The 55,026-nt window shown below is 67.7% G+C and carries 59 protein-coding genes and 1 tRNA gene (1 of these 60 only partly in view); 38 read left to right on the top strand and 22 right to left on the bottom strand.

From position 1 onward, the window contains the following. Positions 1–222, top strand: partial view of a TadE/TadG family type IV pilus assembly protein gene (locus tag LRA89_RS02715; protein WP_230768927.1) — the final stretch only. 228 nt of this gene lie to the left of the window's left edge; the window shows 222 of its 450 coding nt (coding positions 229–450); the start codon falls outside the window, past its left edge; the stop codon is at positions 220–222. After that, positions 223–1,866 (top strand): pilus assembly protein TadG-related protein, encoded by a 1,644-nt coding sequence (locus LRA89_RS02710; protein WP_230768926.1) that lies wholly within the window; start codon positions 223–225, stop codon positions 1,864–1,866. Here LRA89_RS02710 and LRA89_RS02705 read toward each other — a convergent pair whose 3' ends face one another. After that, positions 1,867–2,781, bottom strand: coding sequence for a PAS domain-containing protein (locus tag LRA89_RS02705; RefSeq protein ID WP_230768925.1), 915 nt, complete (start codon positions 2,779–2,781; stop codon positions 1,867–1,869). 207 nt (positions 2,782–2,988) lie between these two features. Between LRA89_RS02705 and LRA89_RS02700 the strand changes: the two genes are divergently transcribed. From LRA89_RS02700 to pyrF, 10 genes are all read left to right on the top strand, one after another. Next, a complete protein-coding gene (locus LRA89_RS02700; RefSeq protein WP_230768924.1) occupies positions 2,989–4,206 on the top strand; it encodes an SGNH/GDSL hydrolase family protein in 1,218 nt (405 codons plus the stop codon). After that, positions 4,203–4,868 carry a phytanoyl-CoA dioxygenase gene (locus tag LRA89_RS02695; protein WP_230768923.1) on the top strand — a complete coding sequence of 222 codons (666 nt, stop codon included), beginning with the start codon at positions 4,203–4,205 and terminating at the stop codon, positions 4,866–4,868. The genes LRA89_RS02700 and LRA89_RS02695 overlap by 4 nt, the downstream gene beginning before the upstream one ends. Before the next feature lie 63 nt (positions 4,869–4,931). Next, entirely contained in the window at positions 4,932–5,624 is a 693-nt protein-coding gene (locus tag LRA89_RS02690; protein ID WP_230768922.1) for a glutathione binding-like protein, read from the top strand. Between the two features lie 125 nt (positions 5,625–5,749). Next, positions 5,750–6,226, top strand: a complete 477-nt coding sequence (locus tag LRA89_RS02685) for a hypothetical protein (RefSeq protein ID WP_230768921.1) — start codon at positions 5,750–5,752, stop codon at positions 6,224–6,226. An 80-nt stretch (positions 6,227–6,306) separates the two neighbouring features. Next, positions 6,307–7,026, top strand: a complete 720-nt coding sequence (locus tag LRA89_RS02680; RefSeq protein WP_230768920.1) for a response regulator — start codon at positions 6,307–6,309, stop codon at positions 7,024–7,026. Further along, entirely contained in the window at positions 7,023–8,381 is a 1,359-nt protein-coding gene (locus LRA89_RS02675; RefSeq protein WP_230768919.1) for a sensor histidine kinase, read from the top strand. The genes LRA89_RS02680 and LRA89_RS02675 overlap by 4 nt, the downstream gene beginning before the upstream one ends. Positions 8,382–8,611: 230 nt before the next feature. Beyond that, entirely contained in the window at positions 8,612–9,307 is a 696-nt protein-coding gene (locus LRA89_RS02670; protein ID WP_230768918.1) for an endonuclease/exonuclease/phosphatase family protein, read from the top strand. After that, positions 9,304–11,598: a patatin-like protein gene (locus LRA89_RS02665; protein WP_230768917.1), complete on the top strand. Its 2,295-nt coding sequence runs from the start codon at positions 9,304–9,306 to the stop codon at positions 11,596–11,598. The genes LRA89_RS02670 and LRA89_RS02665 overlap by 4 nt, the downstream gene beginning before the upstream one ends. Before the next feature lie 77 nt (positions 11,599–11,675). Further along, on the top strand, positions 11,676–11,972 hold the full coding sequence (locus LRA89_RS02660) for a lipopolysaccharide assembly protein LapA domain-containing protein (RefSeq protein ID WP_230768916.1): 297 nt from the start codon (positions 11,676–11,678) through the stop codon (positions 11,970–11,972). Continuing rightward, positions 11,969–12,646 carry an orotidine-5'-phosphate decarboxylase gene (pyrF, locus tag LRA89_RS02655; RefSeq protein WP_230768915.1) on the top strand — a complete coding sequence of 226 codons (678 nt, stop codon included), beginning with the start codon at positions 11,969–11,971 and terminating at the stop codon, positions 12,644–12,646. Before LRA89_RS02660 ends, pyrF begins: the two co-directional genes overlap by 4 nt. 305 nt (positions 12,647–12,951) lie before the next feature. Here the strand turns inward: pyrF and LRA89_RS02650 are convergent, their stop codons facing one another. From LRA89_RS02650 to LRA89_RS02640, 3 genes are read right to left on the bottom strand one after another with little or no spacing between them, the layout of a single operon-like run. Continuing rightward, entirely contained in the window at positions 12,952–13,230 is a 279-nt protein-coding gene (locus tag LRA89_RS02650) for a hypothetical protein (RefSeq protein ID WP_230768914.1), read from the bottom strand. Further along, positions 13,227–13,637 carry an SAM-dependent methyltransferase gene (locus LRA89_RS02645; RefSeq protein WP_230768913.1) on the bottom strand — a complete coding sequence of 137 codons (411 nt, stop codon included), beginning with the start codon at positions 13,635–13,637 and terminating at the stop codon, positions 13,227–13,229. The genes LRA89_RS02650 and LRA89_RS02645 overlap by 4 nt, the downstream gene beginning before the upstream one ends. After that, a complete protein-coding gene (locus LRA89_RS02640; protein WP_230768912.1) occupies positions 13,627–13,887 on the bottom strand; it encodes a hypothetical protein in 261 nt (86 codons plus the stop codon). Before LRA89_RS02640 ends, LRA89_RS02645 begins: the two co-directional genes overlap by 11 nt. Before the next feature lie 318 nt (positions 13,888–14,205). On the opposite strand from LRA89_RS02640, the gene LRA89_RS02635 reads away from it, so the two are divergent. The 6 genes from LRA89_RS02635 (at position 14,206) to LRA89_RS02610 (ending at position 19,630) form a co-directional block, all read left to right on the top strand. Next, positions 14,206–14,841, top strand: coding sequence for a phosphoribosylanthranilate isomerase (locus LRA89_RS02635; RefSeq protein WP_230768911.1), 636 nt, complete (start codon positions 14,206–14,208; stop codon positions 14,839–14,841). Between the two features lie 181 nt (positions 14,842–15,022). Then, on the top strand, positions 15,023–16,252 hold the full coding sequence (trpB, locus tag LRA89_RS02630) for a tryptophan synthase subunit beta (protein WP_230768910.1): 1,230 nt from the start codon (positions 15,023–15,025) through the stop codon (positions 16,250–16,252). A 166-nt stretch (positions 16,253–16,418) separates the two neighbouring features. Further along, positions 16,419–16,673 (top strand): endonuclease domain-containing protein, encoded by a 255-nt coding sequence (locus tag LRA89_RS02625; RefSeq protein WP_230768909.1) that lies wholly within the window; start codon positions 16,419–16,421, stop codon positions 16,671–16,673. After that, positions 16,670–17,470, top strand: a complete 801-nt coding sequence (gene trpA / locus LRA89_RS02620) for a tryptophan synthase subunit alpha (RefSeq protein WP_230768908.1) — start codon at positions 16,670–16,672, stop codon at positions 17,468–17,470. Before LRA89_RS02625 ends, trpA begins: the two co-directional genes overlap by 4 nt. After that, positions 17,467–18,318 carry an acetyl-CoA carboxylase, carboxyltransferase subunit beta gene (gene accD, locus LRA89_RS02615; protein ID WP_056497164.1) on the top strand — a complete coding sequence of 284 codons (852 nt, stop codon included), beginning with the start codon at positions 17,467–17,469 and terminating at the stop codon, positions 18,316–18,318. The genes trpA and accD overlap by 4 nt, the downstream gene beginning before the upstream one ends. Positions 18,319–18,325: 7 nt before the next feature. Beyond that, positions 18,326–19,630 carry a bifunctional folylpolyglutamate synthase/dihydrofolate synthase gene (locus tag LRA89_RS02610; protein WP_230768907.1) on the top strand — a complete coding sequence of 435 codons (1,305 nt, stop codon included), beginning with the start codon at positions 18,326–18,328 and terminating at the stop codon, positions 19,628–19,630. A gap of 304 nt (positions 19,631–19,934) precedes the next feature. Here the strand turns inward: LRA89_RS02610 and LRA89_RS02605 are convergent, their stop codons facing one another. Next, entirely contained in the window at positions 19,935–21,539 is a 1,605-nt protein-coding gene (locus tag LRA89_RS02605; RefSeq protein WP_230768906.1) for an AmpG family muropeptide MFS transporter, read from the bottom strand. A gap of 316 nt (positions 21,540–21,855) precedes the next feature. Here LRA89_RS02605 and LRA89_RS02600 point away from each other — a divergent pair, with 316 nt between their 5' ends. Beyond that, positions 21,856–23,118 carry an MFS transporter gene (locus LRA89_RS02600; protein WP_230768905.1) on the top strand — a complete coding sequence of 421 codons (1,263 nt, stop codon included), beginning with the start codon at positions 21,856–21,858 and terminating at the stop codon, positions 23,116–23,118. On the opposite strand, the gene LRA89_RS02595 is transcribed toward LRA89_RS02600, so the two are convergent. From LRA89_RS02595 to LRA89_RS02585, 3 genes are all read right to left on the bottom strand, one after another. Further along, positions 23,102–24,280: a GGDEF domain-containing protein gene (locus LRA89_RS02595; protein WP_230768904.1), complete on the bottom strand. Its 1,179-nt coding sequence runs from the start codon at positions 24,278–24,280 to the stop codon at positions 23,102–23,104. The genes LRA89_RS02600 and LRA89_RS02595 overlap by 17 nt on opposite strands. A 138-nt stretch (positions 24,281–24,418) precedes the next feature. Next, complete coding sequence (gene rsmD / locus LRA89_RS02590) at positions 24,419–24,958, bottom strand: 16S rRNA (guanine(966)-N(2))-methyltransferase RsmD (RefSeq protein WP_055755469.1); 540 nt, start codon at positions 24,956–24,958, stop codon at positions 24,419–24,421. After that, a complete protein-coding gene (locus tag LRA89_RS02585) occupies positions 24,958–26,754 on the bottom strand; it encodes a pseudouridine synthase (protein WP_230768903.1) in 1,797 nt (598 codons plus the stop codon). Before LRA89_RS02585 ends, rsmD begins: the two co-directional genes overlap by 1 nt. Positions 26,755–26,818: 64 nt before the next feature. Here LRA89_RS02585 and LRA89_RS02580 point away from each other — a divergent pair, with 64 nt between their 5' ends. Beyond that, the gene (locus LRA89_RS02580) at positions 26,819–27,253 is read left to right on the top strand and encodes a response regulator (RefSeq protein WP_055755468.1); all 435 of its coding nucleotides are present in this window, start codon (positions 26,819–26,821) and stop codon (positions 27,251–27,253) included. Between the two features lie 126 nt (positions 27,254–27,379). On the opposite strand, the gene LRA89_RS02575 is transcribed toward LRA89_RS02580, so the two are convergent. After that, positions 27,380–27,685, bottom strand: coding sequence for a UrcA family protein (locus LRA89_RS02575; protein ID WP_230768902.1), 306 nt, complete (start codon positions 27,683–27,685; stop codon positions 27,380–27,382). Positions 27,686–27,876: 191 nt separating this feature from the next. Here LRA89_RS02575 and LRA89_RS02570 point away from each other — a divergent pair, with 191 nt between their 5' ends. The 6 genes from LRA89_RS02570 to LRA89_RS02545 all read left to right on the top strand — a co-directional run bounded on the left by LRA89_RS02570 (position 27,877) and on the right by LRA89_RS02545 (position 35,453). Continuing rightward, positions 27,877–30,159, top strand: a complete 2,283-nt coding sequence (locus LRA89_RS02570) for an ATP-dependent helicase (RefSeq protein WP_230768901.1) — start codon at positions 27,877–27,879, stop codon at positions 30,157–30,159. Between the two features lie 103 nt (positions 30,160–30,262). Then, complete coding sequence (locus tag LRA89_RS02565; RefSeq protein ID WP_230768900.1) at positions 30,263–30,448, top strand: hypothetical protein; 186 nt, start codon at positions 30,263–30,265, stop codon at positions 30,446–30,448. 415 nt (positions 30,449–30,863) lie between these two features. Beyond that, the gene (locus LRA89_RS02560) at positions 30,864–31,691 is read left to right on the top strand and encodes an alpha/beta fold hydrolase (protein WP_056497190.1); all 828 of its coding nucleotides are present in this window, start codon (positions 30,864–30,866) and stop codon (positions 31,689–31,691) included. Positions 31,692–31,894: 203 nt separating this feature from the next. Then, positions 31,895–33,223 carry an MFS transporter gene (locus LRA89_RS02555; protein WP_230768899.1) on the top strand — a complete coding sequence of 443 codons (1,329 nt, stop codon included), beginning with the start codon at positions 31,895–31,897 and terminating at the stop codon, positions 33,221–33,223. Beyond that, a complete protein-coding gene (cysK, locus tag LRA89_RS02550; RefSeq protein WP_055755462.1) occupies positions 33,220–34,140 on the top strand; it encodes a cysteine synthase A in 921 nt (306 codons plus the stop codon). Before LRA89_RS02555 ends, cysK begins: the two co-directional genes overlap by 4 nt. Before the next feature lie 17 nt (positions 34,141–34,157). Further along, on the top strand, positions 34,158–35,453 hold the full coding sequence (locus LRA89_RS02545; protein ID WP_230768898.1) for a cell wall hydrolase: 1,296 nt from the start codon (positions 34,158–34,160) through the stop codon (positions 35,451–35,453). Here the strand turns inward: LRA89_RS02545 and LRA89_RS02540 are convergent. Both LRA89_RS02540 and LRA89_RS02535 read right to left on the bottom strand, forming a co-directional pair. After that, entirely contained in the window at positions 35,433–36,875 is a 1,443-nt protein-coding gene (locus LRA89_RS02540; RefSeq protein WP_230768897.1) for a PH domain-containing protein, read from the bottom strand. The genes LRA89_RS02545 and LRA89_RS02540 overlap by 21 nt on opposite strands. Next, entirely contained in the window at positions 36,872–37,348 is a 477-nt protein-coding gene (locus LRA89_RS02535; protein ID WP_230768896.1) for a PH domain-containing protein, read from the bottom strand. Before LRA89_RS02535 ends, LRA89_RS02540 begins: the two co-directional genes overlap by 4 nt. Positions 37,349–37,611: 263 nt before the next feature. On the opposite strand from LRA89_RS02535, the gene purS reads away from it, so the two are divergent. Together purS and purQ are read left to right on the top strand one after the other, a co-directional pair. Then, positions 37,612–37,842: a phosphoribosylformylglycinamidine synthase subunit PurS gene (gene purS, locus LRA89_RS02530; protein ID WP_230768895.1), complete on the top strand. Its 231-nt coding sequence runs from the start codon at positions 37,612–37,614 to the stop codon at positions 37,840–37,842. After that, positions 37,839–38,507 carry a phosphoribosylformylglycinamidine synthase subunit PurQ gene (gene purQ / locus LRA89_RS02525; RefSeq protein ID WP_230768894.1) on the top strand — a complete coding sequence of 223 codons (669 nt, stop codon included), beginning with the start codon at positions 37,839–37,841 and terminating at the stop codon, positions 38,505–38,507. The genes purS and purQ overlap by 4 nt, the downstream gene beginning before the upstream one ends. 4 nt (positions 38,508–38,511) lie before the next feature. Here the strand turns inward: purQ and LRA89_RS02520 are convergent, their stop codons facing one another. Together LRA89_RS02520 and LRA89_RS02515 are read right to left on the bottom strand one after the other, a co-directional pair. Then, entirely contained in the window at positions 38,512–39,192 is a 681-nt protein-coding gene (locus LRA89_RS02520) for an endonuclease NucS domain-containing protein (protein WP_230768893.1), read from the bottom strand. A 14-nt stretch (positions 39,193–39,206) separates the two neighbouring features. After that, entirely contained in the window at positions 39,207–39,938 is a 732-nt protein-coding gene (locus LRA89_RS02515) for a queuosine precursor transporter (protein WP_230768892.1), read from the bottom strand. A gap of 78 nt (positions 39,939–40,016) precedes the next feature. Here LRA89_RS02515 and LRA89_RS02510 point away from each other — a divergent pair. Continuing rightward, a tRNA-Arg gene (locus LRA89_RS02510) sits at positions 40,017–40,093 on the top strand. 195 nt (positions 40,094–40,288) lie between these two features. Here LRA89_RS02510 and LRA89_RS02505 read toward each other — a convergent pair. The 4 genes from LRA89_RS02505 to LRA89_RS02490 are packed head-to-tail and all read right to left on the bottom strand — an operon-like array spanning position 40,289 to position 43,740. Next, the gene (locus LRA89_RS02505) at positions 40,289–42,562 is read right to left on the bottom strand and encodes a DUF4209 domain-containing protein (protein WP_230768891.1); all 2,274 of its coding nucleotides are present in this window, start codon (positions 42,560–42,562) and stop codon (positions 40,289–40,291) included. Continuing rightward, on the bottom strand, positions 42,559–42,780 hold the full coding sequence (locus tag LRA89_RS02500) for a hypothetical protein (RefSeq protein WP_230768890.1): 222 nt from the start codon (positions 42,778–42,780) through the stop codon (positions 42,559–42,561). Before LRA89_RS02500 ends, LRA89_RS02505 begins: the two co-directional genes overlap by 4 nt. Further along, a complete protein-coding gene (locus LRA89_RS02495; RefSeq protein WP_230768889.1) occupies positions 42,752–43,003 on the bottom strand; it encodes a hypothetical protein in 252 nt (83 codons plus the stop codon). The genes LRA89_RS02500 and LRA89_RS02495 overlap by 29 nt, the downstream gene beginning before the upstream one ends. Next, a complete protein-coding gene (locus LRA89_RS02490; RefSeq protein ID WP_230768888.1) occupies positions 43,000–43,740 on the bottom strand; it encodes a hypothetical protein in 741 nt (246 codons plus the stop codon). The genes LRA89_RS02495 and LRA89_RS02490 overlap by 4 nt, the downstream gene beginning before the upstream one ends. Before the next feature lie 194 nt (positions 43,741–43,934). Here LRA89_RS02490 and LRA89_RS02485 point away from each other — a divergent pair, with 194 nt between their 5' ends. Continuing rightward, positions 43,935–44,225, top strand: a complete 291-nt coding sequence (locus tag LRA89_RS02485) for an ArsR/SmtB family transcription factor (protein ID WP_230768887.1) — start codon at positions 43,935–43,937, stop codon at positions 44,223–44,225. A 300-nt stretch (positions 44,226–44,525) separates the two neighbouring features. Here LRA89_RS02485 and LRA89_RS02480 read toward each other — a convergent pair whose 3' ends face one another. Then, positions 44,526–44,666, bottom strand: coding sequence for a hypothetical protein (locus LRA89_RS02480; protein WP_230769232.1), 141 nt, complete (start codon positions 44,664–44,666; stop codon positions 44,526–44,528). Between the two features lie 88 nt (positions 44,667–44,754). Between LRA89_RS02480 and LRA89_RS02475 the strand changes: the two genes are divergently transcribed. Both LRA89_RS02475 and LRA89_RS02470 read left to right on the top strand, forming a co-directional pair. After that, on the top strand, positions 44,755–44,970 hold the full coding sequence (locus LRA89_RS02475) for a hypothetical protein (RefSeq protein ID WP_230768886.1): 216 nt from the start codon (positions 44,755–44,757) through the stop codon (positions 44,968–44,970). Between the two features lie 6 nt (positions 44,971–44,976). Beyond that, entirely contained in the window at positions 44,977–45,225 is a 249-nt protein-coding gene (locus tag LRA89_RS02470; RefSeq protein WP_230768885.1) for a hypothetical protein, read from the top strand. A 1-nt stretch (position 45,226) separates the two neighbouring features. On the opposite strand, the gene LRA89_RS02465 is transcribed toward LRA89_RS02470, so the two are convergent. From LRA89_RS02465 to LRA89_RS02455, 3 genes are all read right to left on the bottom strand, one after another. Then, positions 45,227–46,228: a hypothetical protein gene (locus LRA89_RS02465; protein ID WP_230768884.1), complete on the bottom strand. Its 1,002-nt coding sequence runs from the start codon at positions 46,226–46,228 to the stop codon at positions 45,227–45,229. Positions 46,229–46,389: 161 nt separating this feature from the next. Next, positions 46,390–47,508, bottom strand: a complete 1,119-nt coding sequence (locus LRA89_RS02460; RefSeq protein ID WP_230768883.1) for a hypothetical protein — start codon at positions 47,506–47,508, stop codon at positions 46,390–46,392. 82 nt (positions 47,509–47,590) lie between these two features. Next, a complete protein-coding gene (locus LRA89_RS02455) occupies positions 47,591–48,112 on the bottom strand; it encodes a hypothetical protein (RefSeq protein WP_230768882.1) in 522 nt (173 codons plus the stop codon). A 127-nt stretch (positions 48,113–48,239) separates the two neighbouring features. Here LRA89_RS02455 and LRA89_RS02450 point away from each other — a divergent pair, with 127 nt between their 5' ends. The 3 genes from LRA89_RS02450 to LRA89_RS02440 are packed head-to-tail and all read left to right on the top strand — an operon-like array spanning position 48,240 to position 49,423. After that, on the top strand, positions 48,240–48,593 hold the full coding sequence (locus LRA89_RS02450) for a hypothetical protein (protein ID WP_230768881.1): 354 nt from the start codon (positions 48,240–48,242) through the stop codon (positions 48,591–48,593). Then, complete coding sequence (locus LRA89_RS02445; RefSeq protein ID WP_230768880.1) at positions 48,590–48,937, top strand: hypothetical protein; 348 nt, start codon at positions 48,590–48,592, stop codon at positions 48,935–48,937. Before LRA89_RS02450 ends, LRA89_RS02445 begins: the two co-directional genes overlap by 4 nt. 36 nt (positions 48,938–48,973) lie before the next feature. Then, on the top strand, positions 48,974–49,423 hold the full coding sequence (locus LRA89_RS02440; RefSeq protein WP_230768879.1) for a hypothetical protein: 450 nt from the start codon (positions 48,974–48,976) through the stop codon (positions 49,421–49,423). On the opposite strand, the gene LRA89_RS02435 is transcribed toward LRA89_RS02440, so the two are convergent. Further along, positions 49,400–51,427 (bottom strand): hypothetical protein, encoded by a 2,028-nt coding sequence (locus LRA89_RS02435; protein WP_230768878.1) that lies wholly within the window; start codon positions 51,425–51,427, stop codon positions 49,400–49,402. The two genes, LRA89_RS02440 and LRA89_RS02435, sit on opposite strands and share 24 nt — an antisense overlap. Positions 51,428–51,655: 228 nt before the next feature. Here LRA89_RS02435 and LRA89_RS02430 point away from each other — a divergent pair, with 228 nt between their 5' ends. The 3 genes from LRA89_RS02430 to LRA89_RS02420 all read left to right on the top strand — a co-directional run bounded on the left by LRA89_RS02430 (position 51,656) and on the right by LRA89_RS02420 (position 54,905). After that, positions 51,656–52,609 (top strand): hypothetical protein, encoded by a 954-nt coding sequence (locus LRA89_RS02430; protein ID WP_230768877.1) that lies wholly within the window; start codon positions 51,656–51,658, stop codon positions 52,607–52,609. Positions 52,610–52,665: 56 nt separating this feature from the next. After that, complete coding sequence (locus LRA89_RS02425) at positions 52,666–54,408, top strand: SIR2 family protein (RefSeq protein WP_230768876.1); 1,743 nt, start codon at positions 52,666–52,668, stop codon at positions 54,406–54,408. Between the two features lie 95 nt (positions 54,409–54,503). Next, a complete protein-coding gene (locus LRA89_RS02420; protein WP_230768875.1) occupies positions 54,504–54,905 on the top strand; it encodes a hypothetical protein in 402 nt (133 codons plus the stop codon). Positions 54,906–55,026: the final 121 nt, after the last annotated feature.

Below are 55,026 nucleotides of genomic sequence, written 5' to 3'. Positions count from 1 at the left end.
GAACGCGCGACGCTGGCCACCAACGCGGCGCGTACCACGCTGGCGCAGACCTATGGCGTCGCCGCGAGCGCGGTGACGGTGACGGTGCAGGACGACGGGCAGCGGCTGACCGTCACCACCCGCTACGACGGCACCGCCAACCCGCTGCTGTCGCTTCCCGTCGTGCCGGCACAGAGCAAGACGATCGAGCGCCGCGCGACGATGTTGCTGACGGGGCTGTAGATGCGACGGCGGGCGCCTCTGTCGGGACTGATCGGTCGCCGCGACGGCAATGTCACGATGCTGATGGCCGGCGGGTTGGCGATGCTGCTGGGATCGGCGGTGCTGGGGGTCGATACCGCCTCGCTGTTCCTCGAAAAGCGGCGGTTGCAGGGCGTGGCCGACGCCGCCGCGCTCGCCGCCGCCGCGCAGGTTGAGGATGGCACCAACCGTGCGCAGGCGGCGGTCGCCACCGCCCCGGCCAACCAGACCCGCCTGACTGCGATGACGATCGGCCGGTTCGATCCCAACCCGGCGATCGCGCCCGGCGCGCGGTTCACCGCCGGGGCGCTGCCGTCCAATGCGGCGCGCGTCTCGCTCGAAAGCCGGATGCAGCCGATCTTCGCCCAGGTGTTCGGGCGACAGGCGACGCCGATCACCGCGCGCGCCACCGCCGCGCGGATCGATCTTGCCGCCTTTTCGATCGGGTCGCGGCTGGCGGCGGTGCGCGGCGGCCTGCCCAATGCGCTGCTGTCGCAACTGGCGGGGACCGAACTCAACCTGTCGGTCATGGACTATACCGCGCTGGCCGGGGCGCAGGTCGACCTGTTGCGGATGAGCGAGCTGCTGCGCAGCGACATCGGGTTGCAGGCGGTGACGTTCGGCGAGGTGCTCGGCACGCGGATCGCGTTGCCCAAACTGGTGACGGCGATGGCCGGCGCGACCGCCAATGCTGCGGCGGCGCAGGCGCTGCGGACACTGGCCGGGCGGCTGCCCAACCGCAACGTGCGGCTCGACACGATCATCGATCTGGGACCGCTGGCCAGCGCGGTGCGCAGCGATCCGACGCGGCCGGTGGCGAGCGATGCCTTCACCCTGCTGCGCGAATCATTGCTCATCTCGAGCGGGACGCGGCAGGTGCAGACCAGCGTCGACCTCGGCATTCCCGGCATCGGCGAAATCCGGATGTGGCTGGAAATCGGTGAACACGCCGCGAACAGCCCGTGGCTGTCGATCGGCGCCAGCGGCGAGCGGGTGGTCCGTACCGCACAGACGCGGCTGTGGCTCGACGTCGCGCTGCTCAACGTGCCGCTCGGCCTCGCCGCCGTCCGTACCCCGATCTATGTCGAACTGGCCGAGGCGGAGGCGAAACTGGCCTCGGTCGGCTGCAACGGCGGGCGGGCCAGGGCGAGCGCGGCGCTCGACGTGACGCCAGCGGTCGGGCGGATCGCCATCGCCGACCTCGATCCGGCGGCGCTCGGCAATTTCCAGCGGGCGATGGAGTTGCGTCCGGCGCGCGTCGGCGCGCTGCCGCTCGCGTCCGTTTCGGCCTTCGCCGACATCCGGCTGGGCGGCACGCAGGCGCAGCGCGTCACCTTCAACGCCGGCGAGATCGACGGCGGCACGGTCAAGACCGTCGCGACCAACGACGTCGCGCGGGGCGTCGCCTCCAGCCTGATCCGCAATGTCGACCTAGACGCGCGGGTGCTGGGCCTCGGATTATCGGCCGGTCCGCTGGTGTCGAGCGTCGGCAACGTTCTCGCGCTCGCCGCGCCCGCGCTCGACATGGTGGTCGATCAGGTCACGGGCCTTGCCGGCGTCCGTATCGGCGAGGCCGACGTCCGGGTGAACGGCGTGCGCTGCGGCACGCCGATGCTGGTGGGATAGTCAGGACCGGGTCAGCAACAACACCGCGCCTTCGCTGCCATAGCTGCCGTGCATTTCCGACATCGCCACGCTCACCGGCACCCCCTGCCCCTCGTTGTTGAGCATCACCGTATCGATCGTCCCGATCCCCCCTTCACTGAGAACGGTATCGAGCGCCTTGCGAAAGGCGACCCGGTGCGCCACCGGCACGAGATCGGCGACGGCGACGTGGCGCAGCCGCTCGGCGGGCAACTGGATCAGCCCCGAAAAGCTCGCATCGACCTGTTCGATATGGCCGCGGGTGTTGACGCAGGCATAGCCGACGCCGTCATGCCCCTCCACCGCCGCGCGGATCGCCTCGCGCCGGTCGCCCATCCGGTGGCGCTGCACATCGTCGGTAATATCCTGGAACAAGATGGTCACATGCCGGGCATAGGGATGGACGTCGACGCGGATCCAGTTGCCCGGCCGGAACAGCGACGGCAATTCGGCGGTACACGGCTCCTTGCTCGCCACGGCGCGGCGGACATAGGTGCCGACGAGCGACCGGCGCAGCGTCGGCACCGCCTCGAAGATCTTCTGCCCGACCAGCGAGCGGTCGGCGTGATCGACCATTACATGCGCGACCTGGTTCGCGACCAGCACGGTCATCTCATAGTCGATCTGGAGCACACCGTTGCGCAGGCAATCGGCGAAGCGCTGGACCGCGTCGATCACCGGTTGCGACGATCCGTCCCCCGACGGAACCTGCCGCAGACTGTCGTAATGCGACACGGTGGTCAGTACATGGGTCGGCCGGCCGTGATGGGTTACGACGATCGCATCATCGGGGTGCATCTGGCGCAACTGACCAAAGCGGCGCGCAAGATCGGCGGAAGATACCGACAGTGATTTCGGCACCGGTACGGTCGGAACAGTCTCGTCGAATGGGAGCACCGCCAACCTCCAATATAAGTAAACTTACATCAATTAACTAATTAATATCGTACTTTAGCGACCGACCTGACAAAAAATCAATAGATGCAGCGTGATTGCGCGCGAACTGACCTGCAATTTGGCGAAGTATATTTTCGCCGATTTCGGCGGCGATTGTGATAGCGATACCAGTTCGTTAGTCCGGGTCGAAAAAAGAGGGGGGATGCCATGCGCTGGAACGTGATCGTGTTGCTGGCCGCGATGATCGGATCGCCGGCGGCTGCCGGGCCGTGGGTAGCGGGGTGGACGACGTCGCCGTTGAAACCGAATGCCGAACAGATGCTGACGCCGCAGCAGGCGACCGGTACGACCATTCGTCAGATCGTGCGGCTGTCGCTCGGCGGGCGGGCGGTGCGGGTGCGGTTCACCAACGCCTTCGGCGCGACGCCGCTGCGGATTGCCGGCGCGCATGTCGCGCTGGCCACCGGTCCGGCAGCGGCCACGACCAAGCAGGCAAGCGACCGGGCGCTGACCTTCGCCGGGCGGGGCGACGTGACGATCCCGGCGGGGGCGGACTGGTGGTCGGATCCGGTCACGCTGCCGGTCGCGGCGTTCGACGATCTGGCGATCAGCATCCGCTTCGCCGAACTGCCGCAGCAACAGACCGGCCATCCCGGCGCGCGCACGCGAAGCTGGATCGCGCCGGGCGATGCGCTGGCCGACCCCGCCTTTGCCGGTGCCGCGCCGGTCGAACGCTGGTTCCAGATCGCGGGCGTCGAGGTCGACGCCGTCCCGACCGCGCGGGCGATCGTCGCGTTCGGTGATTCGATCACCGACGGATACGGGACCAGGGACGGGGTAAATGCGCGCTGGACCGACGGACTCGCCCGCCGGCTTGCCGCGCATCGTACGACGCGCAGCGTGGCGGTGGTCAACCACGGCATCGGCGGCAATTGCGTGCTGATCGAATGTAGCGGCCCCAATGCGCTGTCGCGGTTCGATCGCGACGTGCTGAGCCAGCCGGGCGCGCGCTATCTGATCCTGCTCGAAGGGATCAACGATCTGGGCGGCCTCGCCCGCGAACGATCGGTAAGCGCCGCAGAGCGCGACGCCCATACCGCGCGGCTCATCGCCGGCTATGCGCAGATCGTCGCCCGCGCGCGATCCCGCGGGTTGCGCGTCATCGGCGGCACGGTGATGCCGTTCGTCGGCAACGACTATTATCACGCCGATGCGCAGGCCGAAGCGGCGCGGCAGGCGGTCAACCGATGGATTCGCACCCCCGGCAATTTCGACGCGGTGATCGATTTCGACCGGGCGGTCCGCGATCCCGCGCATCCCGACCGGTTGCTGCCCGCCTATGATTCGGGCGATCATCTCCACCCCTCGGCGGTCGGATACAAGGCGATGGCCGACGCCGTGCCGCTGACGCTGTTCGAGCGGTGACGCCCGACCTCGATCGCGATGGGGCACGGCACCTGCCTGGTGCCGCCGCCACCGCGCTCACCGCGGTCGAGGTGGCACTGGCGCACGTTCCGCCCGAACGGGCCGGCGTACGGTTGCACGGTATCGGCGCCTTGAGCGACCTGCTGTCGGGCACCGGTGCGATCGGGCGACTGGCGGCGGCGGTGCTGGGCCACCGGACCCGACCGGTGCGGGCGTTGCTGTTCGACAAGACGGCGGACACCAACTGGGCGCTCGGCTGGCATCAGGACCGGACGATCGTCGTCGCGCGACGGCATGACGTTCCCGGCTACGGACCATGGACGGTCAAGCGGGGGTTGCAGCACGTCGCGCCGCCGCCCGACCTGCTGGCCGGCATGGTGACGATGCGCGTTCACCTCGACGCCGTGCCCGGCACCAACGCGCCGTTGCTAATAGCCGGCGGGTCGCATCGGCTAGGGCGGATCGCGGAAGGCGATATTCCCGCCATCGTCGCGGCATCGCCGCGCGTCGTCTGTACCGCCGATCGCGGCGACGTATGGCTCTATTCGACGCCGATCCTGCATGCGTCGGACGCGGCCGCACACCCGTCGCGGCGGCGGGTGTTGCAGGTCGATTATGCCGCCTGCGACCTGCCCGGTGGGCTGCGCTGGGCGGGAGTGTAGCTCTTGGCAGGGGGTCGGGGTGGCACCATTTACGACGGCGACCGCGTGTCGAAGGGACCATCCATGATCGATCTGCATTTCTGGCCGACGCCCAATGGGCACAAGGTGACGCTGTTCCTTGAGGAAGCGGCAGTGCCCTACACCATCGTGCCCGTGGACATCGCCAATGGCGAACAATTCCGTCCCGAATTTCTCGCCATCTCGCCCAACAACCGGATGCCCGCGATCGTCGATCACGAACCGGCGGGCGGCGGCGAGCCGATCGCGCTCTTCGAATCGGGGGCGATCCTGCTGTACCTTGCGGAAAAGACCGGGCGCTTCCTGTCCGCCGATCCGCGTGGGCGCTATGACGCGATCCAGTGGCTGATGTGGCAGATGGGCGGGCTGGGGCCGATGTCGGGGCAGAATTTCCACTTCAACGTCTATGCCCCCGAAAAACTGCCCTATGCGCAGGACCGCTACCGGCGCGAGACGGCGCGGCTGTACGGCGTGCTCGACAAGCAACTGGGGGCCCATGAGTATCTGGCCGGCGATTATTCGATCGCCGACATGGCGTCCTATCCGTGGCTCGTCCCGCACGAGAAGCTGGGGCAGGATCTGAACGACTTCCCCAACGTCAAACGCTGGTTCGACGCGATCGCCGCCCGCCCCGCGACCAAGGCGGCGTATGACAAGGGCGAGGCGATTGGCCGGGGCGAGACGCCGATGACCGACGAACAGCGCCGCATCCTGTTCGGCACGCCCAGGGCGGACTGAGCGCGCACCCTTGCGACAAACTGCGACAAAGTGATCGGCGAGGCGACATAGCAAGGCGACAAGTCGCGGGCATACGGGGTGCATCCTTCACCGGGGATGTGCCCCGTTCCACCGAAAGGCCTCGCATGCGACCGTTCCTGATTGCCGCCTCGCTCCTCGCTTCCGCCGCACCGGGCATGGTGATGGCGCAGCAGCCCGCGCCCCAGCCGCCCCGCCCGATGGCCGATGGCGTGCTGACCCGCGCCGAAGCGCTGGCGCGTGCCGACCGCCGTTTCGACGCGATCGATACCGACCGCGACGGCCGGATCAGCGCCGCCGAACGCGCCGCGCTGCCGCAGCGTGGGCCACGCCCGGCGGGTGATGCCGGCACCCCGCCGCCTCCCCCCGCCCCCGGCGGTCCGCGCGGCTTTGGTGGCGCGCGGATGCTGGAGCGGGCCGATACCGACCGTGACGGCGTCATCACGCGTGAGGAATATCGTGCGCAGGCAGGCGCAGCGTTCGACCGGCAGGATGGCAACAAGGACGGCCGGATCGATGCCACCGAACGCCAACAGTGGCGCGACCAGCGGATGGAACGCCGTGGCGACCGCGCGGCGGACTGACCCTTCCACCGCCAGACGGTGCCATTCCCGGCGCCGTCTGGCGGTTCCCTTGACCTACAGGCTCGCCTAGCATGTCCGACATGGCCGATACTCCGCACCTGTTGCTCGTCGACGACGAGCGATCGATCCGCGAACCGCTCGCGCAATATCTCACCAAACAGGGATTTCGCGTGACCCAGGCGGGCGATGCCGAGGGGGCGCGGGCGCGGCTCAACGCCTATGCGATCGATCTCGCGATCCTCGACATCATGATGCCGGGCGAGGACGGGCTGTCGCTGTGCCGCCACATCCGCGAGACGGGGGACACGCCGGTGATCCTGCTGACCGCGCGCGCCGAGGAAACCGACCGGATCGTCGGGCTTGAGATGGGTGCCGACGATTATGTCGTGAAGCCGTTTTCCCCGCGCGAACTGGCCGCTCGGGTGAAGGTGGTGCTGCGCCGGACCGCCAGCGGTGCGGTGCGCCAGCATGCGCCGGAGGCGGGATCGTTCGCCTTTTCCGGCTGGGTGCTCAAGACCGGCGAACGCGCGCTGGTCGATCGCGAGGGCGTTTCGGTGCCGCTGTCGACCGGCGAATACAACCTGCTCCATGCGCTGGTGACGCGGCCGCGACAGGTGCTGACCCGCGACCAGTTGCTCGACCTGACGCAAGGGCGCGAAGCGGCGGCGTTCGACCGGGCGATCGACAATCAGGTCAGCCGGCTGCGCAAGAAGATCGAGGCGGATGTGCGCAACCCGGAGATCATCAAGACGGTCTGGGGCGGCGGCTATACGCTGGCCTCCGAAGTGACCCGGCTGTGAAACGCCTGTGGCCAGCCAGCCTGCCGGGGCAGATCGCGCTGCTGGTCGCGATCGCGCTGTTCGTGGCGCAGGCGATCAATTTCGGCCTGTTGCTGCGTGAACGCCGCGCGTTCCGCTTCGCCGAGGTGACGCTGCCCGCCGTCACCCGGCTGGTCGATGCCGCCGAACGGGTGAATTCGCCCCGCCCCGTCGTCCCCGATCCGCGTCGTGCCGACCGGTTGCGCGGGGTCCGGCTGGTCACTCGTGCCCCCGCCGTGCCCGGTGGCGAGCATGAAACCGATGTCGAGGCAGCGATCCGGCGCGGCTTCGCAGATGCCGGGATTACCGTCGGCCGCATCGAGGCGCGGGTGCGTGCGGTCGAGGAAGCCGACATCCGCGCCCGGCAGATGGACCGGCGCCGGGTCGAACGGTTGCGGCGGATGGGCGCCATGATCGGGGTGGTGGTGGAACTGCCGGGGCGTGGCTGGCTGGTCGCGAACAATCCGTGGCCGATCGCCGAGCGCGGGTTGCTGTGGCAATTGCTGGCGCAGACGCTGATCCTCTACGTCATCGTGCTGGTGCCGGTGCTGTGGGTCGGGCGCGGCATCGCCAAGCCGCTGCGCGGGCTGGCCGGGGCGGCGCGTGCGTTCCAGCCGGGGCGGCCGCTGCCCGAGATCGAACCGTCGGGGCCGCAGGACGTGCGGCTGCTGATCGCTGCCTTTGCCGACCTTGCCCGGCGGGTGAATGCGATGATTGAGGAAAAGGACCGGATGCTCGGCGCGATCGGCCATGACCTGCGCACCCCGCTGGCCGCGCTGCGCGTCCGCATCGAATCGGTCGAGGACGATACCGATCGCCAGCGCATGGCCGAGACGATCGACGAGATGAACGCGACGCTGGAGGACATCCTGTCGCTCGCCCGGCTGGGGCGTCCGAGCGAACCACCGACCGACGTCGACGTGGCGGCCTTGGTCGATGCGGTGGTCGAGGATTTCCGCGATCTGGGCGCGGCGGTGGATTTCGTCGAAGCGGCGCGGGTGCCGCTCAGGATGCGGCCCAATCTGATGCGCCGCGCGGTGCGCAACCTGATCGAGAACGCGGTCAAATATGCCGGCGCCGCCGAAGTGCGGGTAGAGACGGGCGCGCAGGCGGTGACGATCATCGTGTGCGATCGTGGTCCCGGCATTCCGCCCGACCGGCTGGACGCCGTGTTCGATCCGTTCACCCGGATCGAGACGTCGCGCAACCGCGGCACTGGCGGCATCGGATTGGGACTGGCGCTGGCCCGCGCGATCGTGCGCGATGCGGGGGGTGAGATCACGCTGGCCAACCGCGAGGGCGGCGGGCTGGACGCGACGATCCGCCTGCCGCGGTAGGGTGGATGGCCGTCAATGAGGCGTTCGGCTTATCCCCTCCCTGGAAGGGAGGGGTCGGGGGTGGGTCGGTCCGCGAGGAACCGGTGCGCCTGCCACGACCGTACCCACCCCCAGCCCCTCCCTTGTCAGGGAGGGGAGCAATTTCACTGACGTTGCCGCCGAATGTCGATCGGCCCCGGTTCGCTGCGGCCACGAAACGAAACCGTGCAAGCGACGTTGGATCGGCTACGATGATAAAGGTGGCCAGCTACAACATGCGCAAGGCGATCGGCACCGATCGCCGCCGGATGCCGGAACGCACGCTGGAGGTGCTGCGCGAGATCGACGCGGACATCATCGCGTTGCAGGAATGCGACCGGCGGCTGGGCGAACGGGCCGGTGTCATCCCGCTCACCATGCTCGACGAACATAGTCCGTGGGCTGCGGTGCCGGTGGCGATGCGGGCGCAGTCGATGGGGTGGCACGGCAATGCGCTGCTGGTGCGGAAAGGTGCGATCATCGCCGAGCCGCACCGGATCGAGATCCCGGCGCTGGAACCGCGCGGCGCGGTGCGTGCCGATGTGACGATCGGCGGCGTGATGATCCGGGTGGTCGGCATGCACCTCGACCTGTCCGGGCTTTGGCGGCGCAAACAGGCGAACGCGATCCTCCGCGAACTGGACGGATGCGCGCCGCATCTGCCCTGCGTGCTGATGGGCGACCTGAACGAATGGACGCCGCAGTCCGGCTGCCTGCGCGACTTCGCGCGCGATCACCGCTTCGCCGATACCGGTCCCAGCTTTCATGCCAGACGGCCGATCGGGCGGCTCGACCGGATCATGGTGTCGCCGGCGCTGCGCATCGTCGAGGCGGGGGTCCACCACAGCGCGGCGGCACGCAAGGCGTCGGACCATCTGCCGATCTGGGCGGTGCTGGACGCTTCGTGAGCGCCGACCGCCCGCCGCAGGAACGCGAACTGCGCCTCGCGCTGATCTGCTACGGCGGGATCAGCCTCGCGGTCTACATGCACGGGCTGGTCAAGGAAATCTGGCACATCGCCCGCGCCAGCCGCGCGGCGCAGGACGATGCCGAACCGCTGACCGGCAGCGCCGGCGTGTATCAGGAGATGCTCGCCGATCTGGCGGCGCGGACCGGCATCCGGCTGCGCGTGTTGGTCGACATCGTCGCCGGCGCCAGTGCCGGGGGGATCAACGGCGTGTTTCTGGCGCAGGCGATCGCCACCGGCCAGTCGCTCGACCCGCTGACCGCGCTGTGGCTCGACAAGGCCGATATCGAGGCGCTGATCGATCCGGTGCAGGCGCCCGCCAGCGCCCTGTCCCGGCCATGGGCACGGCCGATCGCGTGGATGGCGCTGGGCCGCGAGGGCGAGGAGGTGTCGAGCGTCGACCGGGCCGCACGCGACGAACTGCGTGCCAAGCTCGACCATTTCTTTCGCGCGCGCTGGTTCGAGCCGCCGTTCGGCGGGCGGGTGATGGTCGACATGCTGCTCGATGCCTTTGCCGCGATGGCGGCCGCTCCGGCAGGGCCGAGGCTGTTGCCCGATGGCCAGCCGCTCGACCTGTTCGTCACCGTGACCGACTTCACCGGCCACCCCGAACTGCTGCGGCTCAATTCGCCGGCCGAGGTGGTCGAGACCGAACATCGGCTGGTGATCGGTTTCAGCGACCATGCCGGCGGAACCCTCGCCGATACCGCCGAACTGGTGTTCGCGGCGCGGGCGACGTCGAGCTTTCCCGGTGCCTTTCCGCCGTTCCGGGTCGGCGAGCTGGACGCCGCGCTTGCCGAGCGGGATATGGCGTGGGACGGACGCGAGGCGTTCCTGCGGCGCGTGCTGCCGCGCCAGTCGGCGGTCGGCATGGCGGAGGCGGCGACGCTGATCGACGGATCGGTGCTGGCCAATGCCCCGTTCCAGCCGGCGATCGATGCGCTGCGCAACCGCCCGGCCAAGCGGCAGATCGACCGGCGCTTCGTCTATCTCGACCCGGCACCGGGGCATAAATTCGGCCTCGCCCCGGCGAGCGAAGGGCCGCCGGGGTTTCTTCAGACGATATTGGGCGCATTGTCCGAACTACCGCGCAAGCAGCCGATCCGCGACAATCTGGACGCGATCCAGCGGCGCTCGGAACAGATCGAGCGGATGCTGGCGATCGTCGAGCAGGTGCGCGGACCGGTGGAGGAACAGGTCGAGGCACTGTTCGGCTATACGCTGTTCCTCGACTGGCCGACGCCGGCGCGACTGGCGGGATGGCGCGCCAAGGCGCAGGTGCGTGCCGCGCAACAGGCCGGGATCGGCCATGCCGCCTATGGCCTGCTCAAGATCGGGCAGTTGCTCGACCGGCTGGCGGCGCAGGCCGGGGCGATCGCTGGCGATGCCTCGCCCGAATGGGTGCGGCGGACGCGGGCGCGCTTCGCCGGTGCGGTGCGGGCGGCGGGGGCGGATCGCTTCGGCCCGGAGGGTGCGAGCGACGCGACGATCGATTTCCTGCGCAGCCACGACCTGCCGTTCCGCATCCGCCGGCTGCGGTTGCTGGTGCGCACGTTGACGACGATGGAGGGCGCCCATGGCAGCGCGCCGCTGGCGGCGGTGCGGGAAGCGGTGTTCGCGAGCCTCGCCCCCTATCTGGCATGCGAGCGGGCCGACCGGTTCGCCGGGCTGAAGGACCTGGCCGGCGATGCGCGGGCCGATCCGGCGGCGGTACTGGCGGCGATGGGCGACGCGATGGACCTGCCGACGCTGGATGCCGATACCGATGCCCGGCTGTCGGCGGCGTTGTCCGCGATGCCGCGCGAGATCCGGCGGCCGTTGCTGCTCGCCTATCTGGGCTTTCCGTTCTTCGACGTCGCCACGCTGCCGCTGCTGGGGGGCGAGGGGCTGGACGAGTTCGATCCGGTGCGGGTCGACCGGATCGCGCCCGACGATGCCCCCTCGATCCGGGGCGGCGGGGCGGAGGCCACGTTGAAGGGCATCCGCTTCCATAATTTCGGGGCGTTTTTCAGCCGGTCGTACCGCGAGAACGACTATCTGTGGGGGCGGCTGCATGGTGCCGAGCGGATGATCGACATCGCGCTGTCGACGCTGCCGGCCGATGTCCACCTGCCACCGGGTTATGTCGCGACGCTGAAACGCCGTGCGTTCGTGGCGATCCTCGACGAAGAGGAACCACGGCTGGAGGCGATCGGCGACCTGTTCGCCGAGCTGCGCGCCGAAATCGGCTGACACCGCCGCTATTGGAAAAACCGGGCGGGCGGGCGTAAGGAAAGGACGATACCCCGCGACACGAGAGGCAAGGCCCCATGCAGTTCCTGAAAACCCTGTTCTGGGCGTTGCTGGTGGGGGTGATTGTCGCCTTTGCGCTCAACAACATGACGATGGTTCCCCTGAAGCTGTGGGGGACGTTGTATGCCGATGTGAACCTGCCGCTGTTGCTGCTCGTCACGTTCCTCGCGGGGTTCCTGCCGACGTTCGTGGCGCTCAGGCTGACGCGGTGGCGGATGCGCCAGCGGCTGTTCGCCGCCGACCGCACCGTGCCGCTGGCCAAGCCGGTCGAGCCGGTGGTGGCGCCGCAGCCGGTGACGGGAGTGGTCGCATGAGCCGCTCGCCGATCTATGTCGCGATCGACACTCCCGATCTGGAGCGGGCCAAGGCGCTGGCGCACAAGGTCCGGGGCCATGTCGGCGGGCTGAAGCTGGGACTGGAGTTCTTCATGGCCAATGGCCGGGCGGGGGTGCGGACGATGGCCGACCTCGGCCTGCCGATCTTCCTCGACCTGAAATTCCACGATATTCCCAATACCGTCGCCAAGGCGATCCAGGCGCTGGGGCCGCTCGATCCGGCGATCCTGACCGTCCATGCCAGCGGCGGGCGGGCGATGCTGGAGGATGCCAAGGCGGCGGCACCGGTCGGCACCAAAGTGGTGGCGGTGACGATGCTCACCAGCCTCGACGGCCACGACCTGTCGTCGATCGGCCTTGCCCCCGACCCGCACGAACAGGTGGTGCGGCTGACCGAACTGGCGAAGAGCGCCGGGATCGACGGGGTGGTGTGTTCGGGTGCCGAGGTCGCGGTGGCCAAGAAGGTGTGGCCGCAGGGGTTCTTCGTGGTGCCCGGCGTCCGTCCGGCGAACGCCGGTGTCGGCGACCAGAAGCGGGTGGTGACACCACGCGCCGCGCTGGACGCCGGGGCATCGGTGCTGGTGATCGGACGCCCGATCACACAGGCCGAGGACCCGGATCAGGCGGCGAGAGCGATCGAGGCAACGCTGTAACGCGCCGGAAACGCGCCGGGCAAGGTCGAGCGAAGCTCGACCCGAGCCGCACAAGGCGCGTTCGGCCGGCGGCGCGGGGAGCGCCGACCGACGCCATGGGCTTTGCCCATGGCGCGTGAAAGATGACGAAGTTTACACGCAACGCCCTTCCACACGGCCGGGCCGTTGCAACAAATTATTGCAACATAAGCCTTTTGTCCGACCGATGTATCAATTTCCGGCGCCGAAGTTTGCACATCGCGCATTCGCGAGCGGCAGGAAGCACCAGTTAGCACTGAGGCGGGACTCGGCCGGTCATTCCGCCGTCATGGCATCGATCGGTCCGTGCGGGACGGCCCGGCGGGTCGCCATGGCCGCCGCCGGTGCGCGGCGTGGACGACTGCGGCAGTGGTAGCATGGCCGTGACGACAGGCGCGGATCGCCTGCTCCACGCGCTTGCCGTGGAGGACGAGCGGCAGACCGAGCAGCGCGGCGGGAAGCGCGAAAAGCGTCGCCGTCGCGCCATAGCCTACGACCGCGACGGTGCCGGCGATGGCCAGCAACACGACGCCGGCGGCACGCCAGCGCAGGTTGTGGCGGCTCATCGGACGGCACCGGCATGGCGGTCGGCGATCACCACCCGCCCGGCCGTCGGGGCATGGGCGGGCAAGGCGTGGTGGCATAACAGGATGTCGGCGGGCGCCTCCGCTTCCTGATCGAGCGCGGTCGCCACGTCGGTGGCGTCGAACGCCACACCGATCGCCGGATCGTGCAGCGCGGCCGCCGCGCGTCGCGCCCGGCCGAGGCAGGCCGGCGAGCGATCGAGGCCGCGCCCCTCGATCGCGGTGAAGCCAAGGCTGCGGGCATGGGCGAGCGCGGCGATCAGCAGCGTGCCGCAACCGCAATCGGTGTCGACGATGCGGACGGCATGACGGCGGCCGCCGCGCAACGCCGCAAGGGTCGCGGCGACATCCGCCCAGCGTGGGTCGGACCGGGCGCGCTCACGCGGCACGGGGCAGCGCCCGGACATCGGCCGCGACCGGGCCGAACGGGATCACCGGGATCAGCGGCATCGTCGCCAGCCGCACGCTGGCATGGTACATCTGGCGCTCGGCCTCGGCGAAGCGGAGCGCGGCGGTGAGCGACACAAAACGCCCTTCGAGCAGGCGGGCGGCGTCCTGTACCAGCCAGTGGCCGGCGACATCCTGACCGACATAGAGCACGACGGGGTCGGCGGGGTCCGGTTGGGGGGTAGGCGACATGATCGGGAAACCTTCGGTGGCGCGGGCGTGCATGTGCCCGCCCCGATCAGCTACGCCTCGCGCCATAGCGATTCGAGATCGATTCCGGGAAAGTGCGTAGTGGCGGCATAGGGTTCGCGGGTGGCGGGTGGTGGCGGACCGGCCGTCTCCGGTTGTGTGGCGCCTCCCTCCCTGACAAGGGAGGGAGCGGGGGCGGGTCGGCGAGGCTGTGTCGGCCCCTGCCCCGTACCCCCGGCCCCTCGCCTGTCAGGGAGAGGAGGGGATGTGGGGCCGTACCTCGCGGGGCATGTGTGTTTTCTCTTGTGTGGTGAGCGACCGATGACCCGTTTCAAGATTTGCGGCCTGTCGACGCCCGAGACGCTGGCGGCGGCGCTGTCCGCCGGGGCGAGCCATGTCGGCTTCGTGTTCTTCCCCCCCTCCCCCCGGCATCTGGGGTTCGACAAGGCGGCGGGGCTGGCGACGCAGGTGCCGGGCGGAGTCGCGAAGGTGGGCGTGTTCGTCGATCCCGACGATGCGCTGCTCGACGCGGCGGTGACGGCGGGGCGGCTCGACGCGATCCAGTTGCACAAGACCGCGCCGACGCGGATCGCGGCGATCCGGGCGCGGTTTGGGCGCGAGACATGGGGGACGGTGGCGGTCAAGACGCGCGCCGATCTGGACGGGGCGCGGGCGCTCGGCGGCGCGGCGGACCGCGTGCTGTACGACGCCAAGACGCCCGAGGGTGCGGCATTGCCCGGCGGCATGGGGGTGCGGTTCGACTGGACGCTGCTCGCCGGCTTCGCACATCCGCTGCCATGGGCGTTGTCGGGCGGGCTGGACGCGGGCAATGTCGCGCAGGCCATCCGGGTGACGCGCGCGCCGCTGGTCGATGTGTCATCGGGGGTGGAAAGCGCGCCCGGCGTGAAGGATGTTCAGCGGATCGCAGCGTTCGGGCGGGCGGTGGCGGACGCCTAAGTGCGGATCGACGTTCAGCGATCCGGGAGGCTTTCAGGCCCGATCCGTTACCCCGGAACAGGTCCGGGGTAACGTTTGCGAGTGGAATGGACTGAACTGCCGAAACGGGCGCTTCCGCGCATGTCCCGGTCAGTCCCCGATCCCCTCGACAGCGGGCACGCGCGGGCGTAACGGACGGCCCATGAACGCCCCCAACAGCTATCGCACCCAGCCCGACGACCGCGGGCATTTCGGCGACTTCGGCGGCCGCTATGTCGCGGAAACGCTGATGCCGCTGATCCTCGACCTCGATCGCGAATATACGGCGGCCAAGGCCGATCCGGCGTTCGCGGCACAGTTCGACGACCTGATGACGCATTATGTCGGGCGGCCCAGCCCGCTGTATCATGCCGAACGGTTGAGCGAGACGCTGCGCGCGTCGGCCGCGCCGGGCATGGGAGCGCAGGTGTGGTTCAAGCGCGACGAGCTGAACCATACCGGCGCGCACAAGATCAACAACTGCATCGGGCAGATCCTGCTAGCGATCCGCATGGGCAAGACGCGGATCATCGCCGAGACGGGTGCTGGCCAGCATGGCGTGGCGACCGCCGCCGTGTGCGCGCGCTTCGGCCTGCCCTGCGTCATCTACATGGGTGCGCGCGATATTGAGCGGCAGCAGCCCAATGTGTTCCGCATGAAGCTGCTGGGTGCCGAGGTGCGGCCGGTGACGAGCGGCGCGGCCACGCTGTCCGATGCGATGAACGAAGGCCTGCGTGACTGGGTCGCGAACGTCCACGACACCTTCTACATCATCGGCACGGCGGCGGGGCCGCATCCCTACCCGGAGATGGTGCGCGATTTCCAGAGCATCATCGGCCGCGAGGCGCGCGCGCAGATGCTGGAGCGCACCGGGCGCCTGCCCGACCTGCTGGTCGCGGCGATCGGTGGCGGGTCGAACGCGATCGGGCTGTTCCATCCGTTCCTCGACGATCCCGAGGTCGCGATGCTGGGCGTCGAGGCGGCGGGCCACGGGCTGGACAAGGATCATGCCGCGTCGCTGGCGGGCGGCTTCCCCGGCATCCTGCACGGCAACAAGACGTATCTGTTGCAGGACGAGGACGGGCAGATCGCGGAGGGGCATTCGATCTCGGCGGGACTGGACTATCCGGGGATCGGGCCGGAACATGCGTGGCTGCGTGACATCGGCCGGGTGGAGTATGACAGCGCGACCGATGTCGACGCGCTCGACGCGTTCCAGATGCTGTGTCGGAGCGAAGGGATCATCCCCGCGCTGGAGCCGGCGCACGCGATTGCGGCGGTGGCGCGGCGGGCGAAGACCATGCGCAGCGACCAGATCATCCTGGCGAACCTGTGCGGGCGGGGGGACAAGGATATTTTCACCGTGGCAAGCGCGCTGGGAGTGGAGATTTAAGCCCTCTCCTCTTCGGGGGAGAGGGTTGGGAGAGGGGCAGTGCGCGACACTGGTTTGACCGAACGGGCGAAGGCAGCGCGCAAAGCCCCTACCCCTGCCGAGCAGAAGCTGTGGTTCGCGTTGCGCGCCGAGCGGTTTGCGGGGGTTCAAGTTTCGGCGGCAAAAGGTGATCGGGGCGTATATTGCCGACTTTGCGGCGAACGCGCCGAAGCTCGTAATCGAACTCGACGGGCATCTGCATGGCGGAACGGCTGCGTATGACGAAGCTCGGACCGCGTATTTGACCGCGCAAGGCTATCGGGTAGTGCGGTTCACTAACTCTGACGTGATGTTTAATCTGGAAGGCGTGTTGCGCTTGTTGGACGGTTTCTTGACCCACCCCCTCTCCCAACCCTCTCCCCTGAAGGGGAGAGGGCTTTGACCCGGCTTGCTTCGGCGTTTTCGCAAGGGCGCGCAGCGTTGGTGTGTTTCGTCACCGCCGGCGATCCGACGTCCGACGCGACGCCCGCCATCCTCGACGCACTGGTCGCGGGCGGGGCGGATGTGATCGAACTGGGCATGCCGTTCACCGATCCGATGGCCGACGGGCCGGCGATCCAGTCGGCGAACATCCGCAGCCTCGCGGCGGGCACGCGGACCGCCGACGTGCTGCGGATCGCGGGCGAGTTTCGCGTGCGCCACCCCGACGTGCCGCTGGTGCTGATGGGCTATGCCAATCCGATGGTGCGGCGCGGGGCGGACTGGTTCGCGCAGGCCTGCGCCGCCGCCGGCGTCGACGGGGTGATCTGCGTCGACATTCCCCCCGAGGAGGACGACAGCCTCGGGCAGCAATTGCGCGCCCATGGCATCGCTGCGATCCGGCTGGCGACGCCGACCACCGATGCCGCGCGGCTGCCCGCCGTACTGGAGGGGGCCGGCGGGTTCCTCTATTACGTCTCGGTCGCCGGGATCACCGGCAAGCAACAGGCGGTGCAGGCGTCGATCGACGATGCGGTCGCGCGGTTGAAGGCAGCGACCACTCTGCCGATCGCGGTCGGCTTTGGCGTGCGGACTCCCGAACAGGCGGCGAGCATCGCGCGCGTGGCGGACGGGGTCGTCGTCGGATCGGCGATCGTCGAGATCGTCGCCGCGCACGGGGCCGATGCCGCCGGGCCGGTGCGCGCCTATATCGAAACGCTTGCCAGCGCGGTGCGCCACGCGGCAAAGGACCCGGCATGAGCTGGCTGAACCGCGTCCGCAACGCCCTCCCCTTCGTCGCGCGCAAGGAAACGCCCGACCATCTCTGGCACAAGTGCAAGGGGTGCGGGCAGATGATCTTCACCCGCGAATGGGAAGAGAATCTGCACGTCTGTCCGAAGTGCGACCATCATGGCCGCATCGGGCCGAAGGAGCGGTTCGGACAGTTGTTCGATGACGGCAGCGTCCAGATATTGCCCAATCCCAAGGTCGCCGAGGACCCGCTGAAGTTCCGCGACAGCAAACGCTATGTTGACCGGCTCAAGACCGCGCGGACCGACACCGGCGAGCAGGATGCGTTCCAGAACGCCTATGGCACGATCCAGGGACATGGCGCGGTGATCGGGGTCCAGAACTTCGCGTTCATGGGCGGATCGATGGGGCAGTTCGTCGGTGAGGCGTTCATCGCCGGCGTCGAGGCGGCGATCGCGCGCGGCGTGCCCTATGTGGTGTTCACCGCCAGCGGCGGCGCACGGATGCAGGAGGGTATCCTCAGCCTGATGCAGATGCCGCGCACCACGGTGGCGATCGAGATGCTGCACGATGCGGGCCTGCCCTATCTGGTGGTGCTGACCGATCCGACGTCGGGGGGCGTGATGGCCGCCTATGCGATGCTGGGCGACGTGCAGATCGCCGAGCCGAAGGCGACGCTGGCGTTCACCGGGCGGCGGGTGATCGAAAGCACGATCCGCGAGAAGCTGCCCGACGATTTCCAGACCAGCGAATATTATCGCGACCATGGGCTGATCGACCGGGTGACGCATCGCCGCGACCTGCCCGGCGAACTTGCGCAGTTGATCGAGTTTCTGGGACAGAAGGCGGCGGCCTGAGCCGGGCATGCCCGATTTCGCGATTTCGGCCGACCCGGCGGTGCAGGCGCAACTCGACCGGTTGACCCTGTTGTCGCCGGGCGCCGATGTGCTGGGGCTCGATCGGATCACGCGGCTGCTGGCGCGGCTGGGCGATCCTCATCTGGCGCTGCCGCCGGTGTTCCATGTCGCGGGAACCAATGGCAAGGGATCGACCTGCGCCTATCTGCGCGCCGCGATCGAGGCGGCGGGGTTGCGCGCCCATGTCTATGCCAGTCCGCATCTGGTGCGGTTCAACGAGCGTATCCGGTTGGGCGGCACGCTGATCGACGATGGCGCATTGGCGGCGCTGCTGGCGCAAGTGCTGGACGTGGCCGACGGGATCGGCGCGAGCTTCTTCGAGATCACGACGGCGGCGGCGTTCCTCGCCTTTGCGCGGACGCCGGCGGAGGCGTGCGTGATCGAGGTGGGCTTGGGCGGGCGGCTGGATGCGACCAACGTACTGCGGGCACCGGCAGTGTGCGGCATCGCGGCGCTGGGGATCGATCACGAGGCGTTTCTGGGGAACTCGCTGGTCGGAATCGCGGGCGAGAAGGCGGGGATCGCCAAGCCCGGCGTGCCGTTGGTGGTGCAGCGCTATGCGCCCGAGGTGATGGCGCGGGTGCGCGCGGTGGCGGGTGCGGCTGGGGCGCCGCTGGTCGCTCGCGATGAGGACTGGCGGGCGGACGACGGTTTCTACACCGATGATCGGGGGGAACTGACGCTGCCGGTGCCGGCGATGGTGGGGGCGCACCAGCGCGACAATCTGGCGCTCGCCGCAGCGATGCTGCGGCATCAGACGGCGGTCGACGTGCCCGATGCGGCGATCGTCGCGGCGGCAGGGGCGGCGCGCTGGCCGGCGCGGATGCAGCGGTTGCGCGAGCGCGGGCCGCTGACCGGACGGGTCGTGTCCCGGCACGGCGTGTGGCTCGACGGGGCGCACAATGAATCGGCGGCGATCGAGGTGGCAGCTTGGTGGCCACGGATCGCTCGGGGCGAGCCATCGGCGCTGGTGCTGGGGATGCTCGCCAACAAGGATGGGCGCAGCGTGCTGGGCCATCTGGCGCAGGTCGTCGATCATGTGGTGGCGGTGCCGGTTCCGGGGCATGCGTGTCATGCGCCCGAGGCGTTGGCGGCGATGGCGCGGGCGTTGGGAGTACGTGCCGAGGTGGCGGACGATCCGGCTTCGGCGCTCGATCGGGTGGCGCTGGTCGGGGCGGAGTCGGTGTTGATCGCGGGGTCGCTGTATCTGGCTGGCACCGTGCTGGCGGCGAATGACGAGGTGCCGGCTTAGGAAGAAGATTTTGTTCGCGCAGAGACGCGGAGGCGCAGAGGAGGTTGCGTTCGAGGCTGTCTTTCCCGCGATAGCGGGCCTGTTGCCGGCCTCCCGATCGCACGGGACATTGCGTCCCGAACTACCTCCTCCGCGCCTCTGCGCCTCTGCGCGAACCAACCTTCTTCGCGCCTTCGCGTGAACTACCCACTTCTTACCGTAGGAACCGTCGCCCCAGCGAAGGCCTGGGCCTCGTGCGGCTACTGTCACGCGCTGTCAGCGGGAGATCCCAGCCTTCGCTGGGATGACGTTTGTGTGAGGGGGATCAGGCCCGCTTCGTCTCGCGGCTCCAGCGGACCCATTCGAGCAGGACGAACACCACCGCGACCAGCCCCAGCGCGGCGGTGAAGCGGAATACCGGGGCATAGCCCATTTGTTCGACCGCTTCGCCCAGCCCCGCGCGGCCGAGCGAGCCGACCAGCAGGGTGAGCGACGACAGCAGCGCATATTGCACGGCGCTGTGTTCCTTGCTGGCGATCGAGGACAGATAGGCGACGAACGCCGCGCCGGCCAAGCCACCGGCGATATTCTCCCCCGAGATCGCGACCATCAGCCGGACCATCCGCGCATCGACGCCAAGCTTCAGCAGCCCGGTCGCGCCCGCCACCGCATCGATCACCGGCGCGCCGGCCGCCAGATCGGCATAGAGCAGGTTGCTTAAGGCGGCGACGATCGCGCCGAGCAGCAATGTCGGCATCCGCCCGACCGTCGCGAACAGGATGCCGCCCAGCGAAATGCCGAGGATGGTCATGCCGACGCCGAAGATCTTGGACGCGAAGGCGACCTCGTCGTTGGTGTAGTGCAGTTCCGTGAGATAAAAGGGATAGGCGAACGGCCCCCAGATCGAATCGCACAGCCGGTAGCTGAGGATCAGCCCGAGGACGATCACCACGCCGTAGCCCAGCCGCCCGACCAGTTCGGCCATCGGCAGGATGAGCGCGCGATAGCCGTGTTCGACGATGCCGGTCGCCGGGTCGGCCCCCGCCCCGCTGCGCCGGGTCAGCCATGCCGCGACGAGCGCGGGAACGACGACGGTCGCGACGACGATCCATGGGCCGGTAAGGCGGGTGAAATCGCCGACGCTCGGCGGCGTCTCGCCGGGCGCGACGGCGAGCGCGCGGACCATGAAGGCGGCGATGGTCAGGATCGCCCAGCTCCAGCACAGGCCGACGATGATGAGCCCGGTGCGCTTGTCGGCACGCGACGGGCCGATGGCGGCCTCGCCCGGTGTCAGCGCGGCCGGGCGCGGCGTGTCGGGTGCGAGCAAGGTGACGATCAGCAGCAACGCCATCAGGGCGCCCATGATCGCATAGACCAGTGGCCATCCGATCCGTGCCGCCATCACCAGCGCCAGCGCACCGCCGATCAGCGTCGCGGTGCGGTAGCCGAGTTGATAGGCCGACGACAGCAGGCCGAGCGTCGCGCGCTCGTCCGCCACGTCGATCCGCCATGCGTCGATCACCACGTCCTGCGTCGCGGCGGCGAACGCGCCGATCACCGCCAGCAGCGCAAACCAGCCGAGCCCCAGCACCGGATCGGTCGCCGACAGCGCGACGAAGGTAGCGGCGAGCACCCCCTGACACAGCAGCAGCCACGACTTGCGCCGCCCGAAGCGTTCGAGCAGCGGCAGGCGGAGGCGATCGACCAGCGGCGACCACAAGAATTTGAAGGCGTAGAGCAATCCGATCCACGACAGCAGGCCGATGGTGGCGAGGTTCACCTTCGCCTCCCCCAGCCATGCGTTGAGCGTCCCGAGCAACAGCGTGAACGGCAGTCCGGCGGCAAAGCCGAACGCCAGCATCGTGCCCGTCTTGCGATTGCCCAGCCCGGTACGGATCAGCGCCAGTCCGGTCGGCGCGGCGTCGGTCATGCCTGTCCCCTTGTGCAGCGCGGGACCGTAGGCGGGGGGTGCGGTTGGAGCAAGGTGGTTGGAATTCGGAGCGATATGGGGGACAAACACCAACAGCGTTCGTTACTCCCGCGCAGACGGGAGCCCATATACGCGGACGCTTCGGGTCTATCGTGACGTCAGTGTCTATGGATTCCCGCCTGCGCGGGAATGACGAACAGGCTGGCGCGGAACAGCACCCTTACCTTCGAACAGCGGCGCACTCCGATAGTTGCGCCTGAACCCCGCCAACCGAAAGCTTCTTGCCCTGCCCGGCCGATCGGGTAGGCGCACCGGCATGACTGTTCCCCATCCGATGGCCACGCATCGTCGCATCCTGATCGCCAGCCTAATCGGTACGTCGGTCGAGTTCTACGACTTCTATATCTATGCGACCGCCGCGACACTGGTGTTCGGGCCGCTGTTCTTTCCGTCGGACAGCAGTTCGGCGCAGTTGATGGCGAGTTACCTGTCGATCGGCCTCGCCTTCATCGCGCGGCCGCTGGGCGCGGTGGTGTTCGGGCATTTCGGCGACCGGCTGGGGCGGAAGTCGACGCTGGTCGCGTCGCTGATGCTGATGGGCGGGTCGACGCTGCTGATCGCGTTCCTGCCGACCTATGCGCAGGTCGGCTGGGTCGCGCCGCTGCTGCTGTGTACGTTGCGGTTCGCGCAAGGGCTGGGACTGGGCGGCGAATGGGGTGGCGCGGCGCTGCTCGCGGTCGAGAATGCGCCGCCGGGGTGGCGCGGGCGGTTCGGCATGGTGCCGCAACTGGGTGCGCCGGTCGGGTTCATCGCCGCCAACGGGCTGTTCCTGATCCTCGGCCTGACGCTCAGCGATGCCGATTTCGTGGCGTGGGGCTGGCGGTTGCCGTTCTTGTTCAGCGTCGCGCTGGTCGGCCTGGGCCTGTGGGTTCGCCTCAAGCTGACCGAGACGCCGGCGTTCCGGGCCGCGCTGGAACAGGAAGCGCCCGCCGGGGTGCCGATCGCCGAACTGGCGGCCGGGCATCTGCGCGCGACCGTGGCCGGGACGTTCGGGGTCGTCGCCTGTTTCGCGCTCTATTACATCGCGACGACGTTCGTGCTGGGATATGGCACCACGACGCTCGGCTATACGCGCGGCGCGTTCCTCCAGACGCAGTTGGTCGCGATCCTGTTCATGGCAGTCGGCATCGCGTGGGCGGGATGGTGGTCCGACCGGGCGACGCCGGGGCGGGTGCTTGCCGGAGGCTGCGTCGGCGTGGTCGTGGCGGGCGCGTTGCTGGCACCGATGGTCGGTTCGGGCAGCCTGTTCGCGATCGGGGCGTGGCTGTCGTTCGCGCTGTTGATGATGGGGTTCGTCTATGGGCCGCTCGGCGCGTGGCTGCCGTCGCTGTTCCCGGCGCGGGTGCGTTATACCGGCGCATCGATGGCGTTCAACGTCGGCGGGGTGATCGGCGGCGGGCTGACGCCGAGCATCGCGCAGGCGCTGTCGGTCGGACATGGCCTGAGCGCGGTCGGCATGATCCTTGGCGCGGCGGGGGTGGCAAGCCTGATCGGGCTGGCGATCACGCCGAGGCGGTAAACGGCGGCGTCGCCCCGACCGGTTCGGGCATCGGGCAGACGCGGTTGCGCCCCGCTCGCTTGGCGGCATAGGTCCAGCCGTCGGCGCGTTCCAGCAGGCGTTCGAGCGTGTCGCCGCTCTCGCGCTCGGCAAGCCCCGCGCTGACCGTGACGGCGGGGAGATGCGCGCCCATCGCCGGCATCGCGCCGCGCACCGCCTGCGCCGAAAGCCATGCGCCGCGCAGCGTCGTGCGGTCGAGCAGCGCGACGAATTCCTCGCCGCCCAGCCGGGCGACCAGCGCGTCGGGCGGCAGCGCGGTGCGCAGGACATGCGCGAAGGCGCGCAGCACCGCATCGCCGGTGGCATGGCCATAGCCGTCGTTGATCCGCTTGAAATGATCGAGGTCGAACACGATCGCCGCGACCGGCGACCGGGCGGCGGGATCGAACAGCCGCGCGGCGCGGCGTTCCAGCCCGCGCCGGTTGGCGAGGCCAGTCAACGGATCGGTTTCGGATTCGGCGATGGTGTGGCCCATCACCTTCTGCATCACCAGCAACAGCACCATCAGCCCGGCGGTAACGATCAGGATGCCGCCGGTCGCCTGCGAGAACAACGCATAGGCGCTGGCGGCATAGTCGCGCGCGGTGGCGCCCGAGCCATAGGCAGCGGCGAAGAACGGCTTGACGAGGAAGTGGATGCCGAGCAGCCCCGAGACGAAGGTCAGCCCCCACCATAGCCGGCCGCCGCCGGTACGCGCCATCCGCTGCGCGACGACCGCCGACAACGCGCTGGCGGTCGCGAACGGCGCCTGGAAACAGAGTTCGTACCACAGCGTATTGCGCGGCCCACCCCAGATGCCGGCGCGGATGACGACACCGAGCAGCAGGATCGCACCGGCCGCCGCCCATGGCTTGCGCAGGCCGCCGAGCGCGGCGAAGCCCAGCGGCATCAGCACGATGCACAGCAGGAACGACGCATAGCTGGTCGCGGTGAACGTGCCCGTCCACTGGGTCAGCCGGACACCCAGTTCACTCAATGGGGTCAGCATGCCGATCGCATAGACCGCGAAGAACCACATCACCTCGCGCTGGCCCGAATAAGACAGGCGGATGGTCGCGAACGCCACCGCGAACAACGCCGCGACGCACATATTCCCGATCAACGCATAGATCGCACCGTCCACCTGGCCTGTTCCGTCCGATACCGTACTGGATCGCCGACCTAGCACGGCGTCCCCACCAAGGCGTTAACGCGCCTGGAGTCGGATGCTTTTGCCCGGACCCGTCGCCGGCATGGCGTCGATCGATCAGGCCCGGGCCGTTCAGGCGAGGCGAAGCAGAGTGATCTTCGCCTTGCCATAGACGCGTTCGACATCGATCGTGAATTGCGGCAGGTCGATCGTCTCGGGCTTCGCGGTTTCGACGCTGACCCAGGTGGCGGGGCCGATCCAGCCGAGCCGGGCGAGCTTGTCCGCCGCGACCGCACCCGCGCCGCTGTCATAGGGCGGGTCCATCATCACCAGGTCGAGCGGACGCGGTGCCGGCCCGAGCGACAGGACCGAGGTGGCGCGAACGTCGGTGCCCCCTGCCCCCAGCTTGGTGATGTTGGCGCGCAAGGCGTCGAGCGCCGCGCGGTCCTGTTCGACGAACAGGCAGGTGGCGGCACCGCGCGACAGCGCCTCCAGTCCCAGCGCGCCCGACCCGGCGAACAGATCGGCGACCGCCAGTTCGTCGAAGCTGCCGATGCGGCTAGCCAGCATCGAGAACAGCGCCTCGCGCGTGCGGTCGGCGGTGGGGCGGGTGGCGTCGCCCTTGGGCGCGGCGATCGGGCGGCCGCGCCATTCCCCGGCGATGATCCGCATCAGCGCTTGCCCCCGGTCGGACGCCCGCCCTTGGGTTTGCCCTTGGTCGGTCGGGTCGATGGCGTGGCCTTCGCCCAGCCGGTCGGCTTGCGCTTGGGCCGGTCGATGAAGCTCGCCCGATCGGCGTCGGACGCCTCTGCCTGCGTCATGCGTCGGTCGACCGGACCGCGCGGGGGCGCGGGGGCGGGTTCCTCACGGCGTACAACACCGCCGGTCCGGGCGGGACCACGCGCTGGGCGGGGCGCAGATTCCTGCTCGTCGTCGCGGGGTCTGCGCGAAACCCGGGCGACGCCGTCATAGCCCGGCCGCTGGACATAGGCCGCCGCCCGCCGGGTGCGGGCGTTGGCGCCATCAGGGGCATGGCCATAGGCCCGGCGATCGCCCAGTCCCGGCTGCTTGCGTTCGGATGGGGTCTGTCCCGCCTGGGTCAGCGGATCGAACCCGTCCTGACGATCGACCGGGCGTTCGGTGGCGTGGGTGCGTGGGCCGGCACGACGCGGATCGACCGGCCGGGGACGATCGCCGAACCCGCCGCGCTCGGTGCTGCCTTGCGGCCGGGCGCCGAAGCGGGGGCGTTCGCCGTCACCTTGCGGTCGCGTGCCGAAGCTGCGGCGTTCGCCATCGCCCTGTGGTCGGGCACCAAAACTGCGGCGCTCGCCGTCGCCCTGTGGTCGTGCGCCGAAGCGGGGGCGTTCACCGTCACCCTGCGGCCTGGCGCCGAAGCTGCGGCGTTCGCCATCGCCTTGCGGGCGGGGGGCAAGCGTACGATGTTCGCCCTGCCCCGGCGCTCCGGCTGGCCCCTCGCGGTCGGGGCGCCGGCCGCTGAAGCCCGAGCGCTGGCCGTCGCGCTCGATACGCGGGCGGCGTTCGTCGGTGCGCGGCGTCGCCACCGGCTCGGGGCGGGGCAGCGGGCTCGCGCGCTTCCACGCCTTCAGCGCCGCCGGATCAGCCCCCTCGGGCGTCGGCTTGACGGTCGGCTTGTTCACCAGCGTCTTGCGGAAGGCGACCAGTTCGTGCTGACGGATCTCGTCGACCTCGCCTTCGGGCAGGTCTTCGAGGTAGAACGGGCCGTAGCGGGTGCGGATCAGGCGCGAGACCTTGAGTCCGAGATGTTCGAGGACGCGGCGAACCTCGCGGTTCTTGCCCTCGGTCAGCGTCATCTCGATCCAGGTGTTGGTGCCGGTGCGCCGTTCAAGATTGGCGTTGATCGAGCCATAGCGCACCCCCTCGATCTCGATGCCGAGCATCAGGTCCTCGAGCTGCTGCTGGCTGACCTCGCCATAGGCACGCGCGCGATAGGTCCGCTCGACGCCGGTGGCGGGCAGTTCGAGGCGGCGTTTCAGCTCGCCGTCGGTGGTCATCAGCAACAACCCCTCGGTATTCAGATCGAGACGGCCGACGGGGATAAGGCGCGGGAGCCCGGCGGGCAGCCGGTCGTAGATCGTCTGGCGACCGGTATGGTCGCGCTCGGCGGTCAGTGTGCCAGCGGGCTTGTGGAAGCGGAACAGGCGCGTAGGTTCGGGTGCGGCGACGGGTGCGCCGTCGACGGTCACGCCCTTCAAGTTGCGCAGGATCGTCGCCGGCGTCTCGATGGTGACGCCGTCGATCGCGATGCGACCAGCGGTAATCATGCGTTCGATGTCGCGACGCGACGCGACGCCGGCGCGGGCCAGCAGTTTCGCGATGCGTTGGCCGTCGGCGGGCGTTTCGGCGGGGGATTCAGGAGGCGTGGCGATGACGAAAATATCCAGCTTGCGGCGAGGCGATGAAAGTTTGCGCCAAAGCGGTTCCTTCATCGCGTTCGTGAGTTTGACGCAATCGTATAGGATGGAAGCCATCCGGTGGAAAGCGAGTGGGTCCATGTTGTTCGGTCGGAAGAAACGGCACATCACGCGCATCCTCGTCGTCGAGGACGAACCGCTGGTCGCGTTCGATACCGAATATTTCCTGACCGCCAGCGGATTCGAGATCGCGGCAACGGTCGATTCGGTCGCCGACGCGCTGCGGGTGATCGAGGGCGGGACCGAAGTGGACTTGGTGCTGGCCGACGTCAATCTGGCCGATGGCAGCGGAGTCGACGTGGCGCGGACCGCGCATGGTCGCGGCATCCCGGTGCTGCTGGTGACGGGGGCGTGCCCCGAGGGCGCGCGGGTGTTCGCGGCGGGGTGTCTCGCCAAGCCCTATCCGCAAAAGGACCTGCTGGGCGCGATCAATGCGATCGGCGCGGTCATCGGCGGGGAGAAGCTGCCCAACCGCCTGCCGAGCGGGTTCAATCTGTTCGACAGCGCAGCCTGAGCCGGTTGCTCCCCTCCCTGACAAGGGAGGGGTCGGGGGTGGGTCGGCCTGCGAGGGAACGGCAGCACCCGCCCCATGCCTACCCACCCCCAGCCGCTCCCTTGTCAGGGAGGGGAGCACGACAAGTCAGCGGACGCTGGCGACCGTTACCGGCCGGGCGAGCTGCGCCACGCGGACCTGGGCGTCGCGCTTCATTTCGGTGCGGCAGCGGCGGGTGTCGGCATAGCCGCGCATGCCGGTGACGACCGAGGTGCAGGCGCGGCGGGCAGCGGCGTCGACCCGCGCGTCGAGCAGGCGGCGGCCTTCGGTGGTGGCAAGGTCGAGGCCGGCATAGGAAACGCGGGCGCTCACCGGCTCGCGCAGTTCGGCATGGGCGGCGGACGACACGCACGTCAATGCGGCCGCCATCAGGGCGACGGTACGGATGGTCATGGCAAAGGCTCCTGCGAAGATCGCCTGTCGCGCCGGTGGTCATCCCGTGAACCGGGTGCCGCCGTCCGCCGGCACATGGCCCCTACCGTCGCCGCGTTGCAGCATCGTGGCAGGGCCATGTCGATACGATGACGGTTGCGAAACAACTTCCTTGCTTGCCGCTTTACGCTTCGTTCCCTACCTGTTCGGCCATGTCGCTCGTCCCTGCCCCCGCCCCCGTTCCCGCTGACGAACCGCCCTATCTGCGCACGCTGAACGCGCCGCAGCGCGAGGCGGTGCTGACGACCGACGGGCCGGTGCTGGTGCTGGCGGGGGCAGGCACTGGCAAGACGGCGGCGCTGACCGCGCGGCTGGCGCACCTGCTCTACACCCGCAAGGCCTATCCATCCGAAATCCTGTCGGTGACGTTCACCAACAAGGCGGCGAAGGAAATGCGCGAGCGGGTCGGCCGGCTGGTCGGCGACATGGTGGAGGGGATGCCGTGGCTCGGCACGTTCCACGCGATCGGCGCGAAGATGCTGCGCCGCCATGCTGAACTGGTCGGGTTGCAGTCGAACTTCTCCATCCTCGACACCGACGACCAGTTGCGGCTGATGAAGCAGTTGATCCTTGCCGCGAACCTCGATGAGAAGCGCTGGCCGGCGCGCAGCCTTGCCGGGCTGATCGACGGGTGGAAGAACAAGGGGCTGACTCCCGCCGACATCGATGCGGGCGAGGCGGAGCGCTTTGCCAATGGGCGCGGGGGCGAACTGTACCAGCAATATCAGGACCGGTTGAAGGCGGTGAACGCCTGCGACTTCGGCGACCTGCTGCTGCATGTGCTGACGATCTTGCGGACCAATCGCGAGGTGCTGGCGCAGTATCAGCAGCGCTTCCGCTACATCATGGTCGACGAATATCAGGACACCAACAGCGTCCAGTATCTCTGGCTGCGGTTGCTGGCGCAGGAGCGGCGCAACCTGTGCTGCGTGGGCGACGACGACCAGTCGATCTATTCATGGCGCGGCGCGCAGGTCGAGAATATCCTGCGGTTCGAGCGTGATTTTCCCGGTGCCAAGATCGTCCGGCTGGAACAGAATTACCGGTCGACCCCGCATATCCTCGGCGCGGCATCGGGGGTGATCGCGCATAACGGCGGGCGGCTGGGCAAGACGTTGTGGACCGAATGCGACGTCGGCGAAAAGGTCCGCGTGATCGGGGTGTGGGATGGCCCCGAGGAAGCGCGCCGCGTCACCGACATGATCGAGCGCGAGCGCCGCAACCTCGACGGGTTCGCCATCCTGGTCCGCGCGCAGCACCAGACGCGCGAGTTCGAGGACCGCTTCATCGCGACCGGCATGCCGTATCGCATCGTCGGCGGCTTTCGCTTCTACGAGCGCGCCGAGATCCGCGATGCGCTGGCGTATCTGCGCGTCGTCAACCAGCCGGCCGACGATCTGGCGTTCGAGCGGATCGTCAACGTCCCCAAGCGGGGCTTGGGCGACAAGGCGGTGCAGACGGTCCACCGTTTCGCGCGTGCGACCGGCAGTTCGCTGATGACGGCGGCTGCGCGCATCCTCGACACAGACGAGCTGACCGGGGCGGCGCGCAAGTCGCTCGGGCGGCTGGTCGGCGATTTCGCGCGGTGGCGCGACATGGCCCGCGACCTGCCGCATGCCGAGCTGGCGCGGCAGTTGCTCGACGAGAGCGGCTATACCGCGATGTATCAGGCGGAAAAGACCGCCGAGGCCGCCGGGCGGCTGGAGAATCTGACCGAGCTGGTCCGGGCGATGGAGGAATATGAGTCGCTGGGCGCCTTCCTCGAACACGTCAGCCTGGTGATGGATAACGAGGCGTCGGCCGAGGAGCCGAAGGTCACGATCATGACGATCCACGCCGCCAAGGGGCTGGAGTTCGACACGGTGTTCTGCGTCGGATGGGAGGAAGGGCTGTTCCCGTCGCAGCGATCGATGGACGAGGGCGGCACCGCCAGCCTCGAGGAAGAACGCCGCCTCGCCTATGTCGCGATCACCCGCGCGCGGCGGCTGGCGGTGGTGCTGCACGCCGCCAACCGGCGCATCTATGGCCAGTGGAATTCCTCGCTCCCGTCGCGCTTCGTCGGCGAATTGCCGCCCGAGCATATCGAGACCGAGACGACGATGGCGGGGGGCGAGAGCCTGTGGCGGGCCAACTGGTCCGAACGCGGCGATCCCTTCGCCGATGTGTCGCGCGGCACCGGGCGGGGGCCGGGCTGGCAGCGCGCGGCGTCGCAGGGGTCGACCTTCACCCCCGCCCCGTCGCGCGTGGTCGAGGCGCGGGCAAGCGCGATCAGCCTGGGCAACAAGGGGCGCGGCGACCTGAAAAAAGGACAGCGCGTGTTCCACCAGAAGTTCGGCCATGGCACGATCGAATTGATCGAGGGCAACAAGCTGGAAGTCGAGTTCGCGACGGCGGGACGCAAGCGCGTGCTCGATACCTTCGTGACGACCGACTGATCTTTTTTGCCGTATACTGTTCGCCACTGATGCAGATCAGGAACGACGGATGGCTTTTGCCGTACATCCCCTGTTCAGCAACCGATGTTGCGGGAGATGTTCGATGGAACAACGGAACAACGCCGACTATTATCGCCGCCGCATAATCGAGGCACGGGCGCGTGCCGATGGCGCGTTCCTGCCTGAAGTGCGGGTGGTCCATACCGAGATGGCCGAGCGCTATGCGCAACTGCTGGCCGAGGTCGAACACGGTGACCGGCCGCGGCTGGGCATCGTTTCGCGGTCCTAGGCTGGATCGACATTCAACGAAATGCCGTCCTAATCTCCTCCCCTCCCTGACAAGGGAGGGGCCGGGGGTGGGTCGGCCCGAGAGGAAACATAAGCCCTCCACAACCGGCCTACCCACCCCCAAACCCCTCCCTTGTCAGGGAGGGGAGCCGCCAGGAGCCGCCGTCTGGCTGAGTGTCGATAGGTCCCAGACTCCGGTGCATCCGAACGAAAGCGTTGCCCAGCGCAGGCTGGGACCTCAAGCGGCTCCTGTCGCGCGCCGTCACCGGTAGATCCCAGCCTTCGCTGGAATGACGCTTGTTGAAAGGAAGCCGGATCAACCTTCGGGGCACGATTTCGTACCGGCGTCCAAGCAACCGGCGGGAAGGTCGCTCGTTCACCAGCGGTGTTACCCGTTGAGCGAGGATGCAAGCACGATGCCCTATATCAAGACCCGCGATGGAACGAGCCTGTTCGTCAAGGACTGGGGACAGGGGCAGCCGGTCATCCTGATCCATGGCTGGCCGCTGTCGGCCGATAGCTGGGACCCGCAGTCGATGGCGCTGGCCGATGCCGGATACCGGGTGATCGCCTACGACCGGCGCGGATTCGGCCGGTCGGACCAGCCGTGGTCGGGCTATGATTACGACACGCTGGCCGACGATCTGGCGGATGTGATGAAGGAAACCGGCGTCACCGACAATGCGGCGATCATCGGCTTCTCGATGGGTGGCGGCGAAGTGGCGCGATACATGTCGCGGCACGGCGGCAAAGGCGTGACGAAGGCCGGGTTCATCGGCTCGGTCGTGCCGTACATGCTCAAGACCGAAGACAATCCCGATGGCGTGGCGCAGGACCAGCTCGAGGAGATCGCCGACAATATCAAGGCGGACCGGCCGAAATTCTTCCGTACCTTCTTCGACCAATTCTATGGCGTGGGCTTCATCACCAGCCCGGTGAGCGAGGAAACGCTCGACCTGTCGTGGAACACGGCGATGATGGCGGGGCTGAAGCCGACGCTGGCGTGCGCGGAATCGTTCGGGACGACCGATTTCCGGGGTGACATTGCGTCGATCACCGTGCCGACACTCATCATTCACGGCACCGCCGACCAGACGGTGCCGATCGACGCGACCGGCCGCGCACTGGCCAAGGCGCTGCCGAATGCCAAGCTGATCGAATATGACGGCGCGCCGCACGGGCTGTTCGCGACCGAGAGCGAGCGGCTGACGCTCGATCTGCTGGCGTTTCTTGGGACGCGCTGAGACAATAGGCCACCCTCGTCATTCCCGCGCAGGCGGGAATCCATAGACGCAACCGGCGTTGCTCTTTCGCGAACGCCAGCGTGTATGGACCCCCGCCTACGCGGGGGTGACGATATGGTGGCCATCTTTGCAAGCCCCGACCCAATACCCCCCAAGCCGATCTGCATTGCGCTCCCCCGGAAGCGGACCTAAGCCCCTCTCCCATGTCCGCTTCCCCGCATCCTTTCGCAATCCCCGCGTTTCGGGCCTATTTCCTCGCCCGGCTGTCGAACACGCTGGCGCAGATCGCGATGGTCGTGGTCATCGGTTGGCAGGTGTACGACATTGCCCGGCAGACGATGACGGTGCGCGAATCCGCGTTTCAACTAGGGCTGATCGGCGTCGCGCAGTTCCTGCCGCTGCTGGTGCTGTCGCTGGTGGCGGGATGGGTCGCCGACCGGGTCGACCGGCGGTGGATCGCGCGCGGATCGGTAGCGCTGGAGGGAGGCTGCGCGCTGTTGCTGGCGTGGTTGACCTATAGCGGCACGATCAGCCTGCCGTGGCTGTTCTTCGTCGCCGCGCTGCTGGGCGTCGCGCGGGCGTTCGCCGGGCCGGCATTGCAGGCGCTCGCCCCCAACCTCGTGCCCGCCGCCGTGCTGCCGACCGCGATCGCGATGAGTTCGATCGCGTGGCAGGGCGGATCGGTGCTGGGGCCGGCGATGGGCGGCTATCTCTATGCCGCCGGCCATTATCTTCCCTATGCGGTGTCGGCGGCGCTGTTCCTGTTCGGGCTGGTGATGCTGTTCCTGATCCCGCCGATCCCGCGCGCGGTGATCGCGGGGAAGGCCAATCCGTGGCGACAGATGCTCGATGGCCTGTCCTATGTCCGGCGCAACCGGCTGGTATTCGGCGCGATCTCGCTCGATCTGTTCGCGGTGCTGCTGGGCGGGGCGACGGCGATGCTGCCGATCTATGCGCGCGACATTTTGCAGATCGGCGCGGACGGGCTCGGCCATCTGCGCGCCGCGCCCGCGCTGGGCGCGGTGGTGGTGGCGGGCGTCTTTGCCATCAAGCCGCTGTCGAGGGACGTCGGGGCCAAGATGCTGCTGTCGGTGATGGGCTTCGGGGCGGCGACCGCGTTGTTCGGCCTCTCTGCGCCGCTGCTGATCCCGGTGTTCGGCGCGGCGGCGATCGGCCATGATACCGCGCCGGCGGTGCTGCTGGCGCTGGCCGCGCTGTTCGTGGTGGGTGCGACCGACATGGTGTCGGTCTATGTCCGCCAGTCGCTGATCCAGTTGCACACCCCCGATGCCATGCGCGGGCGCGTCGGCGCGGTATCCACGTTGTTCGTATCGGGATCGAACGAACTGGGCGAGGCTCGGTCGGGCTTTCTTGCGGCACTGGTCGGCCCGGTCGTAGCGGTGGCAGGCGGCGGGGTGCTGGCGATCGGCGTTACGATGCTGTGGTCGCGGCTGTTCCCCGAACTGCGCGCCGCGCGAAGCTTCACGCCCCCCGACAATCTCGAAGTCATCCCCAAGGAGAGCCAGCCATGAAGGCCGATACCATCCTGCAAACGATCGGGAATACGCCGCATATCCGCATCAAGCGGCTGTTCGGCGACGCCGAGGTATGGATCAAGTCCGAACGGTCGAACCCCGGCGGATCGATCAAGGACCGCATCGCGCTGGCGATGATCGAGGCGGCCGAAGCCTCGGGCGAGCTGAAGCCTGGCGGCACGATCATCGAACCGACCAGCGGCAACACCGGCGTCGGCCTCGCGATGGTCGCGGCGGTCAAGGGCTACAAGCTGGTGCTGGTGATGCCCGAAAGCATGAGCCTTGAGCGGCGGCGGCTGATGCTGGCCTATGGTGCAAGCTTCGACCTGACCCCGCGCGAAAAGGGCATGAAGGGCGCGATCGAGCGCGCGCACGAACTGGCGGCGCAGACGCCGGGCGCATGGATTCCGCAGCAGTTCGAGAATCCGGCCAACGTCGACGTCCATGTCCGCACCACCGCGCAGGAAATCCTGCGCGACTTCGCCGATACGCCGATCGACGTCATCATCACCGGGGTCGGCACCGGCGGGCACATCACCGGCGTCGCCGAGGCGCTCAAGCAGGAATGGCCCGAGCTGAAGGTCTATGCGGTCGAGCCTGAACTCTCGCCGGTCATCTCGGGCGGGCAGCCCGGACCGCATCCGATCCAGGGGATCGGCGCGGGCTTCGTGCCGGCCAACCTGCACACCCAGGCGATCGACGGCGTCATCAAGGTCGACGCGGCGGTCGCCAAGGACATGGCGCGGCGCAGCGCGAGCGAGGAGGGCATCCTCGTCGGCATTTCGTCGGGGGCGACGCTGGCGGCGATCCTCCAGAAGCTGCCCGACCTGCCCGATGGCGTGCGCGTGCTCGGCTTCAACTACGACACCGGCGAGCGCTATCTGTCGGTACCCGACTTCCTGCCCGAACAGTGACGAGCCCCGCCCGCCCCGTGCCGGCGTCCCCGGCGGGGGCGGGCGGTGTCCGTACCGGATCGTCCGTCCTCGACGGCGTGCTCGTCGCGCTGTCACTCGGCGCGGTCGTGGTGCCGGCGATCGTCGTCGAGCAGGCGGCACCGGTCCATGCCAGCGCGATCCGGCCATCGCGGCAACCGGTCGCGGTGGTGCCTCCCGACGTGGTGCCCCCGGTCGAGCCGACCGCGTTCCGCGCACTTCCCCCCGATGAGGCCCGCGCGTTCAATGCGGCCGTGCCGTTCGTCGCCGGCCCCAATCCGGCGGCGCGGCCGTTCGCCTTCACCGGCGATCTGGAGAACCGCACCCGCGCCACCGACTGTCTGGCAGCGGCAGTGCTGTACGAGGCGGGCGACGATGCCGTGGGGCAGCGGGCGGTGGCGCAAGTGGTGCTCAACCGCGTGCGACACCCGGCGTTCCCGAAGAGCGTGTGCGGTGTGGTGTTTCAGGGGTCGGAGCGGACGACCGGGTGCCAGTTCACCTTCACTTGCGACGGGGCGCTGGCGCGGGCCTATCCGCTGCCGTTCTGGGACCGGGCGCGCAGCGTCGCGGCGGCGGCGCTGGCCGGGGCGGTCTATGCGCCGGTCGGCTATGCCACGCATTACCATACCGACTGGGTCGTGCCCTATTGGCAGTCGAGCCTCGACAAGATCGCGGCGGTCGACACCCATCTGTTCTTCCGCTGGACTGGCTGGTGGGGCACGCCGGGCGCGTTCCGTCGCACGCCCGAGAGCGTCGAGCCGCGTATTCTCCAGCTCGCACCGTATAGCGACGCGCACAAGCTGCCCGAGGTGCTGGCGGTCGAGCGCGAGGCGGGGCTGCTGACCGGCAGCTTTGCCGCACCCACGCTCCGCCCGAGCGCGGACGATCCCGACACCTTCCTGATCGCGCTCGATCCCGCGTTGCCGCCCGATCAATGGCCGCAACTGGCGCAGGCGGCGTGCGGCGAGCGCGCGCGGTGCAAGCTGCTCGGCTGGGGCGAAGCGGCGCAGGTGCCTGCCAGCGCGGCGGCGGCGAGCGATCCGGCCGCGCTGGCGACGATGCGGTTCAGCTATCTGCGCGACCGTGCCGTGCCGCTGGAGCGGACGCTATGGAACTGCCAGCAGGTCCCGCGCCCGCCCGCCCAGTGCATGCGCCGCGCGGTGCCCGCCCCTGCCCCGACGCCAGCCCCGACGGTGCGGCCGGAGCCGGCGGCGGTCGCGACGCCGCTGGCGGGCGTGCGGCGCAAGGGCGAGCCTGCCTCCGCTCCTGCCCCGTCAGCCGACGCGACGCAGTAGCGCACGCGCAAGCGCGTCGGCATCCTCGACCGCGAGGTCGACGATGTCGGGCCGCGCCATGCCGCGTGCGCCCGCCGTGCCCACCCGGACCGTCGCGAGCCCGAGCAGGCGTTGCAACGGCCCGCGCGTGACCGACACCGCCTGAATCCGCGCCAAGGGCACGATCCACGCCTGTTTAGCGAGGACGCCGCGCATCACCTGCAAACTGTCGCCGACGATCGCATAGCGGTGCCGCCGCCGCACCAACAGCGCGACGCCCACCGGAATCGGCAGGAACAGCAAGGCGAAGGCGACCAGCGGCAGGAAGATGCTGGCGACGGCGATGGCGATTAGCGGCACACCGCCGCGCAGCACCCCCGCGCGCACGACATGGCCGAACGCGACCGGCCGCAGCGGCAGCGGATCGAAGCGCGGATAGCCGGCCTCCGCCAGCAGCGCGGCGACCTCGCCGTCGCGCGCGAATGGGGCGACGCCCTGTCGCCCGCCGGCATCGTCGCTGCCGCCCAGTGTCTGGAACCGCAGGCTCGACCAGCCGAAGCGGCCGCTGACCATGGCGCGTTCGATCAGCGCGAGCTGCACCCGGCGCAGGCTGACCACCACTTCGGTCCGGGTCAGCAGCCCACGGACCCGGCGCAGCCGGTCGCCCTCGCGCTCCAGCCGGAAGCCATATTCGACCAGCAAGGTTCGCACGATGCCGCTGATGGCACCCAGCAGCAGCGCGGCGACGAAGGCGAGCGCGGCGAAGATCGGTGTGACGAGGCCGATCGCCTGTTCGCGCGCGATGCCGGCGATGTCGCGCACCTCGCGCCAGTCGAAGTCGATCAGGTCGCCCAACTGGTTGAGCGCGGCGAACAGCACGCCGACCCAGACCAGCGAGAAGCCGAACGCGCCCATCGTCAGCACCCGGCCGATCGGCATGGCGAACACCGTCACCCGCTTCGGTTCGGCCGGACCAGTGGTGGTCGCGGCGGTTCCGCCCTGGCGCAATACGCCGCGCAGCCGCGCGGCCTCGACCAGCGTCACGCTGTCGAGCGAGGCCTCGTCCGCATCGCCGCCGCCGGTTTCGACCTTGACTCGGGCGAGGCCGAACAGCCGCGCCAGCGGTTTCTGTTCGATCGACACGTCCTGAATCCGCTCGAACGGGATCGAACGGCGGCTGCGGTGGAACAGTCCTTCGGCGATGGTCAGTTCGCCGGCACCGATGGTGTAGCTGAACTGTCGCCAGCGGACCCATGCGAACACGCCGAGCAGCACGACTCCCGCGCCGAGAATCGCGGCGGCGACCGCGACATGGCCGCGCGAAAAGGCTGCGGTCAGCGCGATCAGGCCAGGGATCTGTTTGGGGGCCTGCCCCACGATCGACAGCGCGATCGTGCCGGGGTGCAGCCGCCGCGTGTCGGCGACGGTCGCCACGTCGCTCACCACGGCGATGCCTCGATCGCCGCGCGGATGCGGTCGCGCACGCCCTCCGCCCGCTCGCGCGCCAGCCCCGGCACGCGCACCTCGGCATGTTCGGTGCCGGCGGTGTGCAGCACCAGGGTGGCGACGCCGCACATCCGCTCGATCGGCCCCTGCGTCAGATCGATATGCTGGACCCGCCCGACCGGCACGATGGTGTGGACTTGGGTCCACCAGCCGTGCGCGACGTGCAGCTCATGGTCGTCGATCGCGAAGCGCCAATGGGCGAAGCGACGCGGCGGCGCGACCAGTGCCAGCCACCCCGCCAGCACCGCCGCGACCGCCAGCACGATGCCGTTGGGCAGATCGGTCTGGTAGAACACCACCTCCGCCCCTAGCGCCACCACCAGTAGCACTGCGGCGACGATCGCCCCGCGCCAGCGTAGCACGCGCAGGAAGCGGGGATCGAGGGGGGCGAGCGCGAGCGGCGTGTCCATGGCGGTGTGATAGACGGGTAAGAGACGCTTTGAAAACTCGCGAAAGCGCGAGTTTGGAAGCGGTGCCGGCCCGCTCCCCCTCCCGGCCACCCATTGCGTGTACCGTGTGGGTGGTCGGGAGGGGGAGCGGGCCGGCACCGCAAAACGCGCAACCGCGGGTTTATCAAACGGACTCCGCTCAAGCGAAACCGGCCCCTTGTGCCCGCGCCCGCGCGGGGCCATAGCGCGCGCATCCTATCCATGACGCAAACCAGGGCGGCCCCATGAAACTTCGCATCGTCGTGACGCTCAAGAACGGCGTGCTCGATCCGCAGGGCAAGGCGATCGAACATGCGCTCGGCTCGCTCGGCTTTTCGGGCGTGGACGAGGTGCGCGTCGGCAAGCTGATCGAACTCGACGTCGCCGACGACACCGACGACGCGACGATCGACGCGATGTGCCGCAAGCTGCTGGCCAACACCGTCATCGAAAACTACCGGATGGAGCGCGCATGAAGACCGCCGTCATCGTCTTTCCGGGGTCGAACTGCGACCGCGACATCGCGACCGCGCTGCGTGCCGTCACCGGCACCGCGCCGACGATGGTGTGGCACCGCGACAGCGAATTGCCCGACGACATCGGCCTCGTCGCGGTTCCCGGCGGCTTTTCCTATGGCGATTACCTGCGGTCGGGCGCGATCGCCGCACGATCGCCGGTGATGCAGGCCGTCGTCGCGGCGGCGGACAAGGGGCTGCCGGTGCTGGGCATCTGCAACGGCTTCCAGATCCTGACCGAAGCCGGGCTGTTGCCCGGCGCGCTGATGCGCAATCGTGGCCTCGCCTTTGTCTGTCGCGACGTGGCGTTGAAGGTCGGCGACACCGCCTCGCCCTTCACCAGCGGTTATCGCGCAGGCGACACCATCCGCGTGCCGGTGGCGCATCACGACGGCAATTACGTCGCCGACGAGGCGACGCTCGACCGTATCGAGGGCGAGGGCCAGATCGCGTTCCGCTACGCCGAACCGGTCAACGGATCGGCGCGTGACATCGCGGGCCTGGTCAATGCCAGGGGCAATGTGCTCGGCATGATGCCCCATCCCGAACGCCGCATCGAAGCGGCGCACGGCGGCCGGGATGGCCGCGCCCTGTTCGAAGGACTGCTGGCGACGATCGGGGCGTAGGCAGCTACGCCAGCGTCGCGAAGTTCAGCGAATAGGCGTAGGTTCGTAGCTCGACGCCGCCTGCCCGTCGGGCGGCGGCGCGGATGCGATCGGAAAACGAGCCTGCGACCAGCATGGCCCGAACGCCGGTGCCATGCTCCTGCTCAATGTCATAGGCATACGCGAGTAGCTGTTCGAGGGCGCCCGCCGGGCATTTGCCGGGCTTGAGTTCGATCACGACGGTACGCCCCTCGGCATCACGCGCCAATATGTCGATCCGTCCGGTCGCCACGCTGACCTCGATGCCGCCATCGATCGCGACAAGTCCAGGCTCCAGCGTTCCCAATTGCAACCGGACCTGCGTCTGCATCTCGCGTTCGCGTAGAAAATTGGCGTCGGCGGTAATCGTATCGGCGAGGTCCGCGACAACCTCCTCCGACGATACGTCAGGACTTTCGTCGACCTGACCAGATAACTTCCCGAGCCGATACAGGGAGTACCGTTTGAGAACGGCCCTAGCATTTGACCGATACGTTGCAAACGGCTCAAGGTCCGTTGTCCGTGCCCACTCGGCGAGATGTTCGGCGCCGTCACGATCTAAAGCCTCGTCCAGCCCGCCGACTGCATGATCGATCCGCTTCAAAAACGCGCGATAGTAATCGCAACTATTTTTTTGTCGCTCCGACAACATTGGCGAAATAGTCATCGAAGCCGACCTTGTCATACATCGCGTGGCTTCCTTGACGCGAACGGCGAGAAATCGGTGTCGGCGTCGAACACGTCGACGCCTTCGCGCCGCTTGAGCCAGCCGACCACGCCATAGGTCAGCGGCGTCAGCACCACTTCCCAGCCGACCTTCAGCGCCCAGTTGGTGGCGAGCACCGTCAACACCTGCCCGGTCGACCACACCCCGAGGAACGCGAGCGGGTAGAAGATCGCGCTGTCGACCGCCTGCCCGACCACGGTCGACCCGATCGTGCGGGTCCACAACGCCTTGCCACCGGTCCACAGCTTCATACGGGCGAGGACATAGGCGTTGACGAACTCGCCGGCCCAGAAGGCGACGATCGAGGCGAAGACGATCCGTGGCACCTGTCCGAACACGCTTTCATAGGCACCCTGCCCGGTCCAGCCGGCCGCCGGCGGCATCGCCACGACGGCGGCGGCCATGAACGCCATGAACAGCAGCGCGGCGAAACCGACCCAGATGGCGCGGCGCGCCTGCGCATAGCCATAGACTTCGGTCAGCACGTCGCCCAGCACGTAGGAGACGGGAAAGAACAGGATGCCCGCGCCGAACACGAACGGCGTGCCGGCGATGTCGATCGCCGCGACCTTGCCCGCGCCGATGACGTTGGAGAGCAACAGGATCGCGACGAATGCCGCCATCACCATGTCGAAGTGGCGGAAGCCGCCCTGTCCCGTCCTGCTCGTGTCGATCCGTTCCGTCATGCCGTCCCCCCGTCCCCGCATGCCGGACGTTATGATAGCGGTTCCGCTCCGCCGCAATGCACGCTAACGAGAGGGCGGGCACCCGTAGCTCAGCTGGATAGAGCAAGGAGCTTCTACCTCCTTGGTCGGGGGTTCGAATCCCTCCGGGTGCGCCATTCCATTGTGCAGTTGCATCGGCGAGGGACCGGAGACGCACAAAGCGTCACCTCGTTGCCGTGAGGGCAGGCGGGCCGGAAAGCGGCCTCTCCCGCGATTTCTAGGCGATCGTCGCCCGACCGCCAAGCGCCATCTTCAGCGCCGACGTCCCACAACGAATCACTTGTCGAAATCAGCGCCCGCGAGCGGTCGGATCAGACCGCTTGCTCGATCAGAGGGGCGACCTCGTCCTTCCAGTATCGCCGAAGCGGGAGCACGACGAGCCACAGGATGAACCAGCATCCGTAGATCGCGTAGGGCGAATGGAACGCGCCCCACCCGAGCTTGCCGTGGGCGAGCTCGTTCCGCAGCGACGGGCCGGGACGAAAGTTGAAGACGATGTCGATCAGGTGGACCGCGTCCTCACCGAGGATCTCGGTCAGCCGGGGCCGGTCGACATCGAGCAGCGCGCCGAGCGCCCGGTCCCCCTGCAGCAGATCCGGCTCGATCTTCGACGGATCCTCGCCGTGGGTGACGAGGATGTGCCGGAGGATGTTTTCCAGCTGCGGATACAGGAGGTGGCAGGCGGTGAGGTAGTCCCCCTGGATCATGCGAACGAGGCCGACGGCCATGATCTCGACCCGGCCCGCGGGAATGAAGGGGCTGTTGACAACGATCGGAGCGACATGGCGCTCGGCGATGGCGAAGCGGGTCAGCAGCGTCCGGCGGGCCGGCTCGATGCGGCCGTTGACGTGCTCGACCAAGACGAACTCCATGTGCTTCACGGCCTCGGCGCGATACCAGACGTCATCAGGCTCGGCGTCGAGGTTCAGCGCATCGACGCGCGCGACCTCCCGCCCCTGCCCATCCATGTGGACGCTGGCGAATAGATTGCCGAGCGGGTGCTTCTTCGCCTGCTCCAGGACGATCTTGCGAAGCTCGGCCTCGCTGGGCGGCGCGGCCATCTCGATCAGCAGCGCCAAGGCCTTGCCCAGGGGGGCCTCTTGGAACAGCTCGGCAGTGGCGGCCTGCATCTCGCCGAGATCCATCGACCACTTGTGCGAGACGACCTCGTCCTGGGCGGCACCCTGCAACTGACGCAATTCGTCGCGGAGAGCGCGGACCCGGTCGACGCTGCCACTGACCTGGCGCATCTCGCCGATCGCCGCCATCGTCCAGTGCGCCTTGGCCGATGCCTGGCCGCAGTCGTCGCGCATGCGCAGCGTCGCCTCCGCCCGCTCCATCAGGCAGCGCATCTCCTCGGGCTCATCCCCGGCCATCGCATGGCACCGCGCGGCCAATGCCCACAGGCGGCGTAGCATCTCGGCATAGGTGCCGACCGGCGCCGCGACGGCCAGCTGCTCGGCCACCCGCGCCACGTCGGGAGGCTCGATCAAGCGGTAGCCGAGGCCGAGTTCGGAGAATTCGACGAAGCCGAACAGATCGGACCGTTCGACCGTGGCCGCATGGCAGACGTCGAAGGCGCCGCGGACGCTCTCGGCGACCTGCCCCTTCTTCTCGGTCCTGCTCATGAGCGCCAACGCGCGCGTCATCATCTCGAGCGCCTCGTGCATGGTCCGGTCGAGATCGGGGAACTGCTGTTCGATCTCGCCCGCGACATGCCGCCGGGCCAGATGGCAATAGGCCTCCATCGCGGCGCGCGCGGCGCGGCCCTGCCGGCGGTCGTTGTGGAACGCGACGTCGCCCAGCCGGGCGCGGAGCATCGGGTGGGGCATGTCCGCCGCGACGGCCCCGATGATCGCGTTCTGCTCGCCGTGGAGATCTGACGGCTTCATCGATCGCGTCTCGCGCATCTCCCACATCGGGCGGAACGGCTCGGCGTCGTTCTCCGGCTGCGCGTGCATCGACATCATGGACGACAGGAGGCGGAACACCGACGACGCACCCTCGTCCTCCTCGTGGATGCGCTTCGCCTCGTCCCACAGTCGCTGCTGAAGACCATGGTCGTGGATGTCGGCGCAGGTGGCGAGGAAGGCGTCCAATCGGCCCCGCGCAGCGTCGAAATCCGCCTGGCTCACGACCTTCGGCGGCGCCTCCGCACTCGCTGGATCATCCTGTCGCTCTTCAGCTTCCATCGCACGCTCCTGCGCTGAACGTAGCAAGAACATCGCCGACCCACCAGCGTTCGCGACGATAGTGAAAACCTGGCCCTGTGACCCAAAGGACATTGAGGAAAAGAGATGACGCTCAAGCAAGCCGGGCGCCTGCCAGTCCATCGCGAGATCGCAGGCGATCCCGTTCGGCCCGAGGCGGTCGCCGCCACGAAGCTCGAACCCGCCGTCGAGACCGAGTGGCACCGCGCGCGTCGAGAAGCCGGAGGCGATCTCCATCATGGGGACGCTGGCCCGGGGCGGCTTGGACAGCTGCGACGGCATGGCGTGGGGCCCGTCATGCAGGACGATCGGCAGATCGACCGCAGGCACGATCGCGCCGTCGCGACCGCCGGCCTCGTTGGTTTCGTCGCTCATGCCTCGCCCCTCCAGAACCGGAGGGGACGGCGGCCGGCGCTGGTAATACCCTTGGCCTTCGCGGCGCGCTCGGCGTCTCGCATCCCGGCAAGGACCAGCCGCTCCAACTCGAGCGAGCCGTGCTCGTCCAGATACTCCTGGAACTCGTGGAAGCGGGGCTGCTGCCAGCGCAGCCAGTCGACGACCCGGTCACGCTCCCACTTCTCGGAGACCCGCATCGTCCCAGCGGAAGCGCCGCATGGCGAGCTCGATGATGACGTCGTCGGTCGCGGACAGGCCCGTGGTCTCGACGTCGACGACCACGCCGACGTTCCAACCACCGGGATCACCGAGACCCGTGTCGCCCTCACGGACGCGCAGCCGGTGCAGGACGCGGGTCTCCGCCTCCGGCATGCGCATCCATTCGAGCCCGGCCGAGCGATCGGCCGGGGCGGCCTTCACGCATCCAGCTCCACGACGCGCTCGGCGGTGACCGCCACGCCGCGACCGACGCGGCCCAGCTCTGCCGCCACCAGCGTCTCGAGCAGGTCGGGCGCGACCAGCCCCTCGACCATGCGGACGCTGGGGTTGATCCCCTCGCTGCACACGGCATCCTGGAGTGCGTCGTAGCCGAAGATCGAGGCCACCCGGCCGCGGAACTCGCCGATCGACCGCGCCATCGAGGCGTGAAAGCCGTGGCGGATGCTCCCGCCGCGATCGACGTCGACGGTCGCGGAGAAGAGGCGCGGCTCGTGGCGGTGAAGCGCGGAAAACGCCGGCGCACCGGCATAGCCGCCGCCGACCAGGAAGTCGTCGTCATCGGCGCCTTCCAGATCGGAATCGGCTTCCGCATCGAAATCATCGTCGTCGTCACCGCCGAGGGCGTCGATCGCATCGGGGGACGCGTCCAGCCCCAGGGACAGGCCGTGAAGAAGGATCGCGCGGGTGAAGTCGGTGCGGGCGACGCAGGCATCGAGCGCGCTCGCACCGTCGAAAAGCGCGCGCGGCGTCAGCATCCACGCCATCGGGTCGACCTCGATCCCCTCGCGCTCGAAGCGCGACGCGGTCTCTGCGGCGACATATGCGACGCGGCAGAGAGCGCGGCGCGAAATCATGAGGACGCTGTCCTCGGGGCGGTCGTGTTCGAGGGGGTCCTCAACGGTGACGTTGGGATTGGTCTTCCTCAGGTCGGCGGTCATGAGCATGAACGTCTCCAGTTCCGGCGGGTGGTTGGTCCTCTCCGTTTTCCGCGGCCCCGTCGGTTCTGCCGCGCCATTCCGGACCATATAGTCCAGAATCGTTCAAAGTTCAACGACCGATGAATAATTGTTTTTTCGTCCCCGATCGGGACTAGGTGCTAGCTTTCCGTTCAAGGTTCAATTACGTTTGAAGGATGTCTCAACCAAACCTCCCGATCTTCACCGCACTCGGCCAGCAGACACGCTGGAGGGCCTTCGAGGTCCTTCTCGAACATGGCGAACAGGGACTGCTCCAACGCGAGATCGCGGCGGCGCTCGGCATCGAGAAGAACCTCATGTCGGTGCACCTGCGGATCCTGAAGGAAGCGGACCTGGTCTCCGCCGAGAAGAACGGCCGCGAGGTCACCTACCGCGTGACGCCCGCCGCCGCGCGCGAGGCGGCCGAGACCCTTCTGCGGACCATCGACGGCGGCAAAGCCGCCTGACGGGTTCGAACCGGACGACGGTCGCCGACAGCGACCGCTTCCGCGCGCCCATGACATCCCGCCGTGCTGTCCCCTGCGTCCGGCGCCGGCCTCACCTCGACGCCCCGAACGCCAGCCGCGGACGCCGAATGACGCCTGAATTCGGGCGTGCCTTGGTATAGCGAGTTCGCTGGCTCTCGCATCTACCTGCGCCAGCATCCCCCATGTCACACATAATGGGCCGGACCGATGCAGACCCCCGGAGAGGCCCGCGACCTCTTCCTGCCCGGATGGCATCCGCGACGGAGCTGCGCAGGCGCATCACCCCGGTGGCGTCCGCCCTTCGCCGAGGCTGCGATGCAGCGCGAATGCGCCGAAGCCGCGCGGCGCGAACTGGAGGACATGCTTCGACAGAGCCAGAAGATGGACACGGTCGGCCACCTCGCCAGCGGCATCGCGCACGACTTCAACAATATGCTCGCGGTGATATCGTCCACGGTCGCAACGGACACTCGGCATCCTATATGAAAGCGAGGTTCAGGAGGCCCGAATGGACTACCAGATCATCCGATTTAAGAATGCCCGTCCGACAGGCGATGTGGAAATGTGGAAGGACCATCCGCTCGACCCGGTGAAGGATCACGCTCGCGAGGTGGTGGAGATGGGATTGGCCGATCGCGTCGAAATCAGAGACGCGAACGAGAAGCTAGTGTTCCAGTGGCCGCGCACGGTCTCCCCCGCCACCACTTCCAGCCTGTCCGACTGACCGATCATGGCAATCAGCGACACGCAGAACGCGATCATGCGGATGTTGGCGGCTGCTCGCGGCCAGCCGATCGAATTGCCGGTGATAGCGGACAAGACAGAAGACGAGATTATGGAGGCCATCGAAGGACTTCAGAAGCGGCAGTATGTCCGCGTGATCGGCCCACCCAATGGAAACAGTCTCATCGGGATGGATGTAGACGAACTCCACCTCACGCCACTCGGCGTAGGTTACCTCCGATCCCTGACGCGATAGGTTAGGGCTTACGGAAGCACTTCACGAAGTCCGCGCAGTCTCCAAAATAGTAATTTCCGGGTTCCGATGTCAGTTTCTGCTTATATGAGGCGTTCGCCCAACCCGTCTTGACGTCGTAGTCTTCAAATTGGAGCGAGTGAAACAAGTCCTCGTCCATGTATATTTCAGCCCTTCCGTGCGTTCCGGCGCGGATCTCCGATCGCGCCGTGCTTTCGATGATCTGTATCTGAGCGAACGGCAGGCCCAAGCTGTTCAGGGAAATATGGTTCTTCGAAGCCGAAATATGGAGAAGCGGGTCGTCATAATACTCGTTCGCTCCCTGCGCGAACACACCGTATATTTCGAGACCGAGCGTATCCCGATAGAGCACTTGCAGCTCCTGAAACAGGTAAAGCAGCGCCTCCGGGCGATAATCGTAAGTAACGCCAGTATGGACCATGCCCGCCGTCCAGTTCGTCTTGAGCAAGAGACTGTCAGCGAACGAAATGAACGAAATGTCTGGATGAAGGCCCGCGAACGCGTCCAGCCGGTCCCGGAGTGCATTCACCTTTCTATGCGAGATGGCGCCCGACTTGATCGCCTTCGACATGTCCACGGCGTCAATCATCGCGAAGATGGAATTGGATTGAAGATGTAGCTTTCGCAACCAATCGCTTCTAACAAAAACGCTCACGCGCTTTTCGTATTCGTAGGCAAGGGCCGCAGCCACGAACGCCTCCCTGGGCAGAAAGGTCTTCACTTCGTGGAAGCGATCGTGGGTGTTGGGATACCAACTTATCTCTGCGCCAGCAGTAGTCACTTTGGCGATATGAACTTGAGTGATGTAGCCCACCTCATAAGGTGAAGCATGCTCGTCGCCACCAATCGACTTGAGCCACACCTCCTCCCATTCACCGATGTAAATCTCGTCCATGATCCATGTGTCACGCTGGAGCGGAAGGTCATCGAGCGTGAATTTCTCGAACGAGTAGCTGGAGAATGGAGCCATACCCGTTAGTGCCATGGCGCTCAGCCAGGTGCCAAGCGGTTCTGTCTCGCCACCCCCTCGGACACGTCGATTCACTGATCGTCACGGGCATCGACCCGGCGGGGATCTCAATGGCTGTATCGAGCGCCGCTAGGTCCTGCTCAACCGACGGGGGGCCTGCTGGCCAGCCACCCGCCCTAGTGGGAGCCGACCGACCATGTCGGCCAATCCCGGATGATGCCCTCTCCCGCCTCGATCATGTCGGCGATCGGATCTCCCGGCAGATCCGCACCACGATTGCGGTCGGCGCCGACGATCTCGACGCACTCGAAGTATCGATCGCGGATGCGCCGCGCATCCTTCGCCGGCCACCATCGCTCGAGTTGCTCGACGAGCGCGGGAAAGTCCTCGGTCGCCTCCGGACCGCAGAACATGGTCGAAGCGACGTCGACCAGCGCCCGGTCCGCGGACGCGAAGACATACTGCCGGTTGGTATCGTCCCTCAGCGTCGAGAGCCTGCCGAACTCGCTCAGATAGGTGACGTCCCATGCGGCGTTGCGGACGCCGAGGATCGCCTCGTCCCGGTCTGCGGCACGAATGTCCTTCAGCATCTTCGCGCTGGCGATCCGCGGTCCGAAATGGCGGGCCGCATACATGACCGCCGGTCCGGCCAGGATGAAGTCGTCGATCATCCAGTCGAGCAGCGACATCAGCGATGAGAGCGGGTTTCCGCCGGCCAGGGCGAGCTGTGCCACCTTCAGCATCGCGATGTAGTTGCGGTTCCACCGCATGAGCGGCTTGGACAGCTCGTGCAGTTCGACCGGCCCGGCATCGCCGAGATCGACGGTCGCCGACCGGCGCATGGCGACGTCGATCCATTTGCGGGCGGCGCCGCGGTCAGCAGCCCGGAACCAGCCCAACTCGTCCTGCGCGACGAGATCGCCCTGACGATGGGCCAGTTCGTGGAAGGCGAGCCCAGGTTCGATGTCGAGGTTCATCGTCTGTGCGAAGGCCATGAGGTTGATCGCGACCTCGGTCGGAAGATCCCAGACCCGGGGTGCCCCCTCGTTGGCGAGTTGCGCCATCCGGGAGGCCAGGTTCCGGTCCACGATCAGCACAGTCTCCAGGCCATCGACATGCTCGGCGTAGGTGAGAGCACGGATGTCGAGCAGCCCGACAGGTGGAGCGACGAACCCTGGCACGAGGCACCCAAGCGACATCAACCGCGAGCCGATCTCCTCAACTTCATCGAGCGGGAAATCCGGTTCCAGGAAGATCGCAAAGCTTTCCACGACGTCGTCGTCCATCCCGTCCATCGCCACTCCTTCGCCCGTGAGAGCATGAGGCCCCGATGCGCGATGCAGCTATACGGCCCGGACCGGGTGCAAACGAGGCGGTTCAGGTGGCGGCGACGTCCAGTTGCTCCATGGAGGCAGTGCGCCGGGCGACTTGGCGCAGCATCGGCACCGTGTCCCATTGCTTAGAAGTGATCCACGACTGGGCGACGGACCAGTCCGCCATCAGCGGGACCGCAACGTCCTGCACACGATCGATCACAAGGACGAAGCCGCCATCATCCTCGTGAAAGCCGAAGGCCCAGCCTCCGCGCACCTTCACCCAATCCTGACCGGACCTCGGACGGTAGCCGTAGATCGGCACCACGCAGCGCTGCGTGGCCATCATGCACCAGCGCTCGACCTTCTCCAGCTGCTCGACCAGCGCGTTGGCGACCAGACCACGTTCACCTCCGCGCACATCGAGACCGAACCGCAGCCGCTTCCAGCTTGGCCCCGACCCGCGCGGTGCCACGATCACATCGGTCGTCCCCCCGACGTCGACGAAGGACTCGCCGGGCGAGCGGCCGGGGAGAACGGCATCGAGATCGCCCCTCGGGTGGAAGGTCTGGAAGGTTGAACACATGCGCGCGGTCTCGATTCGTGGATCTAACCTTCCCGATTAGGATGCAATTCTGAACGACCGGTCACCGCTCCACTCCTCGCATCGCGGTTCATCTTGATGTATACGGATCGACGGGGGGAATTTCGCGATGTTCGAACTCACCGGGCTCGACGGCAGCAAGCTGCTCGTCTCCGCAGGCAGCATCTTCCGCATCCGACCGGCGACGCCCACCGAGGGCGCCGACACCGTGAAGGTCGAAGATGGCGGCGGCTACGTCTTCACCAAGGAATCGGTCGACGATCTGCTCGACCGCCTCGCCGGGCAGGTCCGCCTCGTCAAGCTGACGAGCCGCTCGGGCGTCCATGTCCATCTCAACGTCGGATCGATCACGCGGGTGCGCGAGGCGCTCGCCATCAACGGTCCCGGCACCGAGATTTCCGTCGCCGGCCACTATCAGCACGTCGTCGAGACCGTGGAAGAGGTGACAAGGCTCATCGCATGAGCACGCCGCCGCCCGGTGATGAGCCGGCGCGACCGGCGACCTCCCCCACGCCGGAGACTTCGGCACCGGCCGCGTCATCTCGTCTGACCGGGCCAAAGAGCATCAACGAGGTTGCCGACCTCATCAACAAGATCGTCTTCTCTCTCTGCACCTTCGCCATCGCGGCTGCCGGGTTCCTGCTCAACAAGTCGGTCGACGACGGCAATCGACGACGCGAACTCTACACCTTCCTTGCCGACACCCCGCTCCAGGCGGTGTCGCCGGACGAGATCAAGCGGGTCGGCTTCCTCAAGAAGGTCTGCAGCAGCTACCTCGGCCGGGTGGAGGACGTCGGCGCCGACTAACTGTGCAAGGCCCTTCCGGCTCCCAGCGCCAAGACCGTGGCCGCCGTCGCGAAGAGCAGCGTGGCCGCCGCCGACGCGGCAGCGCAGACCGGCGATCCGGGCGCGTATCTCAAGACGCCGCAGGCCGCCGCCCAGAATGACGTCGTCGCCGCCACCGCGCCCGTCGTTGTCGTTCCCGACCAGCGATGGTTCGTGGTCCTCGCAACCGTGCCGACCAGTCAGCCCTCGGCGGCCGCCAAGCTGCAGCAGAGCATCGCAAAACTCGTTCCGGCTGATCTGATCGGGAACCGCTCGGTATCGGTGTATCGCACGCGCATCAGCAACAGCTTCGCAGTTACGCTGGGCGGCGGCATGTCGAAGGCCGACGCCACCCAGCTTGCCGCTAGCATCCGCCGTGTCCCTCCCTTCGACGATGCGTTCGCCCAGCCGGACCGGGACTGGACCGCGTGCGACGCGAAGTGCCTAGGCGCTGAAGTAGGACGATAGCCGGTGCGACGCCTTCGTCTGCCAGGCGTCGGTCGTGTCGAGGAAGCCATCCCACCGCGTGTCGCCGCCCGACCTCCCCTTCTTCTTGCTGGCAAGTTCGGCTTCGACCGCCCGGAAGCGGTAGTGGTCGTAGACGTCGAGGCAATGGACGGCATAGGCCTGCGCCAGCGCCTGATGGCCCCGGACGATGACGAGGTTCTCGTCGTTCGAATAGGAGGCCTTGTAGCCGAGGTTGTGGCTTCCGAACGCCACCACGCACTTCTCGGGATCGTGCGGATCGAGGACCAGCACCTTGTCGTGGATGATGGCGCGGCCGAGCGTCAGCGTCTCGTCGGTGCGGAAGTCTCCGACGGCCCGACCGATCTCCCTGTCGGTCAGCGCGGTCGCCCTCACGACGGACACGCCACCCTGCTGGAAAACGTGCGGAGACCATGCGGGCAGCTTTCTGCCGCCCTCTTCCCGCGATGGCTCGTAGCCCCACATCGCCTGCGTGTCGGATATGGCACCCACGACATTCAGGCCCGTGTCCTTCAGACCTAGTGCGATCGCCTCGGACACCACCGAGTTCACGCCCCCACGGGACGGCATGAAAACCAGGAAGAAGATAGCGCGCTCGGTCTTCCTCAGCAGCGAGAAGAGCCGATCCATGTCCGGCGGCGGCGGCGCCGGCTTGGCGGTCTTCGACGGCGGCTGCTTCTTCCCGGGCATGTTCGGTGAGAACCAGACCTCGACGGAGGCGTCATCCGAACTCACGCGGGCCGGCGTGCGGTTCGAAGCCTTCAGATCGTCCCCCTGATCCGCGCCGGTCGCCTTGGCCGAGAGCGGAACGGGATCGGACAGCGCATCCTGCTTGAGGCGCGTCCAATACTGGAAGAAGGCACCCGCGACACCGTCGTCGTCGATGCGGATGCAGTTGTTGCTCTGCCCGGCGACGCCCGACCAGGTCCAGTTCGTCGAGCCGGTGAGGACCGAACGCGGCGTGCCGCCATCGTCGGAATACACCACGAATTTGTTGTGCCCGATGTGGCCCGAGCCGTTGAAAAGGCGGTTCTGGAGGGAAAAGGTGCTGCCGGGGGCATCCGCAAGTTCGCGCAGCGCTGCGCGCGCGTGCGCGTTGCGCGTATCGTAAATTGTCGGCCGCTTGCCCTTTTCATTCGGCTCGGCGTCCTCGTCGGTTCCGCTGCCGGCGTCCGACAGGATCAGATCGAGACGTGACGCATGGTCCTTCAGGATGTCGAGAAGCTCCTCATCCTCCAGTTCGTAGAGCGCGGCATGGAATCGTCCGCCGGGCTGGGCGAAGAAATCATGGATGATCGGCAGCACGTCGCCGGCCAGATACTCTCTCAGCCAGTCCTTCGGCTTCCGGAGGTGCTTCTCCAGTTCACCTGGCGTGATCTTGCCGTCCTCGCTCAGCACGCGCGACAGGAACTGCGTCGACAGGATGCCGTTCGTGAAGCTGCTGGTGAACGCTCCCCGCCTCGTGGTCACATCGACCTCGTTCGTCTTCACGGCCTCGGTTAGATAGCCGAGCGGTATCGGCTTCCCCTCGTAGCCGTGCTCGACGAGCCTTCCCGTTCCGCGCTCTCGGTGGCTTTCCGGCAAGACCTCGACCGGCTCCAGACCGTCACGCATCCGCCCGACCGCTCTGATGCGATAGCGCACCCGCTCGTTCTCGGGACGGCGCTCGGCCTTGTTCCTGCGCTTGCGCAGCGTCAGATCGCGCCAGTTGAATTTCTGGACCGGCCACACCGTCGTGTTCTGCGCCAACCAGTCCGGATTACGCTGCCCCTTGAACGCCACATACGACGCGAGCGGGCTCTCCTCGACGACCTCCCCGCCGTCCCCGATCCGCTCGCGGACGATATGGAAGCCAAGGCAGCCCGGAATGGCCGTGCCGTCGGTCTCCCAGGCAACATAGGCGACCTCATTGTTCGCGATGGCGATCGCGCGCGTGATTGACGGCATGACGACTCCCCCGAGCTTCGACGCATAGTCTTCGCTCACTGCATCCTGATGACAAGCGGGATCGCGACCGATCCCGACGAAGTCTGATCGAAGGTCAGCGAAGTTCCCGCCTTCGGCAGTCCGCTCTGGTGAAAGGAAAATGCGCGTCGCACCCGAATAGGACGCGCCGCAAAGCTGGCGCAGGCATCGACGGATGCCGCGCGCGGTCGACCTCGACCGCCCCCCAATTCCCAACAGTCCCAAGCAAATTCAATAACGAGGTGGAAAATGAAAGAGCTCGACTTCACGGGCATCGACCCCCTGCGCGTGCCCGAGGCCCGCCGCCGGATCACAGCGCTCGAAGAGTATCTGGCGCTGCCGAGCCCCGGCACCGCCGACGCCAAGCGCATCTCGAAGACGATCGACCTGAGCCATCTGCAGTTCCAGCGCCTCGCCCGCGTGTGGCGAGACCACCGCGACCCCCGTCTGATCGTGGTCGGCAAACGCGGACCGAACACCCGCAGCTATGGCATCGCACCCCGCGCGGTCGAGATCTCGAACCAGGTCATCGAAGCCTCGCCGGCGGATGCGTCCGTCACCGAGATCGCGATCGAGATCGAGCGCCTCTGCGCGGTCGAGGAGGTCGCACCACCCTCGCGTCCGACGGTATGGAGCTATGTGCGCAAGGCCCGCGCCGCCGGCCGCGTGCCAGCCGCCGGACCCCGCCGCATCGTCATCGGCCGCATGTGGTTCCACATGCCGGTCAAGGACCAGCCGGCCGACGCGATGCCCGCGCTCCTCGCCGCCGTTCTGCTGCCGGAGGGCCACGTCATCGCGCACCGCGTCTCGGTCGATCCGCTCTCGCCGCCATCCGTCGACGGCCTGCTCGCCGAGCTGTCCGACCGCCGCTCCAAGGGCGCCGCGGCACTGCCGCTCGTCATGGATGTCGAGGACCGGCGGGCCGCCGAGGAGGCGCTGGACGCTGCCGGCCTCTCCGCCGTCAGCGGCCAGCGCAGCTCGACGCAGACCGACCTCTCGCGCGCGTTCAACGGCCAGCTCGGGCCGCTGACCGTCATCCATCGCCGCTCGAAGGCCCGCCCAGCGACCCGGAAGCCCGAGACGCGGCTCGAGCAGGCGCTGGACGCCACCGAAGCGGTGTCGGTGATCGAAGCCGCCGTCGCCTCGAACAACGCCGCGACGCTCATGTCGACGCCGGCGTTCGACATCGCCGGCACCGGGTGACGGGAATAGGGTGGCATCTTCTTGGAAAGCCGCTCTTCCCCACCGATAGAGGAGGGATGATAGAACTCGACCCTCTCGATTCCCTCGCGCTCACCCTGCATCATGCGCCCGGCGTCCAGGCGCTCCTCCTGGGCAGCGGCATCTCGCGCGCCGCCGGCATCCCGACCGGCTGGGAGATCACGGTCGATCTGATCAAGCGCCTCGGCCGAGCGCGTGACGCTGGGGACCAGACGGACTGGCCGGCTTGGTATCAGGCGACGTTCGATCGGGCGCCGAGCTATTCGGAGATCCTCGACGCCGTCGCGGTGACGCCCGCAGAGCGCCGCGCCGTCATCCAGGGTTACATCGAGCCTGTCGAGGGCGAGGAAGGTCGCCGGCCGACCAAGGCGCACGAGGCGATCGCCAAGCTGGTCGCCGCCGGCGCGATCCGCGTCATCGTGACGACGAACTTTGACCGCCTGCTCGAGGCGGCGCTCCGCGATGTCGGCGTCGAGCCGGTCGTGATCGCCAGCGACGACGCCATTGTCGGCGCGACGCCCCTCGTCCATTCCCGGTGCACGATCATCAAGCTGCACGGCGACTATATGGACGCCCGCATCAAGAACACCGATGACGAGCTGGAGACATATTCCTCGGAAATGAACGCCCTCCTCGACCGCGTGCTGGACGAGTTCGGGCTGGTGGTGTGCGGCTGGTCGGGCGACTGGGATACTGCCCTCAAGGCCGCGATCATGCGGACGGCGAGCCGGCGCTACCCCTTCTACTGGATGAGCCGGGGCGACCCCACGGCGCTCGGCGCCGACATCATCGCGCACCGCCAGGGCCGGGTCGTCCGTGCCGCCGATGCGGACACCTTCTTCACGCGCACGCTATCGAAGTTCGACGCGATCCGGGCCGACAGCCCCCATCCCCAGTCTGTCGCCATGACCATCGCACAGGGCAAGCAGGTCTGCCGGGAGGACCGGACGGCGCCGGACTGGGCGGATCTGCTGGCAGTCGAGGTTGATAAGGTGCTGAGCTTCCTGTCTGGCTCCGACTATCCGACAGAACGTCCGACCAACGAGTCAATCAACACTCTCGTCGCAACCTTGGTGGCGCGGTCCGAGGCCCTGCGTCGATTAGTGTTGATCGGAACGCGGTGGGGCGGCCCCGAGGCTTTCCGCGCCGTTCTCCGCGCGATCGCGGCCGTCGCGAACCCAGGCGGCAACACTTCCGGCTTCACATACCTGATCTCACTTCGCCTCCTTCCTGCCTCGCTCTGCTTTCACTGGGCGGCGGCGGGAGCAGTGATGCGCGGCGATGACGCGCGCCTCGCTGCGCTGATGCATCTTCCGATGCCTCGAATGAACGGGGAGCGGCATCTGGCGGTGTCGAAGCTCCCCTTGCTCGCACTGGAAACGGTCGAGTGGAAGGTGCTCGACGGTTTTGAGCGGGCTCGAACGCCGCACAGCAATTATTTCCACGCCATCTTCGCAACCGAGGCACGAGACGTGGCCATCGGTTCGCAAGAGGCCGATGAGGCCTGGGATACCGCCGAGTTCTGGGTCGCGATGGAATTCGCCGCGATCCGTCTTCCCGAATATCAGGCCAACAAGGGTTGGTTCTGGACACCGGTCGGCCGATTCATCTGGCGACGCGAGGGCATGTCGCATGTCGAACGGCTCGACTCAGTGCGGGCACTCAGGAGCGACGCGCCCGCGTTGAAGGCTGGTTTGCTTGGGGGAACCCCGGAGAAGGCAAAGGAGATCGCCGATGCTGTCACCGAATTCTTCGGAAAGGTCGGCTCAGGTTTCTTTTGACTTCGGCGTAGCGCCGCCTTGCAGAAGAGACCGGCCCGCCTAGAAACACGAACAGATCAAACCGCTCCATCGAATTTCATCAACAGGTCTTCAGAATGCCCGAAGTCATCCCGGCCAACGTCCCGGTCGACATTTACATCGCGAAGACACTCGCCAACGTGGCCGACCTCCCTGAACCGGTGGTCGCGGTGCTGCCAGTCAATGACAACTGGAACGATTACGGCAGAAATTTCTTTGCCCGCCTTCACATACGAGCGGAAGGGGTGGAGCCGTTCGAAATCCACATGCGCTTGATGTTCGACGGCGTGAATCGAAGCGAGTTTGAGTTCGCACGTCTTTTCAAGGAACACGGCGACGTATTCCCCATAGATTTGTTCGAAAAGCCGTTCGCATCGCTGCTTGTAGAGGTCGAGCACTATCAGCAGGTCATCAGCGCACTCGGATTCGACGTCGGTGTCAGTGCATTGCGCAGACTCCACGATGCGACCGTTGCGTAAGCGCGGCGTGGAGGCCGCAGATTATGCGGCTTGCGCGGTCGGCTGATCTGCCGGGGGCATCCAGTTCCACGGCATCAACTCACCCCAGCGACTGGCGGGCCAGTCGTCGGCGACCTTGCCG

The sequence above is a fragment of the Sphingomonas sp. Leaf4 genome (genome assembly GCF_920939515.1).
Lineage (GTDB): Bacteria > Pseudomonadota > Alphaproteobacteria > Sphingomonadales > Sphingomonadaceae > Sphingomonas.
The sequence above is the reverse complement of the archived record's forward strand: the minus strand, read 5'-3'. Positions and strand labels throughout refer to the sequence as shown.

Bases quoted from the DNA above. Each gene is read 5' to 3' on its own strand.
- LRA89_RS02650 (WP_230768914.1), bottom strand. From the start codon at position 13,230: ATGAGCCGCCACAACCTGCGCTGGCGTGCCGCCGGCGTCGTGTTGCTG.
- LRA89_RS02555 (WP_230768899.1), top strand. From the start codon at position 31,895: ATGTCCGCTTCCCCGCATCCTTTCGCAATCCCCGCGTTTCGGGCCTAT.
- purS (WP_230768895.1), top strand. From the start codon at position 37,612: ATGAAACTTCGCATCGTCGTGACGCTCAAGAACGGCGTGCTCGATCCG.
- LRA89_RS02485 (WP_230768887.1), top strand. From the start codon at position 43,935: ATGTCTCAACCAAACCTCCCGATCTTCACCGCACTCGGCCAGCAGACA.
- LRA89_RS02560 (WP_056497190.1), top strand. From the start codon at position 30,864: ATGCCCTATATCAAGACCCGCGATGGAACGAGCCTGTTCGTCAAGGAC.
- LRA89_RS02670 (WP_230768918.1), top strand. From the start codon at position 8,612: ATGATAAAGGTGGCCAGCTACAACATGCGCAAGGCGATCGGCACCGAT.
- LRA89_RS02475 (WP_230768886.1), top strand. From the start codon at position 44,755: ATGGACTACCAGATCATCCGATTTAAGAATGCCCGTCCGACAGGCGAT.
- LRA89_RS02610 (WP_230768907.1), top strand. From the start codon at position 18,326: ATGCCCGATTTCGCGATTTCGGCCGACCCGGCGGTGCAGGCGCAACTC.
- LRA89_RS02565 (WP_230768900.1), top strand. From the start codon at position 30,263: ATGGAACAACGGAACAACGCCGACTATTATCGCCGCCGCATAATCGAG.
- LRA89_RS02465 (WP_230768884.1), bottom strand. From the start codon at position 46,228: ATGGCACTAACGGGTATGGCTCCATTCTCCAGCTACTCGTTCGAGAAA.
- LRA89_RS02450 (WP_230768881.1), top strand. From the start codon at position 48,240: ATGTTCGAACTCACCGGGCTCGACGGCAGCAAGCTGCTCGTCTCCGCA.
- LRA89_RS02600 (WP_230768905.1), top strand. From the start codon at position 21,856: ATGACTGTTCCCCATCCGATGGCCACGCATCGTCGCATCCTGATCGCC.
- accD (WP_056497164.1), top strand. From the start codon at position 17,467: ATGAGCTGGCTGAACCGCGTCCGCAACGCCCTCCCCTTCGTCGCGCGC.
- cysK (WP_055755462.1), top strand. From the start codon at position 33,220: ATGAAGGCCGATACCATCCTGCAAACGATCGGGAATACGCCGCATATC.
- LRA89_RS02535 (WP_230768896.1), bottom strand. From the start codon at position 37,348: ATGGACACGCCGCTCGCGCTCGCCCCCCTCGATCCCCGCTTCCTGCGC.
- LRA89_RS02640 (WP_230768912.1), bottom strand. From the start codon at position 13,887: ATGTCGCCTACCCCCCAACCGGACCCCGCCGACCCCGTCGTGCTCTAT.
- pyrF (WP_230768915.1), top strand. From the start codon at position 11,969: ATGAGCCGCTCGCCGATCTATGTCGCGATCGACACTCCCGATCTGGAG.
- LRA89_RS02585 (WP_230768903.1), bottom strand. From the start codon at position 26,754: ATGAAGGAACCGCTTTGGCGCAAACTTTCATCGCCTCGCCGCAAGCTG.
- LRA89_RS02680 (WP_230768920.1), top strand. From the start codon at position 6,307: ATGGCCGATACTCCGCACCTGTTGCTCGTCGACGACGAGCGATCGATC.
- LRA89_RS02575 (WP_230768902.1), bottom strand. From the start codon at position 27,685: ATGACCATCCGTACCGTCGCCCTGATGGCGGCCGCATTGACGTGCGTG.
- LRA89_RS02580 (WP_055755468.1), top strand. From the start codon at position 26,819: ATGTTGTTCGGTCGGAAGAAACGGCACATCACGCGCATCCTCGTCGTC.
- LRA89_RS02605 (WP_230768906.1), bottom strand. From the start codon at position 21,539: ATGACCGACGCCGCGCCGACCGGACTGGCGCTGATCCGTACCGGGCTG.
- LRA89_RS02685 (WP_230768921.1), top strand. From the start codon at position 5,750: ATGCGACCGTTCCTGATTGCCGCCTCGCTCCTCGCTTCCGCCGCACCG.
- LRA89_RS02660 (WP_230768916.1), top strand. From the start codon at position 11,676: ATGCAGTTCCTGAAAACCCTGTTCTGGGCGTTGCTGGTGGGGGTGATT.
- LRA89_RS02470 (WP_230768885.1), top strand. From the start codon at position 44,977: ATGGCAATCAGCGACACGCAGAACGCGATCATGCGGATGTTGGCGGCT.
- LRA89_RS02455 (WP_230768882.1), bottom strand. From the start codon at position 48,112: ATGTGTTCAACCTTCCAGACCTTCCACCCGAGGGGCGATCTCGATGCC.
- trpB (WP_230768910.1), top strand. From the start codon at position 15,023: ATGAACGCCCCCAACAGCTATCGCACCCAGCCCGACGACCGCGGGCAT.
- LRA89_RS02515 (WP_230768892.1), bottom strand. From the start codon at position 39,938: ATGACGGAACGGATCGACACGAGCAGGACGGGACAGGGCGGCTTCCGC.
- LRA89_RS02520 (WP_230768893.1), bottom strand. From the start codon at position 39,192: ATGACTATTTCGCCAATGTTGTCGGAGCGACAAAAAAATAGTTGCGAT.
- purQ (WP_230768894.1), top strand. From the start codon at position 37,839: ATGAAGACCGCCGTCATCGTCTTTCCGGGGTCGAACTGCGACCGCGAC.
- LRA89_RS02690 (WP_230768922.1), top strand. From the start codon at position 4,932: ATGATCGATCTGCATTTCTGGCCGACGCCCAATGGGCACAAGGTGACG.
- LRA89_RS02445 (WP_230768880.1), top strand. From the start codon at position 48,590: ATGAGCACGCCGCCGCCCGGTGATGAGCCGGCGCGACCGGCGACCTCC.
- LRA89_RS02635 (WP_230768911.1), top strand. From the start codon at position 14,206: ATGACCCGTTTCAAGATTTGCGGCCTGTCGACGCCCGAGACGCTGGCG.
- LRA89_RS02490 (WP_230768888.1), bottom strand. From the start codon at position 43,740: ATGACCGCCGACCTGAGGAAGACCAATCCCAACGTCACCGTTGAGGAC.
- LRA89_RS02430 (WP_230768877.1), top strand. From the start codon at position 51,656: ATGAAAGAGCTCGACTTCACGGGCATCGACCCCCTGCGCGTGCCCGAG.
- LRA89_RS02505 (WP_230768891.1), bottom strand. From the start codon at position 42,562: ATGAGCGACGAAACCAACGAGGCCGGCGGTCGCGACGGCGCGATCGTG.
- LRA89_RS02420 (WP_230768875.1), top strand. From the start codon at position 54,504: ATGCCCGAAGTCATCCCGGCCAACGTCCCGGTCGACATTTACATCGCG.
- LRA89_RS02710 (WP_230768926.1), top strand. From the start codon at position 223: ATGCGACGGCGGGCGCCTCTGTCGGGACTGATCGGTCGCCGCGACGGC.
- LRA89_RS02425 (WP_230768876.1), top strand. From the start codon at position 52,666: ATGATAGAACTCGACCCTCTCGATTCCCTCGCGCTCACCCTGCATCAT.
- LRA89_RS02460 (WP_230768883.1), bottom strand. From the start codon at position 47,508: ATGGACGGGATGGACGACGACGTCGTGGAAAGCTTTGCGATCTTCCTG.
- LRA89_RS02700 (WP_230768924.1), top strand. From the start codon at position 2,989: ATGCGCTGGAACGTGATCGTGTTGCTGGCCGCGATGATCGGATCGCCG.
- LRA89_RS02570 (WP_230768901.1), top strand. From the start codon at position 27,877: ATGTCGCTCGTCCCTGCCCCCGCCCCCGTTCCCGCTGACGAACCGCCC.
- rsmD (WP_055755469.1), bottom strand. From the start codon at position 24,958: ATGCGGATCATCGCCGGGGAATGGCGCGGCCGCCCGATCGCCGCGCCC.
- LRA89_RS02500 (WP_230768890.1), bottom strand. From the start codon at position 42,780: ATGCGGGTCTCCGAGAAGTGGGAGCGTGACCGGGTCGTCGACTGGCTG.